43 protein-coding genes (2 of these 43 only partly in view) are annotated in these 57,671 nt (G+C 72.8%); 16 read left to right on the top strand and 27 right to left on the bottom strand.

The genetic code is table 11. The features are described 5' to 3' along the window. The 3 genes from ACZ5K7_RS19780 to ACZ5K7_RS19770 form a co-directional block, all read left to right on the top strand. A protein-coding gene (locus tag ACZ5K7_RS19780; RefSeq protein WP_468914899.1) for a COG4705 family protein crosses the window boundary here: on the top strand, positions 1 to 548 show its 3' portion. The gene continues 244 nt to the left of window position 1, outside the view; only the last 548 of its 792 coding nucleotides appear in the window; its start codon lies beyond the left edge, outside the window; it ends in the stop codon at positions 546 to 548. Between the two features lie 386 nt (positions 549 to 934). Beyond that, the gene (locus tag ACZ5K7_RS19775) at positions 935 to 1,363 is read left to right on the top strand and encodes a BlaI/MecI/CopY family transcriptional regulator (protein ID WP_351704368.1); all 429 of its coding nucleotides are present in this window, start codon (positions 935 to 937) and stop codon (positions 1,361 to 1,363) included. 4 nt (positions 1,364 to 1,367) lie between these two features. Further along, a complete protein-coding gene (locus ACZ5K7_RS19770; RefSeq protein WP_468914897.1) occupies positions 1,368 to 2,384 on the top strand; it encodes a M56 family metallopeptidase in 1,017 nt (338 codons plus the stop codon). Between the two features lie 18 nt (positions 2,385 to 2,402). Here ACZ5K7_RS19770 and ACZ5K7_RS19765 read toward each other — a convergent pair whose 3' ends face one another. Next, a complete protein-coding gene (locus tag ACZ5K7_RS19765; protein WP_468914896.1) occupies positions 2,403 to 3,728 on the bottom strand; it encodes a HAMP domain-containing sensor histidine kinase in 1,326 nt (441 codons plus the stop codon). Positions 3,729 to 3,882: 154 nt separating this feature from the next. Here ACZ5K7_RS19765 and ACZ5K7_RS19760 point away from each other — a divergent pair, with 154 nt between their 5' ends. The 5 genes from ACZ5K7_RS19760 to ACZ5K7_RS19740 all read left to right on the top strand — a co-directional run bounded on the left by ACZ5K7_RS19760 (position 3,883) and on the right by ACZ5K7_RS19740 (position 9,416). After that, positions 3,883 to 4,518, top strand: a complete 636-nt coding sequence (locus ACZ5K7_RS19760) for a hypothetical protein (protein WP_468914894.1) — start codon at positions 3,883 to 3,885, stop codon at positions 4,516 to 4,518. A 7-nt stretch (positions 4,519 to 4,525) separates the two neighbouring features. Then, positions 4,526 to 5,257: an ABC transporter ATP-binding protein gene (locus ACZ5K7_RS19755; protein WP_468914892.1), complete on the top strand. Its 732-nt coding sequence runs from the start codon at positions 4,526 to 4,528 to the stop codon at positions 5,255 to 5,257. Then, a complete protein-coding gene (locus ACZ5K7_RS19750) occupies positions 5,247 to 5,909 on the top strand; it encodes an ABC transporter ATP-binding protein (protein ID WP_468914890.1) in 663 nt (220 codons plus the stop codon). The genes ACZ5K7_RS19755 and ACZ5K7_RS19750 overlap by 11 nt, the downstream gene beginning before the upstream one ends. A 67-nt stretch (positions 5,910 to 5,976) precedes the next feature. Further along, positions 5,977 to 8,628 carry an FtsX-like permease family protein gene (locus tag ACZ5K7_RS19745; RefSeq protein WP_468914888.1) on the top strand — a complete coding sequence of 884 codons (2,652 nt, stop codon included), beginning with the start codon at positions 5,977 to 5,979 and terminating at the stop codon, positions 8,626 to 8,628. 56 nt (positions 8,629 to 8,684) lie between these two features. Beyond that, positions 8,685 to 9,416, top strand: a complete 732-nt coding sequence (locus ACZ5K7_RS19740; protein WP_468914886.1) for a response regulator transcription factor — start codon at positions 8,685 to 8,687, stop codon at positions 9,414 to 9,416. Positions 9,417 to 9,517: 101 nt separating this feature from the next. Here ACZ5K7_RS19740 and ACZ5K7_RS19735 read toward each other — a convergent pair whose 3' ends face one another. Continuing rightward, positions 9,518 to 10,171 (bottom strand): phosphatase PAP2 family protein, encoded by a 654-nt coding sequence (locus ACZ5K7_RS19735; RefSeq protein ID WP_468914884.1) that lies wholly within the window; start codon positions 10,169 to 10,171, stop codon positions 9,518 to 9,520. A 333-nt stretch (positions 10,172 to 10,504) separates the two neighbouring features. Here ACZ5K7_RS19735 and ACZ5K7_RS19730 point away from each other — a divergent pair, with 333 nt between their 5' ends. Together ACZ5K7_RS19730 and ACZ5K7_RS19725 are read left to right on the top strand one after the other, a co-directional pair. Beyond that, complete coding sequence (locus tag ACZ5K7_RS19730; protein ID WP_468914882.1) at positions 10,505 to 11,842, top strand: glycosyltransferase; 1,338 nt, start codon at positions 10,505 to 10,507, stop codon at positions 11,840 to 11,842. Beyond that, positions 11,839 to 12,657 carry a polysaccharide deacetylase family protein gene (locus tag ACZ5K7_RS19725; protein WP_468914881.1) on the top strand — a complete coding sequence of 273 codons (819 nt, stop codon included), beginning with the start codon at positions 11,839 to 11,841 and terminating at the stop codon, positions 12,655 to 12,657. The genes ACZ5K7_RS19730 and ACZ5K7_RS19725 overlap by 4 nt, the downstream gene beginning before the upstream one ends. 128 nt (positions 12,658 to 12,785) lie before the next feature. Here ACZ5K7_RS19725 and ACZ5K7_RS19720 read toward each other — a convergent pair whose 3' ends face one another. Further along, complete coding sequence (locus ACZ5K7_RS19720) at positions 12,786 to 13,316, bottom strand: hypothetical protein (RefSeq protein ID WP_468914879.1); 531 nt, start codon at positions 13,314 to 13,316, stop codon at positions 12,786 to 12,788. A 287-nt stretch (positions 13,317 to 13,603) separates the two neighbouring features. After that, positions 13,604 to 14,188 (bottom strand): hypothetical protein, encoded by a 585-nt coding sequence (locus tag ACZ5K7_RS19715; RefSeq protein ID WP_468914877.1) that lies wholly within the window; start codon positions 14,186 to 14,188, stop codon positions 13,604 to 13,606. A 504-nt stretch (positions 14,189 to 14,692) separates the two neighbouring features. Here ACZ5K7_RS19715 and ACZ5K7_RS19710 point away from each other — a divergent pair. From ACZ5K7_RS19710 to ACZ5K7_RS19690, 5 genes are all read left to right on the top strand, one after another. After that, positions 14,693 to 15,898: a glycosyltransferase gene (locus ACZ5K7_RS19710; RefSeq protein WP_468914876.1), complete on the top strand. Its 1,206-nt coding sequence runs from the start codon at positions 14,693 to 14,695 to the stop codon at positions 15,896 to 15,898. 142 nt (positions 15,899 to 16,040) lie between these two features. After that, entirely contained in the window at positions 16,041 to 16,403 is a 363-nt protein-coding gene (locus ACZ5K7_RS19705; protein ID WP_351704327.1) for a signal peptidase I, read from the top strand. A 582-nt stretch (positions 16,404 to 16,985) separates the two neighbouring features. Further along, positions 16,986 to 20,981 carry a non-ribosomal peptide synthetase gene (locus ACZ5K7_RS19700; protein WP_468914874.1) on the top strand — a complete coding sequence of 1,332 codons (3,996 nt, stop codon included), beginning with the start codon at positions 16,986 to 16,988 and terminating at the stop codon, positions 20,979 to 20,981. Further along, a complete protein-coding gene (locus ACZ5K7_RS19695) occupies positions 20,978 to 30,382 on the top strand; it encodes an amino acid adenylation domain-containing protein (RefSeq protein ID WP_468914872.1) in 9,405 nt (3,134 codons plus the stop codon). The genes ACZ5K7_RS19700 and ACZ5K7_RS19695 overlap by 4 nt, the downstream gene beginning before the upstream one ends. A 71-nt stretch (positions 30,383 to 30,453) precedes the next feature. Continuing rightward, positions 30,454 to 31,326 carry a TauD/TfdA dioxygenase family protein gene (locus ACZ5K7_RS19690; protein ID WP_351704317.1) on the top strand — a complete coding sequence of 291 codons (873 nt, stop codon included), beginning with the start codon at positions 30,454 to 30,456 and terminating at the stop codon, positions 31,324 to 31,326. A 203-nt stretch (positions 31,327 to 31,529) separates the two neighbouring features. Here the strand turns inward: ACZ5K7_RS19690 and ACZ5K7_RS19685 are convergent, their stop codons facing one another. From ACZ5K7_RS19685 to ACZ5K7_RS19665, 5 genes are all read right to left on the bottom strand, one after another. Continuing rightward, on the bottom strand, positions 31,530 to 32,333 hold the full coding sequence (locus tag ACZ5K7_RS19685) for an N-acyl homoserine lactonase family protein (protein ID WP_468914870.1): 804 nt from the start codon (positions 32,331 to 32,333) through the stop codon (positions 31,530 to 31,532). Between the two features lie 74 nt (positions 32,334 to 32,407). After that, positions 32,408 to 33,301, bottom strand: a complete 894-nt coding sequence (locus ACZ5K7_RS19680; protein WP_468914868.1) for a hypothetical protein — start codon at positions 33,299 to 33,301, stop codon at positions 32,408 to 32,410. Continuing rightward, on the bottom strand, positions 33,298 to 35,256 hold the full coding sequence (locus ACZ5K7_RS19675) for a primary-amine oxidase (protein WP_468914866.1): 1,959 nt from the start codon (positions 35,254 to 35,256) through the stop codon (positions 33,298 to 33,300). Before ACZ5K7_RS19675 ends, ACZ5K7_RS19680 begins: the two co-directional genes overlap by 4 nt. After that, positions 35,253 to 36,965: a gamma-glutamyltransferase gene (locus ACZ5K7_RS19670; RefSeq protein WP_468914865.1), complete on the bottom strand. Its 1,713-nt coding sequence runs from the start codon at positions 36,963 to 36,965 to the stop codon at positions 35,253 to 35,255. Before ACZ5K7_RS19670 ends, ACZ5K7_RS19675 begins: the two co-directional genes overlap by 4 nt. Next, a complete protein-coding gene (locus tag ACZ5K7_RS19665) occupies positions 36,962 to 37,615 on the bottom strand; it encodes a cyclase family protein (RefSeq protein ID WP_468914863.1) in 654 nt (217 codons plus the stop codon). The genes ACZ5K7_RS19670 and ACZ5K7_RS19665 overlap by 4 nt, the downstream gene beginning before the upstream one ends. 134 nt (positions 37,616 to 37,749) lie before the next feature. Between ACZ5K7_RS19665 and ACZ5K7_RS19660 the strand changes: the two genes are divergently transcribed. Further along, the gene (locus tag ACZ5K7_RS19660; protein WP_468914862.1) at positions 37,750 to 38,442 is read left to right on the top strand and encodes a GntR family transcriptional regulator; all 693 of its coding nucleotides are present in this window, start codon (positions 37,750 to 37,752) and stop codon (positions 38,440 to 38,442) included. A gap of 68 nt (positions 38,443 to 38,510) precedes the next feature. Here ACZ5K7_RS19660 and solA read toward each other — a convergent pair whose 3' ends face one another. The 18 genes from solA to ACZ5K7_RS19570 all read right to left on the bottom strand — a co-directional run. Next, positions 38,511 to 40,949 carry an N-methyl-L-tryptophan oxidase gene (gene solA / locus ACZ5K7_RS19655; protein WP_468914860.1) on the bottom strand — a complete coding sequence of 813 codons (2,439 nt, stop codon included), beginning with the start codon at positions 40,947 to 40,949 and terminating at the stop codon, positions 38,511 to 38,513. Beyond that, positions 40,946 to 42,403: an aldehyde dehydrogenase family protein gene (locus ACZ5K7_RS19650; RefSeq protein WP_468914858.1), complete on the bottom strand. Its 1,458-nt coding sequence runs from the start codon at positions 42,401 to 42,403 to the stop codon at positions 40,946 to 40,948. The genes solA and ACZ5K7_RS19650 overlap by 4 nt, the downstream gene beginning before the upstream one ends. Positions 42,404 to 42,457: 54 nt before the next feature. Continuing rightward, a complete protein-coding gene (locus tag ACZ5K7_RS19645) occupies positions 42,458 to 43,348 on the bottom strand; it encodes a creatininase family protein (protein WP_468914856.1) in 891 nt (296 codons plus the stop codon). A 64-nt stretch (positions 43,349 to 43,412) separates the two neighbouring features. Beyond that, positions 43,413 to 43,862, bottom strand: coding sequence for a cytidine/deoxycytidylate deaminase family protein (locus ACZ5K7_RS19640; RefSeq protein WP_468914855.1), 450 nt, complete (start codon positions 43,860 to 43,862; stop codon positions 43,413 to 43,415). Then, entirely contained in the window at positions 43,859 to 44,623 is a 765-nt protein-coding gene (locus ACZ5K7_RS19635) for an amidohydrolase family protein (protein ID WP_351704284.1), read from the bottom strand. Before ACZ5K7_RS19635 ends, ACZ5K7_RS19640 begins: the two co-directional genes overlap by 4 nt. Further along, complete coding sequence (locus ACZ5K7_RS19630; protein WP_468914854.1) at positions 44,620 to 45,600, bottom strand: ABC transporter ATP-binding protein; 981 nt, start codon at positions 45,598 to 45,600, stop codon at positions 44,620 to 44,622. Before ACZ5K7_RS19630 ends, ACZ5K7_RS19635 begins: the two co-directional genes overlap by 4 nt. Then, positions 45,597 to 46,757: an ABC transporter ATP-binding protein gene (locus tag ACZ5K7_RS19625; protein WP_468914853.1), complete on the bottom strand. Its 1,161-nt coding sequence runs from the start codon at positions 46,755 to 46,757 to the stop codon at positions 45,597 to 45,599. Before ACZ5K7_RS19625 ends, ACZ5K7_RS19630 begins: the two co-directional genes overlap by 4 nt. Then, positions 46,754 to 47,443 carry an alpha/beta hydrolase gene (locus tag ACZ5K7_RS19620; protein ID WP_468914852.1) on the bottom strand — a complete coding sequence of 230 codons (690 nt, stop codon included), beginning with the start codon at positions 47,441 to 47,443 and terminating at the stop codon, positions 46,754 to 46,756. Before ACZ5K7_RS19620 ends, ACZ5K7_RS19625 begins: the two co-directional genes overlap by 4 nt. 5 nt (positions 47,444 to 47,448) lie before the next feature. Then, positions 47,449 to 48,525, bottom strand: a complete 1,077-nt coding sequence (locus ACZ5K7_RS19615) for an ABC transporter permease (protein WP_351704272.1) — start codon at positions 48,523 to 48,525, stop codon at positions 47,449 to 47,451. Next, complete coding sequence (locus tag ACZ5K7_RS19610) at positions 48,522 to 49,472, bottom strand: ABC transporter permease (protein ID WP_468914850.1); 951 nt, start codon at positions 49,470 to 49,472, stop codon at positions 48,522 to 48,524. Before ACZ5K7_RS19610 ends, ACZ5K7_RS19615 begins: the two co-directional genes overlap by 4 nt. Further along, entirely contained in the window at positions 49,465 to 51,147 is a 1,683-nt protein-coding gene (locus ACZ5K7_RS19605) for an ABC transporter substrate-binding protein (RefSeq protein ID WP_351704266.1), read from the bottom strand. Before ACZ5K7_RS19605 ends, ACZ5K7_RS19610 begins: the two co-directional genes overlap by 8 nt. Before the next feature lie 282 nt (positions 51,148 to 51,429). Then, positions 51,430 to 52,425 (bottom strand): dihydroxyacetone kinase subunit DhaK, encoded by a 996-nt coding sequence (gene dhaK / locus ACZ5K7_RS19600; RefSeq protein WP_351704263.1) that lies wholly within the window; start codon positions 52,423 to 52,425, stop codon positions 51,430 to 51,432. Between the two features lie 31 nt (positions 52,426 to 52,456). Further along, the gene (dhaL, locus tag ACZ5K7_RS19595; RefSeq protein ID WP_351704260.1) at positions 52,457 to 53,137 is read right to left on the bottom strand and encodes a dihydroxyacetone kinase subunit DhaL; all 681 of its coding nucleotides are present in this window, start codon (positions 53,135 to 53,137) and stop codon (positions 52,457 to 52,459) included. Positions 53,138 to 53,159: 22 nt separating this feature from the next. After that, positions 53,160 to 53,981, bottom strand: a complete 822-nt coding sequence (locus ACZ5K7_RS19590) for an HAD-IA family hydrolase (protein ID WP_468914848.1) — start codon at positions 53,979 to 53,981, stop codon at positions 53,160 to 53,162. A 2-nt stretch (positions 53,982 to 53,983) separates the two neighbouring features. Next, complete coding sequence (locus ACZ5K7_RS19585; protein WP_468914846.1) at positions 53,984 to 54,844, bottom strand: class II fructose-bisphosphate aldolase; 861 nt, start codon at positions 54,842 to 54,844, stop codon at positions 53,984 to 53,986. Positions 54,845 to 54,986: 142 nt separating this feature from the next. Beyond that, on the bottom strand, positions 54,987 to 55,973 hold the full coding sequence (locus tag ACZ5K7_RS19580) for an NAD(P)H-dependent flavin oxidoreductase (RefSeq protein ID WP_351704251.1): 987 nt from the start codon (positions 55,971 to 55,973) through the stop codon (positions 54,987 to 54,989). 9 nt (positions 55,974 to 55,982) lie between these two features. Then, positions 55,983 to 57,182: an acyltransferase family protein gene (locus tag ACZ5K7_RS19575; protein WP_468914844.1), complete on the bottom strand. Its 1,200-nt coding sequence runs from the start codon at positions 57,180 to 57,182 to the stop codon at positions 55,983 to 55,985. 191 nt (positions 57,183 to 57,373) lie between these two features. Beyond that, positions 57,374 to 57,671 carry the 3' portion of a hypothetical protein gene (locus ACZ5K7_RS19570; RefSeq protein ID WP_351704245.1) on the bottom strand. Its footprint extends 266 nt past the window's final position, so only the last 298 of its 564 coding nucleotides appear in the window; the start codon falls outside the window, past its right edge; it ends in the stop codon at positions 57,374 to 57,376.

Raw genomic sequence — 57,671 nt, 5'->3', positions numbered from 1 at the left:
ACTGGACCGCCGTCGTCATGGTCAGCGTCTTCGGCACGATGGCCGCCGACGTGCTGCACGTCGGTCTCGGCGTGCCCTACACCGTTTCCACGCCGCTCTTCCTGGTCGCGCTGGCCGCCGTCTTCGCCCTCTGGTACGCCGTCGAGCGCACCCTGTCCATCCACGGCATCAACACCCGAAGCCGTGAGATCTTCTACTGGGCGGCGGTCCTGGCCACCTTCGCCCTCGGCACCGCCGCCGGCGACCTCACCGCGACCATCGGATTCGGCTACCTCGGCTCGGTCGTCCTCTTCGCTGTCGCGATCTGTCTTCCCGCGCTCGCCCACCGCTTCGGTGCTTTGCAGGCGGTGCCCGCCTTCTGGACGGCCTATGTCATCACCCGCCCCCTCGGCGCTTCCCTCGCCGACTGGATGGCGCTCGGCCACGCCCGCGGCGGCCTCGGGCTCGGACTGGCACCGGTGACCCTCGCCTGGACGGTCGCCATCGTCTGCTTCGTCGGCTACCTCGCCGTCTCCCGGCGGGACGCATCCGGCGCCCAAGCCGCCTGAGGCGCGCCGATGCCGCGTGAGGGCGCGAACCAGCCCCGCGCTCGCCCAGGACAGACGCACCGGCATGCCAGCCGTACCGGACGCAGCCCGTCGGCAAGGCGGCAGGCCCCGCACCCGCGCCGTATCGACCGGCTCCGGCGCTCGCGGAGACAACGCCGACTCGGCCCGTGTCTGGCGTCGCGAGCCGACGGCCGCGCATCGGCACCCGCGAGCGGAGCGGCGGTGCGTTTCCGGTGTACGACGTGGATCGCTGCCGCGTGTGGCACGTGCGGCGGATTTCCCTGAGGCGCCGGAGTTCGCCGTCCGCGGCCCGGAATGCACCTCCTACAACTCGTAGGGGTGTCCGGGTACGCTGTACGCCACGACGGTGAGGGAAGTGGCGGACGGTGACAGATCGAGACGACCAGGAAGCCCAGGAAGCATCCGGAAGGCGGGCGCGAGGCGAGCTGGAGAGCGATGTCCTCGCCGCGCTGTGGGCCGCCTCCGGTCCGCAGACCGCACGCGAGGTCCGCGAACGGTTGCCGGGCGACCTCGCCTACACGACCGTCCTGACCATCCTGTCCCGGCTGCACGACAAGGGCATGCTCGTGCGGCACCGCGAGGGCCGTGGCTACGCCTACGAACCGGCCCGTGACGAGGCGTCCCACACCGCCCAGCGCATGCACTCCCTGCTGGCGGGCGGTTCCGACCGGGAGGCTGTCCTGGCCCGCTTCGTCTCGGAACTCTCCGAGCAGGACGAACACCTGCTGCACCAGATCCTGTCCGGGCACGGCGACACGCCCGACGAGAGCGAGCGCCCCCGCGGGAAGCGGTGAACCAGTGCTGATCAGCGTCTACGTCCCGTTCCTTGTCACGGCCGCACTCGCCGTCCTCGCCGCCCCCGTGGCGCGACGCCTGCCGCCGCGCCGTGCGGCCTGGGCGCTGGCCTGTGCCTCACTGGTGACAGCGGTCGGCTGGGCGGGATCGCTCGCTCTGCTGGCCTTCTCCGGCGTGGCACAGATCCCGGAGATCGCGGAGGAGGGCCGCTGGTCGGTGACGGCACTGCAAGCCGACGACCCGGTGTACCTGGTCGTAGCGGCCGGCAGCGCCCTGACCCTGATCACGTGCGTCGTCTCCCTGGCCGTGGCCGCCGTACGACAGACGCGCCACCTGGTCCGGACGCGACGGGAGTGCGCCCAGCTGCCGGGGCGGACCGAGCTGGCGGTGGTCGACGACGACGTCCCGCTGGCCTTCGCGCTGCCCGGCGCCCCGGGACGGATCGTGGTCTCGCGGGGGATGCTGTGCTGTCTCGACGCCCACGAGCGTGAGGCACTGCTCGCCCACGAGCGGGCGCATCTGCGGGGGCGCCACCACGTCTTCCAGATTCTGTGGCGGCTCACCGCCGCCCTGAACCCGTTGCTGCGCCCGGTGACCGTCGCGGGTGATTTCGTCCTGGAGCGCTGGGCCGACGAGGAGGCCGCCGAGCGCGTCGGTGACCGCCGGGTCGTCGCCCACGCCGTCGGGCGTGCCGCCCTGGCTTCCGCCGGTGCGTCCCGTCCCGCGGCGCTGGCCGCGACCGGTGGGGTGGTGCCGCAGCGGGTGCGCGCTCTGCTGGCCCCGCCGCCCGCTCGCCGGAGCCTTCCCCTGCTGGCAGGCGCCGTGTTGCTGGCCGTCTGCTGCGCGAGCCTGGCCAATGCCGCGTCCGACAGCGACCGGATGCTCGACGGCGCCCAGTGGGCGCTGTGCACGGAACACACCGGTCGCGTCGCCACGGCGTCGACGGACCACGGGCATCGGCCGGAGGGCGCCGGTTGTGCCGGCCCCGAACACGCCGAGCACGGGGAGCGGCGCTCCTGATCGGTCCGGAAGGTGCTCTCACCCGGCCGCCGGAGTACCGTCCTGGCGCTCATCGGGGCAGGCCTGGAGCAGCAGGGTGAACCTGGCCGGATCACGGCTGGTCAGGGAGAGCCGGCCGCCGAGTGACAGGGCCAGATCGCGGGCCAGTGCGAGCCCGATGCCCGTTCCCGACCCGGCGGCCGTGTGCCCGCGCTCGAAAAGCCGGGCCGGATCGCCCCTGACCGCCCCCTCGTCGCTCACATCGACGGCGAGGGCGTCGTCGAGGTCCCGCACCGACAGTCGTACGGTCCCGCGACCGTGCACCAGCGCGTTGTCCAGCAGGACGCCGAGCACCTCCGACACCGGTCCTTCCGGCACCCGGACGTCCGCGGGCAGGTCACGGGTGTCGCACACCAGCCGCCGGCCCGCCTCGGCGAACAGACCGTGCCACCGCGACTCCGCCTCCTCCAGCAGCCGCGCCACCCCGACGCCCCCGGCGGAGCGGCGGTCCCGGTCCGGTGAACGGGACAGCCGCAGTACCTCCTCCACCGTGCGGTGCAGGCGGTGGGTGGTGGCCAGCGCCTCGGCCAGCACAGGTCGCATCCGGGCGTCGTCGTCCTGGGCGAGGCCCGCCTCCAGGGCGAGTTGCAGGCCGGTGAGCGGGGTGCGCAGTTGGTGGGAGGCATTGGCGGCGAAGTCACGTTCGTGGCGCAGGAGTTCGGAGAGGGCGTGCAGCATTTCGTTGTGGGTGCGGGCGACCTGGTCGATTTCGGCGACGCTGCTCGGAGCGGCCCGCGCGGTCAGGTCGCCCTCGGCCACCGCCCGGCAGTGGCGGGAGAGGTCCTCCAGCGGCGCGGCCAGCGCCCGCGCCTGACGGCGGGCGACGAGAACGGCGACGGTCAGCGCGAGCGCGGCCACGCCCAGCAGCAGCGTCCAGGCGATGACGACCCGGTCGCGTACGGCGGCGGCGGGGGATGAAGCCCGTACGACGCCGATGACCTTCTCGGCGTGGGAGACGGGCACGGCCACCACCAGGTCGGCGCCCGCCCGGCCTCGTACCACCGCACCGTCCAGGGACTGGCGGGCCGGGGTGTCGCCAGGCCGTGGGCCGCTGCCCGCGCGCAGTCGCATATGAGGGTCGTACAGGCCCAGCCGGCCGCCGGGCGGGGGCGCGGGCAGTTCCACCGGGTCGCCGGTCACGAAGTCCGGGCTCACGCGTACCGCCCCGGCCAGCGCCGACCGTTCCAGGGTGTCGCGCTGGTCGGCGTACAGGGACGACCTGATCGCCAGGGCGAGCGGGACGGCGAGGAGGACGACGGCGACCAGAGCGGCGGTCAGGGCGACTCGCACCACGCGCTGTCTCATGCCTTCATCATGCTCGTCGCCCACCTGGGCGGATGCGGAGCGCCACAGTCTTTTGCCGTCGTCTAACCCTCGCCGGGCGGGGCGTTAACCGGCCGCTTCCTAGCGTCGGTGCCATGACCGTCCGGTCCGAGGACTCTTCTGGAGGGCAGTGGCCATGGCAGCACACACAGGGACGTACGCGGTCGTGGGGGTGACTCTCGTGGCGGCGGTGACGGCCGGCTGTTCCGGTTCCGGGTCGCACGCCGGCTCCGGTGGCCCCGCGTCCGCTCCGACCACCGTCAGCGGACAGAACAAGCCCGCGCCCACCGAGTCCAACCCGCCCGGCGACATCCCCGACAACCAGGTGTACGTCACCTACCGGCCGACCGGCGGTTCCTTCACGGGCTTCACGCTGAAGGTGCCCGAGGGCTGGGCCCGCACGAGCCACGGCGGCACCACCGCGTTCACCGACAAGCTCAACACCGTGCAGGTCACAGCGGTTTCCGCGGCCGCCGCGCCCACGGTGGGCTCGGTCACCAACGAGGTCGTACCCCGGCTCCGCTCCCAGGTCACGAAGTTCTCCTCGCCCAAGGTGAGCGAGGTGAACCGGCAGGCCGGCCGCGTGGTCCTGCTGACCTATCAAGGCGACTCGGCGAAGGACCCGGTCACCGGCAAGGTGGTCCGCGACGCATTCGAGCGGTACGCGTTCCACCGTGCGGGGCACGAGGTGGACCTGACCCTGTCGGGTCCGGTCAAGGCCGACAACGTCGACCCGTGGCGCGTCGTCAGCGACTCCTTCGGCTGGCGGTGAGCGCACCATGCTCGACGGCACACACACGGGCGGCGGCGCCGACGACGTCCTCACGGCCCGCGAGCTGTACCGCTTCTACCGGGCCGGGGAGGAGGAGACACTCGCGCTGCGCGGGGTGTCCCTGAGGGTGCGGCGCGGGGAGACGGTCGCGGTCGTGGGCCCGTCCGGGGCCGGCAAGTCGACCCTGCTGGCGTGCCTGGCCGGACTCGACGAGCCCTCCGGCGGCGAGGTCCGCGTCGACGGCGTACGGATCAGCCACCGGCCCGAGACCGAGCGTGCCCGGTTGCGCGCCCGGCACGTCGGCGTCCTGCTGCAGACCCGCAACCTGCTGTCGCACCTGAGCGTGCGGGACAACGTCCGCCTGCCCCAGCGGGCACTGGGCCGCAGAGCGCCCGTCCCGGCCGAGGAACTCCTGGCCGAGGTCGGGCTGGCCGGCCGGGCGCACGCCCTGCCGCGGCAGCTGTCCGGCGGAGAGCTGGCGCGGGCCGGCCTCGCCGTCGCGCTGGCCAACGCGCCCGCCGTCCTGCTCGCCGACGAACCGACCGGTGAACTGGACGGCGAGACCGAGCAGTTGGTCCTGTCCATGCTGCGGGAGCGGGCCGCGGAGGGGTGCGCGGTGCTGATCGTCACGCACAGCCGGGAAGCCGTCCGCATCGCGGACCGGGTGATCACCCTGACGGACGGAAAGGCCACCGACACTCGGTGGCAGGACCGCGAGGAGGCGCACGATGCCGTCTGACGAGGCGCTTGTCAGCTGCGTGGACGTGGCCCTGACCTTCGGCCGGGGACCTCAGGCGGTGGTGGCCGTGCACGGGGCCGACCTGGAGATCCGGGCCGGGGACCGGCTCGCGGTCGTCGGCCCCTCGGGGTCGGGCAAGAGCTCGCTGCTGCACCTGCTGGCCGGGCTCGAACAACCCACCAGCGGCAGCATCACCCGGAGCGCCTCGCTCGGCCCGTACGACATCGGCCTGGTGTTCCAGGGCGACAGCCTGATCCCGGCTCTGGACGTGGCGGAGAACACCGCTCTGCCCCTGGTCCTCACCGATCGTCCGGAGGGCGAGGCCAGACTGCGCGCGCTCGCGGCCCTCGCCCTCGTGGACGCCGCCGACCTGGCCGACCGGCTCCCCGAGGAGATCTCCGGCGGCCAGGCCCAGCGGGTGGCCGCCGCCCGGGTCCTGGCCCAGGCGCCACGGCTGATCCTGGCCGACGAACCCACCGGCCGCCTCGACCACGCCACCGGCAGCCGCGTCCTGGACGCCCTGCTGACGGCCGCCGGCCACACCGGCGCGGCACTCGTCGTCACGACCCACGACCCGGCCGTCGCCGCCCGGCTCACCGTCCGCCGCAGCATGCGCGACGGACGGCTGCTCGCACCCGAGGAGGTTCCGTGACCACCGCCCGGGCGCACGAACCGCACCGGCGCCGCACCGGAACCCCGCCGGCCTCCGAGGAGATGTCATGATCGTCACCTGGGCCCGTGGCCTGGCCCGCCACCGCACCGGACGGCTCCTGGCCGCCCTGACCGGCATCGCGCTCGCGGTCGCCCTGGTCGCCGCACTCGGCTCCTTCCTCACCGCTTCCAAGGCGACCATGACCCAGCGCGCCGTGCGTTCGGTCGCCGTGGACTGGCAGGTCCAGGTACAGCCCGGCGCCGACCCGCAGAAGGTCCTGTCCCTGGTGACCGGGACCCCGGGCACCCGCACCGCCCTGCCCGTCGGTTTCGCGCACGCCGGCGGCTTCACCGCTCGCGTGCAGGGAAGCACCCAGACCACCGGCCCCGGTATGGTCCTCGGCCTGCCCGACGGCTACCGCGCCGGCTTCCCCGACGCCGTCCGCACGCTCTCCGGCTCGTCCACCGGCGTCCTGCTGGCCCAGCAGACCGCCGCCAACCTGCACGCGGCCCCCGGCGACACCATCGGCATCCGGCTGCCCGGTGCCGGCCTGCGCCAGGTGAAGGTGGACGGCGTGGTCGACCTGCCCCAGGCCGACTCCCTCTTCCAGACCGTCGGCGCCCCCAGCCAGTCCCAGCCGACCGCGCCCCCGGACAACGTCGTCCTGCTGCCCGCCGCCCGCTTCACCGCCCTCACCCGCGGCGCGACCGGTGTCACCACCCAGATCCACGCCGCTCGCGACAACACCCGGCTGCCCTCCGACCCGGCCTCCGCGTACTCCGCCGTCACCGGCGCCGCCCGCAACCTCGAAGCCCGCTCCTCGGGTACCGCCCTGGTCGGCAACAACGTCGGCGCGGCACTCGACTCGGCCCGCCAGGACGCCCTGTACGCCCAGATCCTCTTCCTCTTCCTCGGTATGCCGGGCGCGGTGCTGGCCGCCGCGCTGACAGCGGCGGTCGCCTCGGCCGGCGGCGAACGGCGCCGCCAGGAACAGGGGCTGCTGCGACTGCGTGGCCTGCGGCCCCGTCAGATCACCGCACTCGCCGGGCTGGAGGCCGCCCTCATCGGCCTCGCGGGAGGTCTGGCCGGGCTCGGCGTCGCCGCTCTCACCGGCCGGCTCGCCTTCGGCACGGCCTCCTTCGGCGCGAGCGCGGCGACCTGGTCCACCTGGTACGCCGTCGCCTTCGTACTCGGAGCCGCGGTGGCCGCGGGCGCCGTCCTCGTCCCCGCCCTGCGGGACCTGCGCACGGTCACCGTCGCCGACACCCGCAAGCAGGAGGACGTACGACGCTCCGGATCGCCCTGGTGGATGCGCTACGGCCTCGACCTCGTCCTCCTGATCGGCTCCTGGCTCGTCTTCCGCGCCTCCTCCGGCAACCAGTACGCACTCGTCCTCGCGCCCGAGGGCGTCCCCAGCATCTCCGTGTCGTACTGGGCCTTCCTCGGCCCCGTCCTGCTGTGGATCGGCGCGGCCCTGCTGCTGTGGCGCCTCACCCTGCTCGCCCTCACCCACGGCCGCCCCGCCCTGGCCCGACTGGTCCGGCCGCTGACCGCGACCCTCGCCGGCACCACCGCCGCCGTCCTGGCCCGGCGCCGCCGCCCGATCGCCCGGTCGGTGGTCCTGCTCGCCCTCGCCGTCTCCTTCGCGATCTCCACCGCCGTCTTCAACGCCACCTACCAGCAACAGGCCGAGGTCGACGCCCGGCTGACCAACGGCGCCGACATCACCGTCACCGAACCACCCGGCGCCCAGGTCCCGCCCACGGCCGGAGCAGCGCTGAAGATCTCCGGCGTACGGCAGGTCGAGCCGCTCCAGCACCGCTTCGCCTACGTCGGCTCCGACCTCCAGGACCTCTACGGCGTCCGGCCCGGCACCATCGCGCGGGCCACCTCGCTCCAGGACGCCTACTTCGCCGGCGGCACCGCGGACCAGCTCATGCGGCGCCTCACCCAGCGCCCGGACAACCTGCTCGTCAGCGCCGAGACGGTCAGCGACTTCCAGCTCTCACCGGGCGACACCGTCAACCTGCGCATCCAGGACGCACGCACCAAGTCCCTGCGCACCGTGCCCTTCCACTACGCCGGCATCGTCAAGGAATTCCCCACCGCCCCCAAGGACAGCTTCTTCGTCGCCAACGCCTCCTACATCGCCAGAACGACCGGCAGCGCTGCGATCGGCGCCTTCCTCCTCGACACCGGCGGCACCCACCAGAAGCAGATCGCCGCCCAGCTGCGGGGACGCATGGGCACAAGCGCCACCGTCACCGATCTCACCCAGACCCGCGGCACTGTCGGCACCAGCCTCACCTCCGTCGACCTGGCCGGACTGACCCGCATCGAACTCGCCTTCGCGGTGCTGCTGGCCGCCGGAGCCGGTGGACTCGTCCTCGCCCTCGGGCTCGCCGAACGCCGCCGCACCTTCGCCATCGCCACGGTCCTCGGCGCCAGTACACGCCAACTGCGCGGCATGGTGCTCACCGAGGCCCTCCTGCTCACGGCCGGTGGCCTCGCCGGAGGCGCGCTCATCGGCTGGGGCCTGTCCGAGATGCTCGTCAAGGTACTGACCGGCGTCTTCGACCCGCCGCCCGCGAGCCTGGCGGTCCCCGGGGCCTACCTGGCACTCACCGCCGTGGTCGCCGTCGCCGCCGTACTGGCCGCCGCCCTCAACGGGATCCGTGGCGCCCGCCGACCCGCCATCGAGGAGCTGCGTGATCTGTGAACAGCCCGCGCCGGCTGCCCGCGCCGGTCTCCCCGTCCCCTCCTACGCTGTCGTCCATGGGGACGCCTGTCACACCGGACCGCAGCCAGCAGCGCGTCCTCGTCGTCGAGGACGACGCCACCATCGGCCGCCACCTGGAGGCCGGCCTGCGCGGCAACGGCTACCTGCCCGCCTGGAGCCGCACCGGCACCAGCGCCCTGGCCGAGGCCGCCCGCATCCCGTACGACGCGGTGCTCCTGGATCTCGGCCTGCCCGACGCCGACGGCCTCGACGTCGCCCGCGCTCTGCGGGCCCGCTACCCCGACCTGCTGATCGTGATCCTCACCGCCCGGACGGAGGACATCGACATCATCGCCGGGCTGGACGCCGGAGCCGACGACTACCTGGTCAAACCCTTCACCCTGACCGTCCTGCTGGCCCGCCTGCGCGCCCACCTGCGCCGCCACACCCCAACACCGCCGGCCGTGTCCGGCCCGATCCTCCTCGGGGACCTCGTGCTCGACACCACCGCGCGACGCTGCACCCTCCACGACAGCGAAGTCCGCCTGCGCCCCAAGGAGTTCGACCTGCTCGCCGTGCTGGCCCGGCATCCGGGGGAAGCGGTGTCGCGCGAGAGTCTGATGGCACAGGTCTGGGACGAGAACTGGTTCGGCTCCACCAAGACCCTCGACGTCACCATGGCCGCCCTGCGCCGCCGCCTGGCCCAGGCCGCCGACGCGCTGCCAGGTCCGTGCGGCCTGCCGGAGATCACCACCCTGCGGGGGCACGGTTACCGGCTGGAACGCTGAAGTCCTCGCCTTGACACTACGCCGTGTAGGGTGGCCGCGTGTCTACTTCTTGTAGTAGATGAGCGGGTGGTGACGACCCGGCCCCGGGCCGCTCATGGAAGTCACCGAGTGGTCTGTGCGCCCACGGTGGGCATGGCCGCTGTCAGGAACGGGCGCAGTGCCCCATGGCTCAGGGAGCCGATCAGCGGGGTGGTCCAGCGGCGTGCCGCCAGGCTGACCAGGAAGGCGACGGGCAGCGCGATGACCGCGGATCCGAGCACGTCGTGCGGGTAGTGGGCGCCGACGTAGACCCGGCTGAAGCCCTCCACCACGGCGAACCCGGCGGCGATCGCGCACAGTCGGCGGTCCAGCAGGAACAGCGCGGCCACCGAGGCGGCGGCCACCGCGCTGTGCCCACTGGGGAAGGCGTAGTCCGAGGGCGCGGGGCAGGCGTCGACGAGATAGGCGTGCGGCATCGATCGGCAGGGCCGTACCTCGGCCACGATCATTTTGATGATCTCGGCCGCGGCGAAGGCGGTCGCGACGCCCACCGGCGCGGCCAGCGCGAGGGCCATCGCCTGTGTGCCACGGCGCCGAGCGGTCCACCAGCCCGTGATCATGAGGATCGCGAAGACGCCCAGTCCGAAGTTGGTCCACACCTCCATAGGGGTGTTGAGCCACGGCGTGGCGCGGGCGAGGTCGGTGACCGAGGTGAACAACGAGCCGTCGATGCCGGATCCGTCGAATCCCAGTTGTGCGGTGGCGGCCGCGGTCATAGCGAGACGTCCTTCCATGGGGGAGGGGGGTACGCCGACGGAGGGCAGGACGAGTGCGAGGCAACGTGGCTCGGGCCGGCGCAACCAATCACCTACATCTTGTAGTAGGTTCACTGGCATCTGCCGGGGGTGAACCCGGTGGTGCTCGAACCTCCCGCCGTCGGTGGTCGTTCCCTAAGTTCTACATCATGTAGTAGCTTCGGTGTTCGGCGCCACCGTGGTCCATTCGCGGCCCTGGTTCGCGCGCAGGCGCCGCCTTGGCCTGCCCGTGGTGCCGTCCGGCCCGGAGGATGCCCGGCCGTGCCCCGTATCCCGTCAGGAGGCTGATCGACCGTGCCCTACCGCGACGACCCGGCGTCGGAGCCGGTGCCTTCGCCGCCCGCCGTACCGCCGCAGGACCCGGGCAACGGACGGATCGCGATCATCTCCGCCGGCGTCGGCGCGGGACACGACGGCGCGGCCGCGGGGCTCGCCCAGAGGCTCACCGAGCACGGATTCCGGGTGGACCGGTACGACTTCCTCGACCTGCTGCCCGCCCGAGCCGGCCGACTGCTGTGCGGCACCTACCACCGCATGCTGACCTGGATGCCGGAGGGCTATCAACGCCTGTACGCGGCGACAGACCGGGCTTCACGACCCGGCGTGGCGTGGCGGGCCCTGTTCCGTGCCGCCGAGCGGCGCACACTGCGGGCGCTCGCGCCGGACACCCGCGCGGTCGTCTCCACCTACCCGGGAGCCAGCCAGGTCCTCGGCGAGCTGCGCCGGCGCGGCCTGCTGACGGTTCCGGCCTTCACCTACCTGACCGACTTCTCCGTCCACGCCCTGTGGGTGGCCCCCGGCATCGACGCCCACCTGGCCGTGCATCCCGTACCCGCGGCCCAGGCCCACGCGCGGGGCGCGGCCGCCGTCACCGTCGCCGGCCCCGTCACCGACCGGCGCTTCACCCCCGCCACCGCCGGACAGCGGGCCGCCGCCCGCGAGCGGTTCGCCCTGCCCGAGCGCGCGCCCCTGGCCCTGCTGGTCGCCGGATCATGGGGGGTCGGCCCGGTGCGACGGGCCGCCGCCGAGATACGGGAGACCGGCGTCGCGGTGCCCGTGGTGGTGTGCGGACGCAACCAGGCCCTCGCCGAGCAGTTGCGCCGGGACGGTATCGAGCACGCCTTCGGATGGGTGGACGACATGCCGGGGCTGATGCACGCCTGTGACGTCCTGGTCCAGAACGCCGGCGGGCTGACCTCACTGGAGGCGTTCGCCGCAGGGCTGCCGGTGGTCAGCTACCGCTGCATTCCCGGTCACGGCCACACCAACGCCGCCGCCCTCGAAGAAGCAGGGCTGGCGGCCTGGATCCGCGACCCGGCAGTCCTCGGCCCGGTGCTGGCCGAACTCCTGCACGGCCCGCGCGGTGAGGACCAGCGCGCGGCAGGGCTCGCCCTGCACCGCTCGGTCCTCGGACCGGTGCCCGCCATCACCGCCAGAACCGGGCCACAGCCCACACCGGGCACACCGACCTCACCCAAGCGCTTCCCCGGGCGGCGGCGGATCGCCCTGACCGCCGTCACCGTGACGGCCACGGTCTCCCTGGGCGTCGCCGCCCCGCTCGCCCACGCCTACAACGAGACGCCCGCCCGCTTCACCGCCGTCGCCCACTACCTGGACGGAGACGGACGATGACCCCGGCCCGCCTGGCCCGTGCCACCGCGCTCGCCTCGGCCGTGGCCCTGCCCGCGCTCGCCGCCCTGAACGCGGCTCCCGGGATCTCCACGTTCGGCCCGCTGCGCAACACGGCCCTGCCCCGCCTGGCCGGGCAGGGCCGGCCCGACCACGTCGCCCTCACCTTCGACGACGGCCCGGACCACCTCTCCACACCGCACTTCCTTCGCCTCCTCGACGCGCGCGGGGTGAGGGCCACCTTCTTCCTGCTCGGCTCGATGCTGGTCCGCTCACCCGGGCTGGCCAAGACAATGGCTGCCGAAGGGCACGAGATCGCCCTCCACGGCTGGCACCACCGCCCCCTGCCGCTCCGTGGACCCCGTGCCACCTACGACGACCTCGCCCGCGCCCGCGATGCCGTGGCCGACGCCACCGGCCGGCCACCCGCGCTGTTCCGGCCGCCGTACGGGGTGATGACCACGGCCGCCCATCTGGCCTGCCGCCGCCTCGGCCTGACCCCGGTCCTGTGGACCTGCTGGGGCGAGGACTGGCGCAGGCGGGCCACCCCGCGGTCCGTCCAGGACACCGTCCTGCGGGACCTGCGCGGCGGCGGCACCATCCTGCTCCACGACTCCGACTGCACGTCCGCCACCGGCTCCTGGCGCGCCACCCTCGGCGCGGTTCCCCGCATCCTCGACGCCTGTCAGGCTCGCGGTTGGCAGGTCGGCCCGCTGCGCGAACACGGCTTCCCCGGTCTGTCCTGGACAGACTCCTGGCACGAGACCGTGAGGTCCGAAGCTGCTGTTCATCCTGTCGAACGAGCCGAAAGCTCGTAGCGTCTCCCGACGTGCCGGGCCGTCGAGGTCGGGCAGCAGGGCGTCCAGCACCACGTCGTCAGGGCGGAACCGCTGACCGCGCTCGCGGTCGCCAGGGAGCGCCCCGTCCTGGCCTGGGCGCCGTGGCATCACGTGTTCTGGCAGGCCCGGGCTTTGAACTCCGCCATGGAGAGGGTGATCGCGGATTCGTCGCCGTTGTCCGAGACGCTGTCGTAGCGGACCTGTCCCGGGAGGAGCCGGTCCCGGTCGGCCAAGGTGAAGGAGACGCTGCTCGATGACCACGAGTTGTCCTTGGTCCAGCCGTAGAGCGCGTAGGTGGTCCTGGCGGTGAGCGGAGCCGGGGACCTGGTTGCGGTCCAGCCGACAGCAGGTGAATCGAGGGGCCAGGTGGCGAGGCCGGATGTGAGGGGCCGGTCGGCGGTCCATGAACCGACCGTCACCGTCTTGTCGACGTCGGCGCTGTCCACGTAGAGGGTCGCGCCGTCGATCTGATGTCCGCAGACCATCATGACGCCGAGCAGATGGCCGTCGCCGGTCACGGAGATGCCGGCGACGGCATCGACGGGAACCGTGCATCCCGAGGTCGCGGCCAAGGTCACGCCGAGCGCGACGGCACCGACGAAGCGCCGGAACACCGGCCGTGTTGTGGTCGACCGCATGATCTGCCCCCTGCCCGACGCACGCGTGGACCCCTGTCCCGGATGTCCGGAGGCCACAGCTTAGATCCCGCCCACGGGCAGGAAAATACGTGCGACGGATGTGCGATGGGCGCGGGGTGAGCAGGTGGGAAGGGGGCTTTTCCGCCGTGCTGTAGAGCGCGGTGTGGTCACAGCTTTCCTGCTGCGCTGCCGCGATCGGACGGATTCGGTCCCCTCAAATGCCCCCTTCGAGGGCGCGGGCACTGACCCGGCGGAAGGCGCAGTCGTCCATCGCCCCGGACAAGGAGTCAGCCCGAGGGGGTGTTGTAGTTGACGATTCCGTCCACCATGAGGGCGACCGCACCGGTCAGAGGGCTGGCCGTCCCCTTCGCCACGACGTCGGGCAGCCGGTGCGCCTCGCCCTCGCTGACGGCCACCATGCCCCAGAACGCGTTGAAGCCCGAAGGATCCGTCGGCTTGTCGGCAGCCGCCCCCACGATCAGGACGCCGCCCGCCTCGGCCACCTCCAGCGCGCCCATCTGCTGCAGCATGTCGGGATCCCGCTCTTCGGTCGCCACCACGCTCCAACCCGTCACCTCTATGTGCCGCAACGCGGCGAGGAGCTTGCCGGCCGTGTCCGAGCCCGTAACAACGATGTCAGGAAGGACGAGGGCCACCGGCCCGTGCGTCATCGGCAGGGCAGACCGGATCGCTCCGTCGAGACCTGCTCCGAACGACTCGTCCTGGAAGACGAAGACCATCTGGAAGGTCTCGGCATAGCGCGCGAGATGACTCACCGTGTCCATCTTGTGCGTCCCGAACACGACGACCAGACGCACCTTGAGTCCGCTTTTGGCCAGCTCGACAACGGATTCCAGACTGCGGTCCAGCACGGTGACCCCAGGAGCCAGACAGTGCAGCTCCTTCGGGTAGGGCGACCCGAAACGTGTTCCGAATCCAGCACAGGGCAGGATGACCGAAACATCAGGGACGGGCGCGGACGAACTGTGCATCGAGTAGCTCTCCGGTGGTGTTGACGAGCGGGACCTTGCGCACCTCTCCGGGCACGGGCAACCCCCGGCGAACCGACGCTGCACCGTCTGCCCCCAAGGCGCTCCGGCGCTCACCGTAGTCACTGAGGACAGCCCCTACGAGAGAAACGCGGCGTTGGCCGGCCAGACCGTTCGCGATGTGGCCCGGCGGACGCCCTCCGCTGCCCCCGGAGACACAAGTCCGTGTCGGAATGGTCGAGTTGAGCTGCCGCCGTGTTCAGCGCCACGCGACCTACACTGCTGCCGCACACCGTGCCGACCGGCGCGTCGCGTCAACGGGCAGCGCTCGAAGCCTCGGTGGAAACGGGCTGCACGCAAGGAAGGCACGACGAAGGAGGATGCGGAATGCGGGTGCTGTTGTCCACATACGGGACGCGTGGCGATGTCGAACCGCTGGTGGCACTCGCGACGCGGTTACGGGCGCTCGGTGTGGGGGTGCGGATGTGCGCCCCGCCGGACGAGGAGTTCGCCGAGCGGCTCGCGGGTATCGGGGTGCAACTGGTGCCGGTGGGGCCGCCGGTGCGGGAGTTGATGCGCGGGGCGACTGTGCCGTCGGCGGCGGACCTGTCCCGGTACCGGACGGAGATGGTCGAGGCACAGTTCGACGTGTTCCCCGCGGCGGTCGACGGATGTGACGCGCTGGTGGCGGCCGGCCTGGCGCAGGTCGCCGCACGGTCTGTGGCCGAGGCCGCGGGCGTCCGCTACGTGTACGCGAGCTATGCCGCGGTCCACCTGCCGTCGCCGTACCATGCGCCACCCCCACGGCCGGGCTGGCCGAAGCCGGAGGCGAACGACAACCGGACCCTGTGGGCGCTGGACGCCGATCAGGTGAACGCGCAGTTCGGCGAGGCGCTCAACGGCCACCGGGCGGCGATCGGTCTGCCCCCGGTGGACAACGTCCGCGACCACGTCCTCACCGACCGGCCGTGGCTGGCGGCGGACCCGGTCCTGGGGCCGTGGCGGGAGACTCCGGGCCTCGACGTCGTACAGACAGGTGCATGGACCCTGGCGGACGAACGCCCGCTCCCGGCCGACCTGGTGACGTTCCTCGACGCGGGCGCGCCGCCGGTCTACGTGGGCTTCGGCAGCATGCGCCCGGCGCCGGACATCGGCCGCATGGCCGTCGAGGCGATCCGCGCACAGGGGTACCGCGTGCTCGTGTCCCGCGGCTGGGCGGACCTGGAGCTGGCCGACGAGCGGGACGACTGCTTCGCCGTCGGCGAGGCCAACCATCAACGCCTGTTCGGCAGGGTGGCCGCAGTGGTGCACCACGGTGGCGCGGGAACGACGCTGACAGCCGCCCGGGCGGGCGCACCCCAAGTGGTGATACCTCTCCAGCTGTCGGACAACCCGTACTGGGCCGGCCGGGTGGCGGACCTGGACATCGGTGCGGCACTCGATGGTCCGCCTCCGACCCTCGACTCCCTGGGCGTCGCGTTCAAGACGGCCCTGTCACCCGAGACCCGGGCCCGGGCAAAGGCGCTGGGAGGCCGGGTCCGTACCGACGGAGCGGAGGTGGCCGCGAGCCTGCTGGCCGAAGCGCTCCGGTAGGGGAGGCCGGCCCGGCGGGAGGAAGCCTCGGTCGGGGCGAGGAGAATCCGGCCGGGGCTTCACCAGGTGCTGAACATCGGCCTGTTCAGAGGTGCTGATCGCGCCGCGTGGACGCAGTGGGCGGCTGCTAGCGTTCGGGCGCATGGAAGACGGCGTGTACGTAGGCAACGCGGGCAAGGACGCGACGGTGGACCGGGGATGGCTGCTCGGGCACTTCAAGGAGCACGGCGATCCTCGCCACAGCCACGCCGTTGAGGTCAAATGGGGTGTCCACCCACGTGGTGAACAGCGAGTTCAGTGGGTGAAGGGCGAGGTACGGACAGCTCTCCTGGTTCTCATCACAGGCCGCTTCCGTATGGACTTCCCCGGTCGCAGCGTGCTGCTGGAAGAACAAGGCGACTACGTCGTCTGGGGCCAGGGAGTGGATCACTCGTGGGCCGCCGAGGACGACTCCGTGGTGCTGACCCTGCGCTGGCCTTCCGTGCCCGGATACGCCGCACCGTAGGAGGCTTGCAGGGCCTCATGTGCGTCAGATCAGACAGCGAAAAGCCGCACTCCCGCACAAACGTTTGCGAAATCGTGGGCCGACGCCTGATCGGGCACTGAGGATACCCAAATTTCCCGTCAATAGCGTCTTGTGGCCGGCTGTTTTCGGGCGGGACTTTGTGGCGCGGGTCACTGTTGACCACCCAATCGGTATCCATTTAATATCGGCGGAAATGAGCCACCGCCGGGGTGGCCGGAAAAAACGGATACTTCCTCACCCATTCCTCCGTATGCATCTGACGCAATTTCATGGAGTTCTGGCAAAGGAAAGGCGATACTCAGAAGCTCGCGCGAAGCGCCGCTGAATCCGTGAGGATATCGGTCCGAGAACCGGCCTGGCCTGCCGCGCTGTTCGTCGATCGGCCCCTCGAAGGCTTCTACTGTGCGTATTGCCCGCGAAGCGCACATTCCAGACGTCGGGCCCAACCGCTCGAAAATGACCATGCCGGGCATACCCGCGCACGATGTGTGTGAACCATTGATCCTTCGGGAACGCGGGATCCGATTTCCGCCGCGTTCTCCATCTCGTGAAGGGTAATCCGTGTCTTCCCCACGAATCACAGTCACCCATCACTCGGACAAAGGAACAGCTTTCGCGCCCCTGTCGCTGGCGCAGGAGCGCCTGTGGGTCATGGCGCGCATGGACGGAGACGCCAGCGCCGCCTACAACGAGCCGATGCCCTTCGACGTCCGGGGGCCGCTGGACCGGGACCTGCTCATCCGGGCGCTGCACCTGCTCGCGGCCCGGCACGAGGCCCTGCGCACCCGGCTGGTGCCCTCCGGCGGGTCCGCGCTCCAGGTCGTCGATCCCCCGGAGGCCGGCTTTCCGGTGACCTTCGAGGACCTGACGGGACTGCCTGGCGCGGCCGAGCGGTTCGCGCGGATCCGGCAGGAGGTGGAAGGCGCCCCGTTCCGCCTGGGCGAGGAGCCCATGGTGCGCGGCTGCCTGGTGGCGCTCGAACCCGACCACCACGCACTGCTTCTGACCGCTCATCACATCGTCTTCGACGGCTGGTCCCGCTCCCTGCTGCTGCGCGAGCTGGGCCTGGTGTACACGGCGCTCCAGCAGGGGCGGGACGCGTCGCTGCCGGAACTGACGTGGCAGTACAGCGATTACACCCGCTGGCAGTGGGACTGGATGTCGGGGGAGGAGCCCGCCGCGCACGCCGACTACTGGACCGCCGCGTTGGCCGACGCCCCGGCCGTGCTCTCCCTGCCCTCCGACCGGCCTCGCCCGCCCGAGCAGGTCTTCCGCGGAGACCGGCTGCCCGTGACCGTGGACGAGGACCTGACGCAGGCCCTGCGCGACCTCGCCGCAGACAACGATGTCTCCCTGTACGCGACCGTTCTGACCGGCTGGTCGGTGCTGTTGTCCCTGCTCTCCGGGCAGGACGACATCGTGGTCGGCGCCCCTACGTCGAACCGCCGTCGTGGGGACGTCGAGGGCCTGATCGGCTTCTTCGTCAACACCCTCGCCCTGCGCGCGGACCTGTCGGGCTCGCCCAGCGTCAGCGACGCCCTGAAGCGCGTGAACCAGCGGATCCGCGACGCCCTCACCCACGTGGACCTGCCCTTCGAGCGGGTCGTGGAACTGGTCAACCCGCCGCGGAGCCCTGCCTGCACGGCACTGTTCCAGACCATGTTCGCCTGGGTCCCCTCCATGCGTAGGGAGCTCGAACTCCCGCACCTGAAGGTCGAGTTACGCGAGGACGCCGCCCACGTCCCCGCGAAGTTCGACCTGGTCCTGGCCCTGGCCGACGAGGGCCGGTACCTCACCGGGGAGATCGACTACGCGGTCGCGCTCTTCGACCGGGCGACCGTCGAACGGTACATACGCCAGTTCCTCCGCGTGCTGCGCCTCATGACCGAACGGCCCCAGGCCGAGATCGCCGACCTGACGTTGCTGGACGAGGACGAACAGCGCGAACTCCTCACCACCTTCAGCACCGGGCCCGCCGTGACCGGCGCGGCACCGGCGGGCCTGCTGGAGCGGTTCGCGGCGCACGTGCGCGAACGGCCGCGGCAGCCCGCCGTGGTGGCCGATGACACGGAACTGGACTACGCGACGCTGGACCGCCGGGCCAACCGGCTCGCCGGCGCGCTGATCGCCCGCGGTGCCGGGCCCGACCGCGTGGTGGGCCTGCACGCCGGACGCACGGCCGAACTCGTCGTCGGTGTGCTCGGCATCCTCAAGGCCGGGGCCGCCTACCTGCCCCTCGACCCCGGACAGCCCCCGGAACGGCTCACCGCCATGGTGAGCGACGCCCAACCGGTACTCGTGCTGACCGACCAGGGCGACGATCGGCAGGGGTGGGAGAACCTGGCGAAGGTGGAGGCCGAGGGAACGCACGACGAGGCGCCGGGCATCGACGCGGACCCCACCCGGCTCGCCTACGTCATCTACACCTCGGGATCGACCGGCCGCCCCAAGGGCGTGGCGGTGACGCACGGCAGCGTGGTCAATCTCTTCGAGCACTGGCGCGAACTCATGGGAGACGCCCCCGGTGAGGCGTCGTCGGCCTGGTCGAGCATCGGCTTCGACGCGTCGGTCCACGAGCTCCTCCTGCCGTTGACCACCGGCGCGGTGCTCCACCTGGTTCCCGACGAGCTCCGCGGCGACCCGGGAGCGCTGATGGGCTGGCTGCGCGAACGCAGGGTCACCCAGGCGTTCCTGCCTCCCTCCTACGTCCTGTGGATCGACGAGGACCCGGCCACGCGCCTGGCCGGACTGAGCCTGCGTCAGCTCCTCACCGGAGTGGAGCCCCTGCCCGAGAGCGCCCTGCACCGCATGCGCGAACTGCTGCCCGGCCTGCGTATCTGCTTCGGCTACGGGCCGACCGAGGCGACGCTCTACGCCACCGCCTACACCGACCCGCAGCCCCACGAGCGGTCGTGCCCCATCGGGCGGCCGCTGCGCGGCACACGCCTGTACCTGCTCGACGACCGCATGCGTCCGGTACCGGTGGGGGTTCCCGGTGAGGTCTACCTCGGCGGAGCGAGCCTGGCCCGCGGATATCTGAACCGGCCCGACCTGACCGACGAGCTTTTCCTGCCCGACCCGTTCGTGCCCGGCGAACGCGTCTACCGCACCGGCGACCTGGCGCGCTGGCTGCCGGACGGCAACGCCGAGTACGTCGGCCGCCGGGACGACCAGCTCAAGCTGCGCGGCTTCCGCATCGAACCCGGCGAGGTCGAGGCAGCCCTGCTGGCGGTGCCCGGGGTGCGGGAGGCCGTGGCGGTGGCCGACCGCGACACACCGGGCGGCCCCCACCTGGTCGCCGGCGTGGGATGTGACGCCGAGGCCACGCGGACGGCGTACGAGTGGCGCGCGGCTCTCGGCGACCGCCTGCCGGACTACATGATCCCGGTCGTGGTGGCCGAGTTCCCGCGGCTGCCGTTGACCCGCAGCGGCAAGGTGGACCGGGCGGCAGTGCTGCGCGCCGCGGCAGGAGCCCGCTCGGAGCGGGTCAACACGGCCGCGCCCCGCGACCACGTCGAGATGGCGCTGTACCGGATCTGGCGGCGGGTGCTGCTGCACCCGGACATCGGAATCGGTGACAACTTCTTCGAGCTCGGCGGCACGTCGATCTCGGCGATCAAGATGGCGTCCGCCGTTCAGGAGCAACTCGGCGTCCCGCTGCCGGTCCGGGACGTCATGCTGCACCCCACCATCGAGGCGCTCGCCGAGCGGGTGCGCGGCAACGGCGCCGAGGCCTCGCCGTCCGCCGAGCCCAGCAGCCTGGTGGAGTTCCGCGCCGGCAGCGGGGGACAGCGCGTGGTGTGCGTGCATCCCGCCGGAGGCACCGCGTTCTGCTACCTGCCGCTGTCCACGGCACTCCCCGAAGACGTCGGCGTGGTGGGACTTCAGGCGCCCGGCATCAACCCCGGCGAGGCGATCCTGCCCGGGGTCGAGGCGATGGCCCAGGAGTACCTGCGGCTCGTCGCTCCCCACCCGGACGAGGCTCTGGTGCTGTGCGGGCTCTCCTACGGCGGCCTGATCGCGTACGAGATGGGCCGCCTCCTGGTGACGGCAGGACACGAGCGGGTGAGCGTCGTCCTGCTCGACACCCATGGCGCGGAGGACGCGGAGCAGCGCGCCGCGATCGCGCCGGTCGGCATGGCGGAGTTCCGGGAGAAGCTGGTGCGCTTCAACGGCATGTACCCGGGCATCGACGACGACCAGGTGGCCCGGTACCTGACCGTCTACAACCACCACCGCGAGACGGCGCGCGACTACGCCGTACCCGAATCGCCGGCCCGCGTCGTGCTGATGCAGGCGACGGCCGTGGGGGACGAGGTCGGAGGGGACGGCGGGGACGGCGAGGGTGCGGCCGCCCGCCTGCGCGCGTTCTGGCGGCGCCGCATCAGCGGCCACTTCGTGGTCGAGCCGGTGGCCTGCGGTCACTGGGACATGTTGGAGAGCGACGAACTGCCACGCGTCGCCGCCGTCCTCGCCGCCGAACTGGACCGGCCGGCAACCGCCCCGGGTGGCACCGGGACGGAGCGCACGACACTCCCCGGCACGTCGGAGGCATGATGAAACCGCGCGTCGAAACGTCCCCCGCCGACGTGACCGAGGACCCGAGCGCGCCGGTCGGGCTCGCCCTCGCGATACACCGCCAGGCCCTGCGCTCCCCACAGGCGGAGGCGGTCGCCGACGGCGACGTACGGCTCGACTACGCGACGCTGAACGCGGCGGCCGCCGCCGTGGCCCAGGAACTGGGCCGCCAGGGCGTGGTTCCCGGGCAGGCCGTGGCGGTGGCGCTGCCGCGCTCGTGGCGGCTGGTCTGCGTGATGCTGGGCATTCTGCGACTGGGCGCCCAGGTGGTGCTGCTGGACACCCAGAGCCCCGACGAACGCCGCCTCTTCATCCTCCGGGATTCCGCAGCGGCCGCCCTGGTGCACGCCGCCGCCCCCGAGAGCGCCACCGGGCTTCCGCACGGCATCAAGGCGCTGGCCGTGGACACGCTGCTGCCCGAACTTCCGTACGCGGCGGCCGCCGTGCGGGCGCCGGCCGCCGCCGGCGAGGTGTCCTTCCTGTTCTACACCTCCGGAACGACCGGACGGCCCAAGGGCGTCGAGGTCCGCGACGCCGGAGTCATCCGGCTGGCACGGCCCGGCTACATCCGTGCCGAGCCCGGCCTGCGCTATGCGTGTATGGCGAATCCGGCGTTCGACGCGCTGAGCTTCGAGGTCTGGGCACCCCTGCTGACCGGTGGCTGCTGCGTGGTCCTGCGCGACGGGGACGTGCAGAGCCCCGAGCGGCTCGCCGCGGCACTGCGGCGCGAGCGCGTGGACACCATCTTCATCACCACCGCGCTGTTCAACGCGACGGTCACGGCCGTACCGGACTGCTTCGCCGCGGCCGGCGAGGTTCTGGTGGGCGGTGAGCAGCTCAACCCCCGGGTGATGCGCCGCTGGTACCGGGACAACGCCGACAGCGGCACCCGTCTGTTCAACATCTACGGGCCGACGGAGTCCACCACCTTCGCCCTGTGCCATCCGATCCCGCGGGACTTCGACGGTGACGTGGTACCGATCGGCCGGCCCCTGCCGGGGACCGGTGCCGTTCTGGTGGTGCCGGGCCAGGAGAGGGTCGCCGCGCCCGGTGAGGTCGCCGAACTCCTGCTGAGCGGCGCCGGACTCGCGGCCGGGTACCGCAACCTCCCCGAGGAGACCGAGCGGCGCTTCGTGCGGCTCGCCTGGCTCGACGGCGGCAAGGAGCGGTACTACCGCACCGGTGACCTCGTACGGGCCGACGACGAGGACCGGGTGGAGTACGTCGGTCGAACCGACCGCCAGGTCAAGGTCCGTGGCTTCCGGATCGAGCCCGGCGAGGTGGAACGGCACGTTCTCGCCCACCCGGCGGTCCGGCGGGCCCACGTGTGCACACGCCGCGCGGGCCAGGAGGGCCCGAACGAACTGCTGGCGTTCGTCGTCCTGCGACAGGAGCTGTCCTACGGGGAGTTCGACAGCCACCTCGCGGGCCGCCTGCCCGCCTACATGCGCCCGCACCAGATCCATCTCGTCGCGGAACTGCCGCTCAACGCCAACGGCAAGGTCGACCAGGCCGCGCTGCTGCGGCAGGCCGACCGGCCCTGGCGGCCGGCCGCCCCCGACGGACCGGCCCCGACGGAGACGGAGCGCGAGGTCATCGAGCTGGCCGAGGAGATCCTGGGCACCACAGGCCTCGGGCTCGGTGACCGGTGGATCGCCGCCGGCGGCGACTCGTTGAAGGCGCTGCGGTTCTGCTTCGCCGTCCGGCAGCGGTGGGGCCGAGACCTGGCACAGGCGGCCGTTCTCCACGGCGACCTGACCGCGATCGCCCAGGCCGTCACCACGGGCGGCTCCGGCGGGGAAAGCGCCTGTCCGGCACCGGTGGTCGCCGGTGCCCGCTCGGCGCCCGCCACGAGCGAGCAGCAGCGGCTGTGGCTCCTGCAGCGCCGGGCACCCGGCTCCCGGGCGTACTCCGTCAACCAGGCCTTCCGCGTCGACGGACCCGTCGACACCGCTGCCCTCCGGCGGGCACTGCGGACCCTGGTGGCACGCCACGCGGCACTGCGGACCGGCTTCGCCCTCGGGCCGCAGGGACTCTGGCAGACAGCCGGTGAACCGTACGACCCCTGGTACGAGCCGGGCACACGGCAGACATGGGGCGAGGAAGAAGCGCAACGCTTCGCCGACGCCTTCTTCGCCGAGCCCTTCGACCTCGCCGTCCCCCGCATGCTCCGGGCCTGCTGGCTGCCCCGTGCCGGCGGCGGCACGCTTCTGCTGCACCTGCACCACATCGCCGTCGACGGCTGGTCGCTGAGCATCCTGCTGCGGGACCTGTCCGCCGACTACGCCGAGACCGTCGAAGCCGAAGCCGAAGCCGGAGCCGTAGCCGGAGCCGTAGCCGGAGCCGACGGCGGCGGCGAAACCAGCCGGAACACGGCTCCGGCTCCCACTCCACTGGACTTCGCCGCCTGGCAGAGCGACTGGTTCGCGAGTGCGGCCTACCAGGCACAGCGCGACGAACTCCTGGCCCACTACCAGGCCTTGGAGGAGCCCCAGGAACCGCTGCCCGCCCACGACGCGGATCCGGCACCGCGGGCGCGGCTGCTGCGCACGTCGCTCGACGTGGTGCGCCGGGCCCAGGTGGACCGGCTCTGCGCCGAGTTCGGGCTGACCCGCTTCCAGGTGCTGTTGTGCGTGTTCTCCTGGAGCCTGTACGGCGTGACCGGCCTGGTCCGCCCCCGTATCGCCGCCCCGGTCGCCAACCGCCCGGTACGCGAGTTCGCGGACAGCGTGGGCATGATGGCGAACACCGTGCTGCTGCCCGTGGCCGTCGTGCCCGGTGAGGACCTGCGCTCGCACCTCGCCCGCACAGGGGCCGGCACGGGGCCGGTGCTGCGACGCCAGGACGTGGCGCTCGCGGACGTCCTGACCGGCTGGGACGCCGTCGGCGACGACACCCCGTTCGATCTCCTGTTCGTCCTGGAGAACACCGACTTCGGGGCGCTGCGGCTGCCCGGCTGCGTCCAGCGCCCCCTGTGGTGGGCCGCGCCGGAGGCCAAGTGCCCGATGACGGTCTCCGTGGTCGAGCATCCTGACGGACTCGACCTGCTGTGGGAGTATGCCGAGGACCGGTTCACGAGCGAGGCCGTCGAGGCGATGGCCGAACTGTTCCGGCGGGGCGTGGACGGGCTCGCGTCCGGTGGCCGCTCCACCGCGCGGGAACTGGTCGCCCCGTACCGGCGGTCCCTGCCGGAACACGGGCGCGGGCCCGCCCCGGAACCGGGCTTCACCACGATCGCCGAGGGCTTCGCCCGGCAGGTCGCCCGCACCCCGGACGCCCCCGCCGTGATCACGGCCGACGGGAACACCCTGAGCTACGCGGCGCTCGACGCCCGCGCCGCGCGCCTCGCCGCGGAACTCGCCGACCGCTACCCGATCCCGGCCGACGGCGGCCCCTGCCGGGCGGCCGTGTACCTGAACCCGTCCGCCGAGCACGTGGTGGCCCTGCTGGCACTGGCGCGGCTGAACGTCACCGCCGTCCCCCTCGACCCCTCGTACCCGGTCGAAGTGCTGCGCCGCGTCCTGGAGCGGGTCGACCCGCTGTGCGTCCTGGTCACGTCCGAGGGCACGGCGGCGCTGGAGACGCTGCTCCCGGACGGCGTGGTGTCCCACCTCGTCGCCCTGGCGGACCCGGCGCCGGGGGAAGGTGACGGCGCGGGCGCGTCGTACGACGGGAGCACGCACGACGGCACCCGACCGCTGTACACCCTGTTCACCTCCGGCTCCACCGGCGTCCCCAAGGGCGTCCAGATCTCCGACCGCACGCTGTGCGACCTGATCCGGTGGCAGTCCGGCCCCGGTGGCCTGACCGCCCCCGCGGCCACTCAGCAGTTCTCGATGCTGGCGTTCGACGTCTCCTTCCAGGAGATCTTCGGGACGCTGTGCACCGGCGGCAGCCTCCAGCTCGTACGCCCCGAGTGGCGCCAGGACGTCCCCGCGCTTCTGGAGCGCCTGGAGTCCGCGGGCACCGAGCGGATCTTCATGCCCTACGTGGCCCTGCAACTGCTCGCCGAGTACGGGGTTCGTCTGGGCAGGTTCCCCTCCCGGCTGCGCGAGGTGGTCACCGCGGGCGAGCAGCTGGTGTGCACCGACACCATCCGCCGCTGGTTCGCCGGACTGCCCGGCGCCCGCCTGTTCAACCACTACGGGCCGACCGAGACGCACGTGGTCAGTGCCCTGTGCCTGGAGGGCGACCCGGATCAGTGGCCCGAGCGGCCCGCCATCGGACGCCCGGTCGCCGGCGCCGACCTGCGCGTGGTGGACGCCCAGGGCGACCCGGTTCCGGCCCGGTGCACCGGCGAGCTGCTGATCGGCGGCACCATGACCACCCGCTGCTACCTCGACGAACCCGCTCTCGACGACGCCCGGTTCGTCGAGGTCCCCGGTGCGGGCCTGTTCTACCGCAGCGGCGACCGGGCGTGGTTCGACAGCGAGGGCCTGCTGCACTACGCGGGCCGCGACGACCAGCAGATCAAGGTGAGCGGGCACCGGCTGGAACTCGGCTCCGTCGAGGCGGCCCTGCTGCGCCATCCGGCGGTGGTCAACGCCGTCGTCGCGCGGGACGGCGACCGGCTGACAGCCTGTCTGGAGGTCCGCGGCGAGTCCCCGTCCGCCGACGACCTGAGCGCGCAGCTGTCCGCATCACTGCCCTCCTACGTCCGTGTGGACCGGTTCCGGAGACTGCGGACGCTGCCGCGCACCCCCAGCGGCAAACTGGACCGGCAGGCGGCGCTCCGGGCACCGGGCGAGGAGATACGCCGTTCGGTCCGCGCCCGCACCGGGCTGTCGGCCGAGGAGGAGCGGCTCACCGCCGCCTTCGAGGAGGTCACCGGGGCGACGATCGAACCGGACCAGACCTTCTTCGAGGCGGGCGCCTCCAGCCTCGCCCTCATGCGCTTCCATCTGCGCTGCACCACTCAACTCGGTTTACGCTTCGGTGTCGCGGACCTGTTCGAGCACGTCACGGTCCGCTCCCTGGCCCGCCACCTCGCCGCCGACCACCTCCCCGGCCCCCGGACACCCGCCGCGCCGGCCGGGAAAGCCGGGGGTACCCCGGAGCCCGGCGAACCGATCGCGGTCGTCGGCATGGCGGTGCGGGTGCCCGGCGCCCCGGACCTGGCGGCCTTCTGGGACCTGGTGGTCTCCGGCGGCACCGGTATCCGCCGTATCGACGCCCCGGAGGGCGTCATCGGCGCGCACAGCACGCTCGACGGGATGTTCGACTTCGACCCGGGCCACTTCGGCATCAGCCCCCAGGAAGCGCGCCTGATGGACCCCCAGCAGCGCCACCTGCTGATGGCCTGTGTACAGGCACTGGCACACGCCGGGGTCGCTGACACGTCGGCCGCGCGCGTGGGCCTGGTGGCCGGTGCCGGGGAGAACACCTACTTCCAGTCCCTGCTGCGCGAGGCGGACCCCGGCCGGCTGCCCGACGGCTTCGAGCTGGCCCTGCACCACGAGAAGGACTTCCTGGCCACCAAGGTGGCCTACCACCTCGGGCTGACCGGTCCCGCCTTCAGCGCCCAGACGGCGTGCTCCAGTTCCCTGGTCGCCGTACACCTCGCGGTCGGCCTGCTCCGGCAGGGCGAGGCGGAGGTGATGCTCGCCGGGGGAGTGCTCGTCGACCCTGGACTGACCGGCGGCTACCGCTACCGCCCGCAGCACATCTTCTCCGCGGACGGCGACTGCCGCCCCTTCAGCGACGACGCGACCGGGACGGTCGGCGCGAGCGGCGTGGGCGTCGTGGTCCTCAAACCGCTGCGGCAGGCACGGCGCGACGGCGACACCGTCTACGCACTCCTCACCGGCTCCGCGATCAACAACGACGGTGCGGCGAAGATGAGTTACACCGCGCCGTCCCTGGCCGGGCAGCGCGAGGTGATCCGGACCGCCCTGGCCCGCGCCGGACGCACGGGTGCCGACCTCGGTTACGTGGAGGCGCACGGAACCGGTACCCGGCTGGGCGACCCGATCGAAGTGGCCGCGCTCCGCCAGGCGTTCGACGTGAGCGAGTCCGGCCGGTGCGCGCTCGGCTCCGTCAAGAGCCAGCTCGGCCACATGGGCGCTGCCGCCGGTGTGGTGGGCCTCGTACGCGCCGTCCTCGCCGTGCACCACGGGAGCGTCCCGCCCCACATCAACTTCCGCGCCTTCAACCCGGAGATCGGCCCCGACCCCACCCCCTTCCACGTCCCGTCCCGGGCCACGCCCTGGCCCGGGGGACGCGAACGGGTGGCGGCGGTCAGCAGCTTCGGGATCGGCGGCACCAACGCCCACGTCATCGTGGAGCAGGACACCGGGACCGGGACCGCCAGGGCCGACACCGGCACCGCCGTGACCGGCGCGGTACCGAAGTGCCTGGTGCTGTCCGCCTCCAGCACGGACGCGCTCGCCGCCGACGCCGCCCGGATCGCCGACTACCTCCGACTGCGGCCCGAGCTCTACGACTCCGTGCTGCGCCATCTGCAGAGCGGACGTGCGGCCCGGCGCCTGCGGACCGCGGCACCCGCCGCGGACGCCGCCGCCGCCGAGCACTGGCTGCGTGCGGTGGCCGCGGGAGAGGTCCCGCACGGTACCGCGGACCCGGACGCCGCGCCGGTTTCCGCGGTCGGCCGCACGGCCCACGACCTCGCCGAGGACTGGACCGCCGGAAGACCCGTCGACTGGCGGCAGGGCCCCGCCCCGGCGCCCTGGGACTTCCCGCCCCCGTCCTTCGCGCTCGCGGAGTACGACTTCGACCGCACGCCCAAGGCTCCGGCCGAGCAACCCCGGCGGCTGCCCCAGGCCGACTGGCTGCACCAGCCCCACTGGGTCCGGCTGCGCCGCGCCGCCGCGAGCATCACCGCACCGGCCGGCCGCGCGTCCCTCGTGGTCGTCGTGGCCGCCGAGAGCACGCCGCAGGCAGCGTTCGCGCCGTTCGAGGCCGTGGCGTCACGCGTGGTACGGGTGCACCCGGCCGGCGCCTTCGCCCGCAGGGGGCCCGACGTCTTCGACGCCGACCCGGCCGACCCGGCGTCCCTGCGCCTGCTGTTCGACGCGCTGTCCGGGGCCGGCCCCGACGACGCCCTGACCGACGCGGAGTGGGTGCACGCGCTGCCGTTGGAGGTGACGGGGCCGGTCGGTCCCGAAACGCTGGAACACGGCCGCCACGCCTGCCTGGACACCACCGCGGCCCTGGCCCGGGCACTGTCCGGGCGGACCGGCTCCCCGCGCGTGTGGTGGCTGTCGTACGGCGCCCGGCCCGTGGCCGGGTCGGTGGACAGGCCCGAACTGGCGCTCCTCGCCGGGCCGGTCGAGGTCGCTCCCCAGGAGGCCGCCCTGGACGGCCACTGGCTGGACCTCCCCGACGGCGACCTCACCCGCTGGGCCGGACACGTGGCCTCGGTCGTCGCCGGAGCACGCCCGGCCGGGCGTCCCGGCGTCCCGGCTCTGCCCCGGCAACTCGCGTTGCGGCAGGGCTACTGGTGGCGACCGGGCACCACGCCCGTATCGGCGCCGTCCGGCACCGAGCCCCTCGTACCGTCCGGCGCGGACACGGTCCACCTGGTTCTGGGCGGCACGGGCGGCATAGGCCGCGCCATCGCCGCCTGGCTGCTGGAGCACACCGGCGGCCGGGTCCTGCTGCTGTCGAGGAATCCGCGCCTGCCCGCGGAGCTGACCCGCTGGGCCGACCGCGTCGGCCTCGTCCCCGCGGATCTGGCGGCACTGCCCGCCGACGAAGTGGCGGCGGCCGTCGCCGAACACACACCGCGACTGGACGGCGTGATCCACGCGGCCGGCCTCGGATTCGGGGGGCTGCTCGTGCGACGCGACGCCACCGCGATGCGCGACGCCGCCGCGGCCCGGGAGCGGGGCGCACTCGTCATGGAGCACCTGATCGAGACCTTCCGTCCGGAGACCGCGGTCTACTGCTCCTCGATGTCCGCCCTGCTCGGCGGCGTCGGCCAGAGCGACTACGCGGCCGGCGCGAGCCTCCTCGACGGCTTCGCCCACCACCGCGCCCACGAGGCGGAGACGACCGTCCGGATCGGCATCGACTGGGACATCTGGAGCGAGACCGGAATGGCGACCCGGGTCCTGGACACGGACAGCCGTCATCGGGCCCACCTGACGGTCGGTCTGACCGTCGAGGAGGGCAAGGCGGTCTTCGCCCACGCCCTGGCCCTGCAACTGCCGCAGCTCCTCGTCTCCACCACCGACATCGATGTCTCCCGCGCGTTCTACGCCCCCTCCGCCGTCGACCCGGCGGAACCGCTCACCCCGCGGTCCGGCCCGGCCCACCGCACGGACGTCGAGGCGGGTGCCCCGGAACCGGAGAGAGCCGGGGAACGGGCGGACGCCATGGCCCGCGTGATCCAGGACCTGCTGGGCGTGGACGAACTGGACCCGGACGACTCCCTGTACGACCTCGGCGCCGACTCGCTGACCCTGATCAGCGTGATCGCCACGATCGAGGAGGAGTACGGAGTCGAGTTCGACCTGGCCTCCTTCAGCCACCGGGTCAGCCTCACCGAGATCCTCAAACACATCGAGGCGGCCCTCACCTCCGCCGGGACCACCGCCAGTGCGGCCGGGAACACGGCCTCCCGGGTCGTCCTCGACGTCTGGCAGGAGGGAACCGGCCCGGCCGTCCTGTGCCTGGTGCACCCCGTGGGCGGAGACATCCAGGCCTACCGGTCCCTGGTGGCGGCGCTGGGACCGGCCCCGACCGTCTGTCTCATCGCCGATCCGGCCCTGCGCGACGCCGCGATGCCCGCGTGGTCACTGGCCGACCGCGCCCGTCACTACGACACACAACTTCGCGACCGCTTCGGCGGCCCCGACCACCGGCTCCACCTGGCCGGATGGTCCTACGGCGCCCGGGTGGCCATGGAGATGGCCGGCCTGGCGGAGTCGGCCGGCCGGCCGTTGGAGGCGCTCCACCTGCTGGACCCGCCGCCGCCGCGGGCGGACGCGCTGGTCGCCGCCTACGACGAGACCCACCTCGAAAAGGTGTTCGCCGCCGAACTCGGCACCGGTGTCTCATCGATGCCGACGGAACACGCGCAGGCGTACGCGGAGCGGCTGGCCCGCTGCTGCCGGGCGAACCTGCGCAGCCTGGGCGAGCACCGGGTACGGCCGCTCGCCTCCGTCCCCACGTTCCTGTGGCTGGCCGGACAGCCCACGGCGGGTCTGCCCGCACCCGGCGACCCGCGGGAGACGGACCGGCAGTGGAGTGCCTGTCTGCCCCCCTCCGCGGTACGGCGGTCCCTGCCCACCGACCACTACGGCATCGTCGCGGCACCTCATGTGCACCGGGTGGCCGAGACCATCAGGGCAACACTGGCGGACCCGGCGGCCGGTTCCCCGACCCGCCGCGAGCAGGAATCGGGGCGCGTCCGGTGAACCCCTGTCCCACCCTCCTCGCCGAACTCCTCGACCGAGGCCTGTAACCCCACCCCCCTCTGGAGGACGTCATGGAGTCATACGAACGTGAAGCACTGGAAGCGGTGACCACGCGTCCCGTGCGCGCCCACCGCACGCTCACGGTCGAACGCATCACCCCCGTCCTGGGCGCGGAGGTCTCGGGCGTCGACCTGTCGAAGGAGCTCCCGGCGGAGCAACTGGACGAGATACGCGCGGCGTTCCGCGATCACCACGTCCTCGTCTTCCGCGATCAGACGATCACCGCCGAGGACCACAAGCGGTTCGCCGCCGCCTTCGGTGAGCTGCGTCCCGTCAACCCGCCGCCACCCGAGGGCGACCCCTGCGTCCTGGAGATCCGCACGACGTCGGCCGCGGCGGACGTGGCGGGCAACGGCTGGCACGCCGACGGCACCGCCGACGCCGAACCCTCGCTGGGGTCGATGCTCTACATCACCGAGATCCCCGAGCCGGGCTGCGGCGGCGACACCCTCTTCGCCAACATGCACCTCGCCTACGCCATGCTCTCGCCGGCCATGCGCTCCCTGCTGGAGCCGCTCACCGCCATACACGACGGCGCCCAAGCCCTGGCGGGTTACACCCCGCCCGCGGACTACGTCATCCCCAAGAGCGAGCACCCGCTCGTCGCCCGGCACCCCGAGACCGACCGCAAGCTGCTCTACGTCAACAGGGCCTACACCAGCCGCGTCCCGCAGCTCTCCGCCCAGGAGAGCCGGGCCCTGCTCGACATGCTCTTCGACATGATCGCCTCCAGGCCGGTCCTGCACTGCCGCGTCCGCTGGACCCCGGGCACCCTGGTCTTCTGGGACAACCGGTGCGTTCAGCACCACGCGACGTACGACTACTACCCCTACGCCCGCTACGGCCAGCGCGTCGCCATCAACGGCGGCCCCGTCAAGGGCTGACGGCGCGATCGGAGGCGGCGCCGTACCAGGCCCGCACCACGGCGGAGGACCAGCCGCGCCTGGTCCTCCGCATCCCTGGCGGCGACGGCCACGCCGTCCCCGGCAGCGGTCCCGCGCGGTCTGGAGTCGAGTGACCTCGCGTACTTCCTCCCCGGCGAGTGACCGTACGGGAGGTGTGGATATCGCCCCGGAGCCTCCGCCGGTCAGACCTGGCCGCCCGTCAGCCGCCGGACCAACTCGGGCCAGACGACCGGATCGTGGCCCGGGACCAGGTCGTAGCCCCTGTCCGCCGCCAGTCGTTTGAGGTGCCGGATCGGCTCCAGGGTCGCCTCCGGGGGCACGCCGATCGACGTCCCGGCGGGGCGCTCCTCGTCGAGGTTCTCGGTCAGGTCGGCCGCGTCGCAGGTGAACACATAGCCGCCGCCCTCGGCGAGGTCGACCACGAAGCTCTGGTGGCCCGGGGTGTGCCCGGCGGTCAGGACGGCCGTGACGCCCGGCGCGATCTCCCGGTCGCCCTCGGTGAGCCGCCAGTCGATGCGAGGGTCGTCGAAGTCCACCCGGAAGATCGTCTCGCGCTCCACCTCGGGCCGTCCCGACAGCCCGTACTCCAGCTCGGCGCGCTGGACGTGCACGGGCACCCGGCCGGCGAAGTGTTTCAGCCCGCCGGCGTGGTCGGCGTGCAGATGACTGACGGCGACGGCCGTGATCTCCTCCAGCGCCACGCCGACGGCGGCCAGTGCCTCCGCCAAGGGCTCGCCGGGGCCGGGGAGTTCAGGCTGGTAGGAAGGGGAGGGGTAGTACCGTCGGCGCAGCGCGGGGTCGCGCAGCAGGGCCGTGTTGAAGCCGGTGTCCAGCAGCAGCCACCCCTCGTCGGTCTCCAGCAGCACCCCCGGCACAGGCTCCCGGACCCGTTCCCCGTACGGCGCGCCGTGCACCGACACGGATCGGGGCAGGTCCTCCCAGCCGAGGACGAGGGGCAGGACGCGCCGTACGCCGTGTCGGGTCATGGTGCTCCGTCCGTTGTCGGGTGTTCAGAGGTCCAGTTCGAGGACCGTCGAGGCGGCGTGGCTGACACAGATCATCATCGGCGTGGCGGCCGCCCGCTCCTCGGGACGATCACCGAGCCACGGTGGTCCGGGGTGCCGGCCAGGACGGGCGTCTCGCGGCTGGTGTAACAGCCCTTCCGGCGGCGCACGTCCAGTAGGCACACCGCCATGGCCGCGTCGGCTGCCGCCATCACCAGGCCCGCCGCGCCTCGTCCGGTGGCCGCCATCACCGCGGCCAGCGGCAGCACGGCCAAGTGCGCGGCGAGGAACGGGCCGCGCGGCACCACCGGGTGACGGCAGAGCAGCACACCCGCCGTCACCCAGGAGAACGAGCGGGCGAGCTCGATCCCCGGCCCGTCGAGCCCGTGCAGGGGCGGCAGATGCCAGGCGTACGCCGACACCGCCCAGACCGCCGCCCCCGGCCAGGCCCCGCCGCGCTCCCGTGAGGGGGCCGGCCCGGTCGCGCCGACGGCGTGCGCCAGCAGCGCCGGCCCCAGCACCGCCACCGACTCGAAGCGGACCATCGCCCACACGTGCGCGTCCACCCCGCCCGGTGCCCGCACCAGCAACAGCGGGAGGGCGAGCACGGCCGCGGCCGCCGCGGCGGTGAGGACACACCGGCCGGTCAGCCGCCGTGCTCCCGGCACCAGGACGGCCCGGAGCGCGGGCCACGACATGGCCAGCGTGACCGCGAGCACCGCACAAACGAGGCCGACGGCGACCGTCGGGTCAACCGAGCCGTACCCGGTGCCCACCACCGTCGGGTGCCCCGCGTGCCCGTCGTCTCCCGAGGGGGCACGGGCGGTGAGCCGGGCGGCGGCCGTCACGACGAGGACCGCGAGCGCGGCGAGCGACTGGTGCACCGGGGCCGTGGCCGGGGACACGGGGGGTCGGCGGTGTGCTGCGGACGGCCCGTCGGTGGTGGTCATCCGGAGCAGCAGTGTCCGCCGTCCGCGGCCGCCGTGGTGGCCGGCGGGTGGCAGGAGACCGGCGCCGGGACGTCCAGCGCGGGGTTGCGGTCGAAGAAGCCGTCCGGTTCCAGGCGCAGCCTCGCCCGGGCGACCGGCATCACCGGCCACTCCTCGGGACGCGGGAAGTGGTGCGAGCCGACCGTCGCCCACAGCACCAGCTCCGTGCCGTCCAGCGAGCGGTCCTCCTCCTGCCAGCGGTGCACCCCGTCCGCGCCGGGCTCGGCCTGGTTGGGGTACTCGCCGGCCACGAACCGCCGCGCCGGGTCGTACTCCGTCGCCCACAGCTGCTTTGCCACGAACGGCGCCCGCCGCGCGCACACGCTGTCCGGACGCACCGGCAGCACCGCCGTGTTCTCCACGTGCACCCGGTACGCGGTCGGCTCACCCATCCGGTTGCGCGCCTCGGTGCTCTCCACCCGCCAGTGCAGGGCCCGGGAGGCGTCCGTGGACCGCCCGCCCTCGGCTTCGCTGAGGACAGGGCGCAGGACCGTCCGTGCCGCGTTCCCGTACGGGTCGAGCGCCGGGTCGCTCTCGTGCTCGGCGGTCACCTCGACCAGCCGGTTGGCCGTGCCGTCCACCGCCATGTCCAGTCGTACGGCGAAGAAGTGCTGGTGGTTGGTGACCGCCACGTTCGGGGCGACCCGCCGGGCGTACGGCGTCTCCTCGTCCTCGGTGACACCGGTCGCCGACAGGATGCCGGTCATCTTGATCTCCAGCATGACCGAGCCGTCCTGGTACAGGGACCAGTAGAAGCCGTAGTCGTAGTTGGCGACCGTGGCGAACGCCGAGATGATCAGCCGGCGGGAGCGGCGCACCTCCGTGCGGCCGGTGCGTCCGTCGTGGTGCTTCCAGAGGATCCCGTCGTCCTCCTCGTGCATGCACACCGCGTTGGGGATGACCCGGGGCACGCCGTCGCCGCCGAGGACCGCCGCGTCGAAGTAGTGGATGACGCCGAGGCAGTCGCAGCCCAGGGCCAGGGAGTTGGTGAGCGGGCCGGCGCCGTACTCGCCCCAGTCGAAGAAGTTCTTGCGGTACTGGGTGGAGGCGGTGTCGAAGTACGGCACGTACATCTCGTTGACCGAGGCCCGGCGGATCACCTGGCGCGGCCCCCTGCCGCCCGCGTCGAAGCTCAGATCGTGCAGCACCAGGCCCTCGCGGTGGCTGAAGCCGACCCGCACCGACCAGCCCTGCCAGTCCACCCGCTGCCCGGCCACGGTGAAGCTCGGCCCCTCCGGCTGGACCACCTCCAGCGCCTTCAGACCAGCCCGCTCGGGCACGGTCCCGGCGGCGAACACCCCGGACTCCTCCGACAGCGGCACCACCCCGTGGTCCTCGATGTACAGCACCTCCATCGACTCCATGTCGATGATCGGCACCACGCCCTGCACGGGCCGCGCATAGCCGTTGTCGTCCTCCGACTCGCGGTGCCACACACTGCCCCACGTCAGTCTGCGGCCCGGGTACTCGGGCGGCTCGAAGCCGCCGATCGACTCCGGGTCGACCATCACCAGCGACACGTCGTGGATGCCGCGCAGGGCGAGCGCCTCCCGGAACCGCGCATCCGCCCGGCACGCGGCGGCTGCCTGCCGGGCCTCCTCCGACGAACAGCCGGGGCTGCGCACGTCCAGCTCGCGCCAGGCCATGGACCGCGGCTTCTCGCCGAGTTCCAGGTCGACTTCGTAGCCGACGTGCGCCGCGGGACAGATGACCACCGCGCGGGCCCGCCGGGCGTCGCCGGGCCGGGCGGTGCGCGCGTGGTGCTCGTCCAGGGCCACGCCCCAGAACCGGGCGTCCTCGGTGACCCGTGGGTCGTCCTTCAACACCTTGACGGCGACGGACAGTTCGGCCGCGGTCAGGGGATCCAGCGGGTGGGGTGCGGCGACGGACGCGGGGCGGGGCGCGAGGGTGCTCATGCGGGGGTTCCTTCCGGGGTGCTGCGGGTGCTGCGGGTAGTGCCGGGGGTGTCGGTCTCCGGCTGGACCGTGCCGCCGTCGGCTCGGGGGTCGGAGGCGGCGTCCAGGCGGCCGGCACGGGTGAGCCGGGCCACCTGGACGTGGCCTGCCAGATCGCTCGGACCCGGCGCGGTGACCACGGGAAGTCCCCGTGACACGGCGGGCGTTGCCGCCGGAACCGAGCCGGGCTCGGCGAGCAGGGTCTGTTCCTCGAAGCCGATGTCCCGGGCACCGATCACCCAGCGCGGGTCCGCCAGTACGGCCGCCGGGTCGGCGTCCGGATCCGCCAGCCCGGGCAGGGTCTGGGCGAGGATCTGCGGCTGGGCCCGGCCGCCCTGGCAGCCGGCCGCCAGCAGCAGCGCGGGGGAGCGGCCGATCACCGGACACAGCGTGTGCGGCGGGCGCGCGCCCGGGCGCAGCAGGCCGGGATGTCCGGCGATCAGACTGAACGCCGACCCCCGGTTGTGCAGCACGATCCCGGTGCCCGGGTCGCAGAGTCCGGAGCCGAAGGTCTGGTAGACGCTCTGGATGAGCGAGACCGCGAGTCCGGAGGAGTCCACGGCCGTCACCGCGACCGTGTCACCGGACGGCCGGAACGGCGGTTCGGGCGGGAGCGTGCCGGCCAGCGGCGCCGGATCGAGCAGCCCGTCGAGGTCGAGCCGCTGCCCGCGCGGATCGCCGAGCAGCCGGTCCCGGGCGGCCGAGGCGTCCTGGCAGCGGCCGGCCAGCAACCGGGTGCGCTCCGCCGCGGAGCGGCCCGGGACACCGGCCGCCGCCGACAGCAAAGCGGGGAGCACGGCGCCCTGACTGGGCGGGGGAGCGGCCCACCATCGGACGCTCGCGGTCTCGACGCTCGCGGTCTCGACGTCCGCGGCCTCGGCGCCGAACGGCTCGACACCCACCGCCTCGGCGCTCACCGTTTCCGCGCCCACCTGCTGGACGCCCACCTGCTCGACGCCCACCCCCGCGATGCTCACCGGCTCCGCGAACTCCGCCCGGTGCGCCGCCAGGTCGGACGCGGTCAGCGGGCTGCCGAGGTCGTGCAGGCCGGCGGCGAGAGCCTCGGCGACGGCGCCCCGGTAGAACGACCAGGGGGCGTCGGCGAGTTCGTCGAGCACCGTCGCCAACCGGGGCTGGGGCAGCGGGTCGCCCTCCGTCACCGGTCGGCCGTCCGGGCCGGTCAGCAGTGCGGACAGACCCGGGTCGGCTTTGATCCGCGCCTCGTTGTCCCGTACCGCGCGCGCCAGCCCGGCCGAGACGGTCGCCCCCGACCGGGCGAGCGCGGCGGCGTCCCGCAGCGAGGCGGCGAGCGCGCCCGGCGTGCCGTACGCCTCGGCGAGCGCCGCCCAGCCCGCCACCGCGCCCGGCACGGTGATGGTCTCCGGACCCTGGGCCGGCATCCGGGAGTCCGCCGCGCGCAGCGCCTCGACGTCGGTGCCCGCCGCGGCCGCCCCGACGGACAGCAGCGCGCGCACGGTGCCGTCCGGGGCGTGGACCAGGGCGATCAGATCGCCGCCGAGGGAGCACTGGTGCGGGTAGACGACGGTCAGCGCGGCCGCGGCGGCCAAGGCCGTGTCCACGGCGTTGCCGCCGCGCTCGGCCGCCCGCCGGGCCGCGGTGAGCGCCGCCGGGTGCGGGGCGGCCAGGGCCAGCTCGCCGGTCCCGCTCACGTGGCGTCCCGGGGCAGCAGCAGGGTGCGGGAGGGGGCCGCCTCGGCGCCCTGGAGAGGCAGGGGCAGCGACAGCATGTCGTAGACCCCGGCGGGGGCGTGCAGCAGGTCGACCACTTCCAGGATCAACACGTCGGCACCGCAGAGCAGTTGGTGCGTCTCCCAGTGCGTGGTGTAGGCGACCGCCTCGATGCTGAGGTAGTCGATGCCCACCGTGCGCACCCCTGCCTCGATCAGCCGCTCGGCGCCGTCCGGGGCCAGGCCGACCCACTGCCGGGCCTTCCACGGACTGCGCAGCACCCCCGCCGAGTTGCTGGTGCGCAGCAGCACCCGTTCCTCGGTGCCGAGCCCCGCCGCGTCGAGGTCGGCGGCGGTGATCTGCTCCTCGACGTGGGTGAGGTCCAGCACCCGTGCCGTTCCGTTGAGGGCCGACAGGTCCAGCCGGTCCACGGTCCTGCCACCGTCGATGAAGTGGGCCGGGGCGTCGATGTGCGTGCCGGTGTGGGCGCCGATGCGCCAGCGGCTGACGTTGGACGGATCGCCCGCCGTCCGCGACTCGACGACCTCCATCTCGGGTCGCCGGCCCCAGTGCAGCATGCCGGGGTGGATCGGCACGGAGACGTCGATGGCCTTGGTCACATCGAGGTGCATGACACGCTCCTATTGGATGCGGATAGTCTGTAAATGGATCCAATGTCGATGAACAGTGGATGGCGGCGGCGTGGCAGACTGCTCGACCACCGCGCGGCCCCCGTCAGTCCCCGAGAAGGGTGAGACCCACTCCGATGACGCCCCAGACCGACGAAGGCGCCCTCGTCGACGACATCGCTGCCCGTATCCGCGCGCGGATCATGGACGGGGAGCTCCCGATCGGGAAACCGCTGCGCCAGGCGGCGCTGGCGGCCGAGTTCGGGGTCAGCCGCACCCCGGTGCGCGAGGCGCTGCGCCAGCTGCAGAACGGCGGGCTGATCGAGATGCAGCCGCACCGCGGCGCGGTGGTGCGGGTGCCGGCGCCCTGGGAGGTGCGGCAGGCCTACGAGGTGCGCGCGGAGCTGGAGGCCCTGGCCGCCCGACGCGCGGCGGCCAGGATCACCGACAGCCAGCTCGCCGAACTGCGCCGCCACAACGACGTGCTGCGCGCGGCGGCGGCGGGCGCCGCCGCCGTGGGCACCCCGGACACCACCCAGGCCAACGACTGCTTCCACACCGTGGTCTGCCAGGCGGCGGACAACCCCTGGCTGAGCCGGATGATCGACCGGATCAACGAGAGTTTCCCGCGCAACGTGTCCTCGCTGGCCCTGACCGGTGACGAACGCCACCGCCAGCTGAACATCCGTCAGCACGACGCCGTCGTGGCCGCTTTGACCGACCGGGACGAGGACCGGGCGCAGGAGGCCATGCGCGAGCACGTCATCAGCGCCGGCGAACACCTGACCGCCTGGTACGAGCGACGCTCCCAGACCGTGTTCCACGGCTGACCCGCCGACGGCCGCCCCGACCAGCTCGCCCCCGGCCGTCCCGGTGACCGCCGTCCCGGTGACCGCCGTCACCGGGCACCGCCGGGAACCAGCCGCGCGGGGGAGAGGAAGTCCAGGTCCGGGCGCGGGAGTTCGCACACCAGGTCGGCCAGGGCCGCCCCGATCGCCGGACCGAACTTGAAGCCGTGTCCCGAACAGGCCGAGGCCAGCAGGGCCTGCGGCACCCCGGGCACCTCGCCGACCAGGAACCGCCGGTCCGGCGTCATCGTGTACAGACACGTCAGGCTCTCCGTGACCGGGCCCGCACCGGGCAGCACCCGCTTCACCGCCCTTGTCAGCAGGGCGAGTTCGGCGTCGGTCGCGGCGGGTCCGGCCGCTTCCGGATCCCACGCGGGACCCGAGTCGAGGCCGGCCTTCAGCCCCCGGCCGTCGGCGGCCGGAAAGCCGTAGAGCAGCCCTTCCGGGAGATCGACCGAGAAGCTGCCCAGCCCGCCGGGCCCGAGCGGCCCCGCCGGATCCGCGGCGAAGTACGCGTTCACGATCCGGGTGACCGTCAGGTGCGGGGTGAGCGACGGCACCAGCTTGGGCATCCACGGCCCGGCGCACAGCACCAGCCGGCGGGCGCGTACCTCCCCGTCCGCCGTCCGGACGACGACCCCGTCGCCCTCCGGACGCCAGCCCGTGACCCGTGTGCGGTCGGCGATGGTCGCTCCGGCCCGTTCCGCAAGGGCCAGTTGGACGCGCAGGGTCGCGCGGGCGTCGATGATCCCGGCGGCCGGGTCGTGCACCGCGGTGAACCCCTCGGGCAGCCGCAGCCCCGGGAAGATCCGGGCCGCCGTCCCGCGGTCCACGGTACGGCAGCCGGGACCGCGCAGCGGATCGGGCCGCTCCCCGGGCGCCGCGTACAGCCCGCCCGTGACCTCTACCAGCCGGGTCCCCGCGGCCTGTTCCAGCTCGGCCCAGGCGCGGTAGGCGGTGTCGACCAGACCGTCCCAGTCGGGGTGCGGATAGGCCCGGCGGATCATCCGGGTGGCGCCGTGCGAGGACCCGCGGTCGTGCCCCGCCGTGAACCGCTCGATCCCGAGCACGTCCAGCCCCCGCTCGGCGAGCTGCCGCAGCACCGCACCGCCGTGCACGCCGAGCCCGACCACCACGGCGTCCCGGCGGGCGGTCGCGGACGTCCGGGCGGTCCGGGTGCGCGGGAGGCGTGCCGGGGGCCGGGACGCGCCCGCCGTGGCCGCCATGGCACCGGGGCCCGCGGCCTCCGGCCCTCGACCCGTGCCCTGCGCGTCCGCCGCGATCTCCGCGACCGCCTCCACCAGGGCGTCCAGGTCGCCGTCGTCGGTGTACACGTGCACCGACGCCCGCACCACCTTGGCCAGTCCGCGCGGCTCCAGGTCCCAGCGGCCGTGATCGGCCGGCACGGCGATCAGGTACACCCGCCGCAGCGCCAGCCGTCGCTGGACCTCGCCCGCGTCGAGCCCCTCCACCACGAAGGTGACGATCGCCCCGCCCGCCGCCGGCGGGTCGGTGAGCCGTACGCCGGGGACCGCGCCGAGCCGCTCGCGCAGCCGCGCGGCGAGGGCGGACAGCCGGCCGAAAACGGTCGCGGGGCCGAGCGCGTGCAGGTCGGCCAGGGCCGAGCCCAGACCGAGCCGCAGTGCGTGGGCGGCCTCCCACAGTTCGAACCGCCGTGCGTCGGGGGCCAGTTCCCAGCTGCGCTCGGCCGTCCAGCGGGCCCCGCGCACATCCGGTGCCTGCGGGGCGAGCCGTTCGAGGAGCGGACGGCGCACGGCCAGCAGGCCCGTGCCGCGCGGACCGCGCAGGAACTTGCGGCCGGTGCCGATCAGCAGATCGCAGCCGAGGGCGGGCATGTCGACGTCCAGCTGGCCCAGCGACTGGGTGGCGTCGAGCAGGAACGGCACGCCGTGCGCGGCGGTCAGCGCGCCGATGCCGGCGGCCGGTTCGACCAGCCCCGACGAGGTCGGCACGTGCGCCGCGGTCACCAGCGCGGCGGGACCGGTGCGCAGCGCCCGCTCCAGGGCCTCCAGATCGGTCGCGCCGTCGGGCCCGTTGGGCAGCACCTCCACCCGTACTCCCGTGTCGCGCTCGGCGGCGAGCAGGTGCAGGGCGCTGCTCACATAGCTGGAGCGGGCGGCGAGCACCCGGTCCCCGGTCCGCAGCCGGAGCGCCGACACGATCCGCTGCCAGCCGGCGGTGGCACTCTCGACCAGGGCGATCTCGTCCGCGTCGACACCGAGCAGGCCGGCGGTGCGGGTGTAGACGGCCGCGAGGTCGTCGGCGGCGAGCTTGGCCGCCTCGTAGCCGCCGTGCAGACTCTCGGCGCGCAGCTGTGCGATGACCGCCTCGACCGTGTCCGAGGCGAGCAGCGCGGCACCGGCCGCGTTGAAGTGGTGACCGGTCGCGCAGCCCGGGGTACGGGCCCGCTCGGCGGCCAGGTCGAAACCGGCGGGGGCCGGCGGCACCGCCGTCACGGGGGCGCTCACAGCGCCATCGTGATGCTCTTGGGCTCGGTGAACCCGTCGACCGCCGCGTCGCCGAGATCCCTGCCCAGACCGGACTGCTTGCTGCCGCCGAACGCCACGGCGGGGTCGAACTCGTTGTAGGTGTTCACCCACACGGTGCCCGCCTGGAGCGCCGCCGCGGCGCGGTGCGCGCGGCCGAGGTCGGTGGTCCACACGCCGGCCGCGAGGCCGTAGTCGCTGTCGTTGGCCAGCGCGATGGCCTCCTCCTCGGTGTCGAAGGGCAGCACCGCGGCGACCGGTCCGAAGATCTCCTCCCGGGCGATCCGCATGTCCGGTGTGACGTCGGTGAACACCGTGGGCCGCACGAACCAGCCGGGTCCCGGCAGGGCTTCGCCGCCCGTGACGGCCTTGGCGCCCTCGGCGCGTCCGAGGTCCAGGTAGCCCGTGACCCGGTCGAACTGCTCCTGGGAGACGAGCGGACCGATGTTGATCCCGCCCGAGAGACCGGGGCCGATCCGCAGCGCCTCGACGGCCGGCAGCATCCGGTCCAGGAACTCCTCGATCACCGTGCGCTGCACGAGCAGTCGGCTGCCCGCCGTGCACATCTGTCCGGAGTGCCCGAACACGGCCCGTACGGCGGCCGGTACGGCGGCGTCCAGGTCGGCGTCGGCGAACACCATGTTGGCGGACTTGCCGCCCAGTTCGAGCGTGAGCCGCTTCACGGACGGCGCCGCCGCGGCCATGATCAGCCGCCCGACGTCGGTGGACCCGGTGAACGACACCTTGGCCACGTCGGGATGCGCGACCAGCTCCGCCCCGGTGCGTCCGTCGCCCGTCACCACGTTCACGACGCCCTCCGGCACACCGGCCTCAAGACACAGCGCGGCCAGCCGCAACGCGGTCAGCGGGGTCTGCTCGGCGGGCTTGACGACCACCGTGCAGCCGGCCGCCAGGGCCGGCGCGAGTTTCCAGGCGGCGATCATGAAGGGGAAGTTCCAGGGGAGTACGGCGGCCACCACGCCCACCGGCTCCCGCACGCTGTACACATGCCGGCCGGGCCCGGCGGGATGCACCGTGCCGGTCAGCCGGGCCGGGGTGCCCGCGAAGTGCCGGATCGCCTGGAGGCCCAGCTCCACGTCACCGCGGGCCCGCTCGATCGCCTTGCCGTTGTCCAGGGTGTCCAGGACCGCCAGCGCCTCGGCGTCCCGCTCCACCAGGTCGGCGAGGCGCAGCAGGACGTCCCGACGGTCCCGGGGCGGCAGCGCGCGCCAGCGGCCGTCGCGGTGCGCGGCCGCGGCGGCGGCCACCGCCGCGGCCACGTCCGTGGCGTCCGCCTGGGCGATCGTGGTCAGCGGCTCGCGGGTGGCCGGGTCGAGGACCGGGATGCGCCGGGCCGAGGCGCCCGTGGTCCAGGCGCCGCCGATGAGCATGGGCTCGCACTCGGGCAGCACGGGCAGGGTGATGCTGGGGTCCAAGGGGGTTCTCCTTGTCGTTCGTGGAACGGCGGCGCGGGTCTCGGGCCGGGCGGCTCAGGCCGGGTGGCTCAGGCCGGACGGCTGAGGCCGCACGGCTGGGACGGGATCGCCGGGCCGGTGCGCCGCGCTGGGCCAGGGCTCGCACACGGCCGCCGAGACCGCGCGGGCCGTGGTGAGCACACAGCGGTCGAACTCCGCCCGCCCGTGAGCCGCGTTCGCCTCGGTGACGTCCCTGCCCCACACACCGGTCTCGCTGACCTGGTCCATGCGGTAGTCCCAGAAGGAGTCGACGTCGACGTGCGAGGTGGCCCGCTCCATCCGCACCAGCTCGGGCGCCAGGTGCAGCATCACCGAGGTCTCGAAGTAGTTGGCGTGCATCAGCGCCCGCCCGTACGTGACATGGCCGTCGACCTCGGGCCCCGGGTACATCGTCACGTACCCCAACGCCCGCACCCGGGCGTCCCGGTGACGCACCCTCAGTTTCTCGGCGGACACGTCGAGCGCGCCGTTGTTCCAGATGTGGCCGTTGAGCAGGACGAACTGCCGTACGCCGCTGGCGTACAGCGAGTCGATCACGTCCTCCACGACGGCGATCATCGTCTCGGGGCGCAGCGCCACCGTCCCGGCGAAGCCGCCGTGCGAGGCGGACACGCCGAAGGCCAGCGGCGGCAGCACCGGTACGCCCGTCAGCGCGGACACGCCCAGGGCGACCGCCTCGCAGATCCGGGTGTCCACGGCCAGCGGCAGATGGGGGCCGTGCTGTTCGGTGGCGCCCACCGGGATGATCACCGCGTCGCCGCCGGCGACCGTGGTCCCGGCCTCCTGCCAGGTCAGCTCCTCCCACGGCAACGGCGCTCCGGTGCCGCCGAGTTGCGCGGCGAGTGCGGGCACGTCAAGGCCGGTGGGGACGCTCAGGCCGTTCGGCCCTGTGATGACGGACGGCATGTCTCTCCATTCCTCGGGGATCCCGGGGTGTCGCTTCCTCGGGGTGCGGGGCTGTGGTCCGGAGTCACCAGCGGCGCCGGCTCTTCTCCGGCAGCAGGTCCAGGGCGCGGGCCGGGACAGGACGGTCGCCGTCGACCGTGGTGATCCACACGACCGCGTCCGGGCAGTAGTCGCTGATGAGTTCGCGGCACACCCCGCACGGCGCGATGATCCGGAACCGTCCGGCGGGCTTGATCTGCACCGACACCACCGAGGTCACCGCCAGCGGCGCACCGGGCGCGAGCGCGCCGCGCGCGGTGCCCAGGGCGACGCCCTCCGCGCAGATCGAACTGCGCCGGCAGGAGCCCTCGACATGGACACCGGTGTGGATCCGGCCGTCCGCGGTGCGCAGGGCGGTGGCCACCTCGTGCCGGTCCGGCTGCCACACCCGGTCCAGCAACGCCTGTGCCACGGAAAGGAGTTCGGCGTCCTGCTCGGTCATCTCCGGCGGGACGGCCACGGGCGCGGCGGTCATGCGCCGAGCCCCAGCAGACGGGCCATGTTGCCGCCCTCGACCAACGCCCGGTCCTTCTCGTCCTCGACCGCCTTGGCGATCTTCATACGTTCCAGGTCGAAGTCCGAGCCGGGCCACTCGCTGCCCATCAGGATCTGCCGGGGGCCGAGCCGCGCGTAGGCCCGCTTCACGTCGCTCATCAGCGTCGCGGACGTCTCCAGATAGACGTGCGGCTGCCGTTCGGCCACGATGATCGCCTCCGGCACGTTCCACACCGCGCCCATGTGCGCGATGATCGTCGGCACCCCGGGGTGGTCCCGGGCAATCTCCTCGATGGCCAGCGGCGCGCAGAAGGCGTCGTCCAGCGCGTTGACGAGCACCAGCAGCCCGCGCCTGGCACAGGCCTCGAACACCGGGTCGAGGAGCCCGTGGTCGGCCACGTGGTAGCCGTGCAGGCTCGGATGCAGCTTCAACCCCACCAGGCCGGCGTCGGCGATCCGGTCGATCTCCTCGATCGCGTCGTCCGCCTGCGGGAGTACCTGGCCGAAGCCGAAGAACCGGTCGGGATGCGCGGCCACCAGCGAGGCGATGAAGTCGTTCTCGATGCGCTGCGCGAGCGAGCACACCATCGCCAGGTCCACCCCGGCGGCGTCCATCCGGTCGAGGATGCGGCGCGGCTCGAAGGGCTTGTACGGCGGCGGCGCCTCGCCCTTGCGCGCCCCGGTCAGGTAGTCGGAACGGCCGCGCACGTCCTGCGTGGTGTTGTAGGCGTCGATGATCAATGCGGGTCCTCACTCACGGGCACGGGGCCGAGGGGCAGATGGCAGCGCACGCGGCGGCCCGGCGATATCTCGCGCAGTTCCGGGTGCCGGGTGCGGCAGAGGTCGGTGGCGAACGGACAGCGGGTCCGGAACAGACAGCCCTCCGGCGGGTCCGCGGGGTCGGGCAGTTCGCCCTCCAGGGGCTGCCGTTCGACGGGCGGCCCGGGCCGCAGCTCCGGCACGCTGGCCAGCAGCGCGCTGCTGTACGGATGGGCCGGGCCGGAGAAGAAGCCGTCCCGGGGAGCGGTCTCGATGATCTCGCCGAGGTACATCACGGCCACCCGGTCGGCGATGTGCCGCACCACACCGAGGTCGTGGGAGATGAACAGCATCGTCAGACCCCGGTCGCGCACCAGGTCCGACAGCAGGTTCAGCACCTGGGCCTGGATGGACACGTCCAGCGCGGAGACCGCCTCGTCGGCCACCACGAACCGCGGCGAGGAGGCCAGAGCCCGGGCGATGCCGATGCGCTGGCGCTGGCCGCCGGAGAACTCGTGCGGCTTGCGCCCGCCTGCCTCGGCCCCCAGACCGACCAGGTCGAGAAGCTCGGCCACCACACGTTCCGCCTCGGCGCGGCTCGCGCCCCGGGAGCGCAGCAGCGGCTCGGCAACGATGTCGGCGACCGTGCGGCGCGGGTTCAGCGAGCCGAACGGGTCCTGGAACACCATCTGGAGCTCGGCCCGGGTCCGCCTCAGGCGCCGCCCGCGCAGCCGGGTCAGATCGGTGCCGAGGAAGTCGATCCGCCCCGCCGACGGTTCCACCACGCGCAGCAGCGCCCGTCCGAGCGTGGACTTGCCGCACCCCGACTCGCCGACCAGACCCAGCGTCTCGCCCTCGGCGATGTCCAGGTCGACGTCCCGCAGCGCCCGCACCCGGCCGCCGGCCCGACCCGGGTAGTCGACCCGCAGCCCGCGGGCGCTCATCAGGACCCCGCTCATACGGCGGCTCCCGCAGCCTGGGCCGCCCGAGCCCGCACCCGGGCCTCCGCGGGGAGCACACAGGCGTCCAGGTGGGCCGGCCCGCCGTGGCGCCGCCGCAACTCCGGGCGGCTGTCGCAGCCGTCGTCGGCGAACGCGCAGCGCGGCCGGAAGCCGCAGCCGGGCGGCCGCTCGACACCGGCGGGCGGGCTGCCCGGGATGGCCGGCAGCCGTTCGGGCACCGGCCCGTGCAGCGGGGGCACCGAGCCGAGCAGGCCCATCGTGTAGGGATGCTGAGGGTCGAACAGCACCTGGTCACGAGTGCCCTGTTCCACGATCCGGCCCGCGTACATCACCGCCACCCGGTCCGCGACCTCCGCGACCACCCCCAGGTCGTGGGTGATCAGCAGCACGGACGTGCCGTGGTCGCGCTGCACGCGCTTCAGCAGTGCCAGCACCTGGGCCTGGATGGTCACGTCCAGCGCGGTGGTCGGCTCGTCCGCGATCAGCACCGCCGGGTCGTTGGCCAGCCCCATCGCGATCATCACACGCTGGCGCATGCCACCGGAGAGCTGGTGGGGATAGGCGCGGGCGGCCCGCGCCGGGCCCGCGATACCGACCTCGCCGAGCAGTTCGACGGCACGGCTCGCGGCCGTGGCGCGCGGGACGTCGCCATGGGCTCGGATCGTCTCCGCCACCTGCGCGCCCGCCCGGTGCAGCGGGTTGAGCGCGGCCAGCGCGTCCTGGAAGACCACCGTCACGTCCTTGCCGCGCACCCGGCGCAGCTCCCGCTCCGACGCCCCCACCAGCTCCCGGCCCCGAAAGGACACGGATCCGCCGATGTGGGTGCGGGGGCCGCGGTTGAGGCCGACCAGGCTCATCGACAGCGCCGACTTGCCCGACCCGGACTCGCCGACCAGCGCGAGGATCTCGCCCCTGCGTAGCGTCAGGTCCACCCCGTCCACGGCGGGCAGCCGGCCGGCCGGCACGTCGAACCCGACACTCAGGCCGCGCACTTCGAGCACCGGGTCCGAAGGGGCCGCTTCGTGCACGCCTTCCGACTCGGTCGTGTCGTGCGCGCGCTTCGGCGCGGTCACGCCGTGCACGCCTTCCGACTCGGTCGTGTCGAGCATGCGCTCCGGCGCGGTCACGTCATGTACGCCCTCCGGCGCGGTCATACGGCACCGCCCACGGCCAGCGCCGCCCGGTGGATCAGCCCGGCGACGCGCTCGGGCCACACCAGGGTCGTGTAGTGGCTGCCCGGCACATGCTCGACGGTCGCCTTCATCCGCTCGGCCATGAAGTTCTGGATCTCCGGGCGCAGGGTGCGGTCGTCGTCGGCGACCAGGTACCAGCTGGGCAGCGACCGCCAGGCCGGGACACCGGTCGCCTGGGTGAAGATCAGGTTGTCGGCCTTCCGTCCCTCCGCCTCGACGACCGCCCGCTGCTCGTCCGACAGGTCCGGGCCGATCTCCGCCCAGAACTCCGCGCTCGGCTCGGACTTCCACTCGCCGTTCGGGCCGCGCCGCATGTACTTGGAGATCTCCGCGGGTTCGTAGCGCTCGACGATCTCGTTGACGGTCTCGCCTTCGTCCGGCCCGAACGCGGCGATGTAGACCAGCCCCGCGACGCGCGGGTCGCGTCCCACGTTCGTGATCACCGCGCCGCCGTAGGAGTGCCCGGCGAGCAGGACCGGGCCGCTGGTGCCGGCGAGCGCGGCGGTGGTCTCGGCGATGTCGTCGGCGAGCGAGGTCATCGGATTGGTGACCGTGACCAGCCGGTGGCCGTGGGCGGTGAGTAGCGGCTGGACCGCCGACCAGGTGGTGGGCCGTCCGCCGGCGCCGTGGACCAGCACGATGTCCATCGGGATCATCCTTTGCGTAGGCGCGGGTCGAGGACCGTGTAGAGCAGGTCGACCGCGTGGTTGACGAGGGTGAACAGCAGGGCGATCGCGAGGGCCGCGCCCTGGACGACCGGGTAGTCGCGCTGCAGGACGCCCTGCACGAGGAGGCGTCCGACGCCCGGGTAGGAGAAGACGGTCTCGGTGACCACCGAACCGCCCAGCAGGGATCCGAACTGGAGCCCGAGGACGGTGACGATGGGCAGCCAGGCGTTGCGCAGCACGTGCCGGCGCACCACCGCGGCCTCGCCGAGGCCCTTCATCCGGGCGGTGCGCACGAAGTCGTCGCCGAGCACCTCCAGGACGGAGGCGCGCACGATCCGGGTGATGAAGCCGGCCATCGACAGCGCGAGCGTCACAGCCGGCAGGATCAGGTGCTGGAACCACGGCCACACCAGTTCGGGCCGGTCCTGGAGGATCGCGTCGAGCAGGACGAAGCCGGTGGTGGGCCGGTAGTCGAGGGTGCTGGGCAGCCGGCCGAGGACCGGCAGCCAGCGCAGCCACACGCCGAACACCACGATGGCGAGTACGCCGAGCGCGAACCAGGGCAGCGAGAAGCTGACGGTCGCCACCGCCCGGGTCGAGGTGTCGATCCAGCTGCCCCGGCGCAGTGCCGCGACGACTCCGGTGACCACGCCGAGCAGCACCGCGACCGTCATGGCCGCGAGGGTGAGCTCCACGGTCGCGGGCAGCGCGTCACCGAGCAGGCCGAGGACGCTGTTGGAGCCGTAGAACGAGGTGCCGAGCCGCAGATGGACCAGGTCGTCGAGGAAGTGGCCGTACTGGGTGAGGAGCGGCTGGTCCAGGCCGAGGGCCTTGGTGACCCGTTCCTCGTTGGCGTCGACCTGCGCGGCGGAGGTGTTGCCGCCGCCCGCCGCGAGCGAGGTCGCCGGGGAGCCCGGCAGCAGCCGTATCGCCACGAACACCAGCGAGGACAGCGCGAACAGCACGACGGGGATCACGGCGAGCCGCCGCACGAACACCCAGGCCGCTCCCGCCTGCCGGGGCAGGCGTACCCGGGGCAGCACCCCGGTGCCCGCGCTCACGCCGTCCCTCTCGGGTCGAGGGCGTCCCGCAGGTCGTCGCCGGCGAAGTTGCACGCCACGACGAACAGCAGGGTGAGGGCGGCGGGCAGCACCACCAGCCGGGGAGCGGTGTACAGGAACTCCTGCCCGGCCTGCACCATGTAGCCCCAGTCCGGTTGCGGCGGCTGGATGCCCAGGCCGAGGTAGGAGAGACCGGCCGCGAACCCGGCCGCGATCGACAGCGTCATGACGACCTGGGCGAGCAACGGGCCGCCGATGTTGGGGAGTACCTCGCGGAGCAGGATGCGGGGCGCCCCGGTGCCGCCGAGCCGGCAGGCCACGACGTAGTCCTTGGCGGCCTCGCGGGCGGTCAGGGTGCGGGCCAGCCGGGCGAGACCCGGCGCCAGTGAGACGCCGATGCCGAGGACCAGACTGACCTTGCCCGGTCCGGCGGCCGCCACCAGCAGGATCACCAGCAGGATCGACGGGAAGGCCAGCGCCAGGTCGACCAGCCGCATCAGCGCCTGCTCCACCACGCCGCCCGCGTATCCGGCGACCAGCCCGACCAGGGTGCCGATCCCGGCCGCGAGCGCGGTCGCCGCGAAGGACACCAGCAGCAGCGGACGGGCGCCGTGCACCAGCCGGGCCAGCTCGTCCCGGCCCAGGTCGTCGGTGCCCAGCGGATGCCCCGGCGCCCCGGGTGCCAGCAGCGCCGAGGAGGTCTGGCGCAGCGGGTCGGCGGCCACGACCAGCGGTCCGAGCAGGGCGATCAGGACCGTAGCGGCGAGCAGCAGCCAGGCGAGCAGCGCGGGCCAGGAGCGGGCCACCCTGCGCCGGCGCAGCGCGCTTAGAATCCGTCGTGCCGTTCGGGGCCGGGAGGCCGCGGCGGCCGCGGCGGCGGGGGCCGTGGCTGCGAGGGGCGCCGCCTCCACCGCCACGGCGTCGACCGCGGCGCCGGTCTCAGACACTGGCCTTCTCCATGTAACAGCGGTGGTTGGCCAGCGCGTCGGTGTTCATGCCCTTCACGTCCGCTCCGCTGACGACCAGGTTGCTGAAGCACGCCAGCATCGACAGGACCATGTACTCCTCGGCCCACCGGCGCTGGATCCTCGTGTAGGCGGCGGTGCGCTTCTTGGTGTCGGTGAGGTTCTTGGCCGCGTAGAGGTCGTCGGCGAGGGAGGCGGCGCCCTTGAGGGTGTCCATGCCGGAGAGCTTGGAGCCGTAGATGCTGGTGGGGCTCGCCATCGCGCCGACCATGTCGTCGGGGTCGGGTACGTAGGTGTTGCGCTCCCAGATCATCAGGTCGTGGTAGTCGTCCTCCCCGTCCAGGAGCCGGCTGAAGTAGGTCGCGGGGTCCACCGAGGTGGTGGCCACCTTGAAGCCGACGTCGGTGAGGTTCTGGGCGATGATCTGGGCCGCCTTGGGGTGCCAGGAGTCGCTGGCGGCCATGAGCCGGATGGTGCGCCCCTTCGCCCCGGCCTCCTCGACCAGCCGCTTGGCCTGGGCGGTGTCCTGGGTGCTGAGGTCGGCGAGCGCGGTGTCGTAACCGCTCTGGGCCGGCGGGATGGCGTAGCCCCTGGGTTCGGCGCCGACGCCGTAGAACGCCTGCTGGAGGATGGCCTTGCGGTTGATGGCCAGGTTGATGGCCTTGCGCACCTTCAGCTCGGGGACCCGGCGGGCGTCGATCATCATGATGGCGTCGGCGTTCTGCGGGGTGTCGTACACCTTCACCGCGCTGTCCTTGCGCAGCTGCGAGACGGCGGAGTACGGGGCGAACTGGGTCGCGGACACGTCGCCGCTGAGCAGCGAGCTGACGATGGTCGACGGGTCCTGGACCTGGCGCAGCACCAGCCGGTCGATGGGGGGCTTGCCCAGCCGGAAGCCGTCGAAGGCCTCCAGCGTGATGGACTGCCCCGCGGTGGCGGTGGAGAAGGCGAACGGCCCGGTGCCCACGAGGTGCTTGCCGATGTCCGCGCCGTACTTGTCCAGCGCGGCCTTGGAGATGATCCGGCCACCGATGTCGGAGAGCTTGCCGAGTACGGTCCGGTCGGGCTTCTTCAGGACCATCTTCACGGTCGTGTCGTCGGGCGCGGTGAGTGAGGCGACGTTGGCGCCCATGCTCGCCAGCGGCCGGGTCGCGCCCTTGGGAAGCGTCTTGTCGTCGGGGTCGAACTGGCGGCCGAGGCTGGCGAGCACGTCGGCGGAGGTGAGCGTGGTCCCGTCGTGGAACTTCACGCCCTCGCGCAGGGTGAAGGTGTAGGTGAGCCTGTCATCGGATATGGTCCACTTCTTCGCCAGGTCCGGTGTGGGCTCGTTCGTCTCGAAGGAGATGAAGGTCAGGCCGCGGCAGACGCAGTCGACGGCCATCCAGTCGCCCAGGGACGTGTAGAAGGCGGGGTCGTTGACGGCGCTGGTGGCGTCGATGGCCAGGGTGAGCGTGCCGCCCTTGCCGCTGCCGCCGCCGTCCTGGGCCGCGGCACCGCACGCGGTGAGCAGGGCGGGCAGCCCGAACCCGACGCCCACGCCGAGCAGTCCGGCCCCCCGGAGCATCGTCCGGCGCGAGACGTCCCGCGACCCGGTCGCCGGCACCGACGACGGGGTGGCGGCGGCGGTCGAGGGCGATCCAGAGGTGTGATCCGGCATGGGGCCTCCTTGGGCACCGATCCTGAGAATGGATTAAATCTGCGCTGGATTGGATCCAAAAACATGCTCAGTGGCTCCCGATTCCCTCTCGTGTCCCTGGGGTTAAAGGCGTGTGAAGCGGACTTCGGACGATCGGTTGCCCCCCCGGTGGGGGATCCGACGCGCGAGGCGTGGACCGGGAACGAGTCGCCTGCGGGCACCGGGCAAGTGCCCTGTCGCCGACAGGGCACTTGAGTCACTGAATCTCCAAAAAGGTCCAGACGTGTGCGAATCCCCGGTCTCTCAGAAGACCCGGATCGGGATCTCGGCGGGGGCGGTGAGCAGGTCGAGGATCTCGTCGTCCAGGCGGACCAGGGTGACGGAGGCGCCGGCCATGTCGAGCGAGGTGCAGTACTCGCCCACGTAGCTGCGCCCGACCTCGATGCCGCGCTCGGCCAGTTGTTTGTGGGCGAGGCCGTACACCAGGTACAGCTCGCCGATCGGTGTGCCGCCGAGGCCGTTGACCATCAGCGCGACGCGGTCACCGGAGGAGAACGGCAGGTCGTCCACGACCGCGCTGACCAGTTCCCGCACCATCACGTCCGCAGACTGCAGCTTCTCGCGCTTGCGGCCCGGTTCGCCGTGGATGCCCACGCCCATCTCGACGGCGTCGTCGGGCAGTTCGAACAGCGGCGAACCCTTCGCCGGCGGTGTGCAGGCGGTGAGCGCCATGCCCATGGAGCGGGTGACGGAGTTGACCTTCTCCCCGATCCGGTACACCTCGTCGAGGTCCGCACCCCGCTCGGCGGCCGCGCCGACGGCCTTCATCACGAAGAAGTTGCCGGCCACCCCTCGCCGGCCGACGGTGTACGTCGAGTCCTGTACGGCCACGTCGTCGTCGATGAACAGCGTACGGACGGTCACGCCGTCGGCCTGGGAGAGTTCCTCGGCCATCTCGAACGCCATGCGGTCCCCGGTGTAGTTGTTGACCAGCAGCAGCACACCCTTCGGGGAGGCGACCAGCTTGACCGTCTCGTAGACGTAGTCGGCGGGCGGCGCGGCGAACACGTCGCCCGGACAGGCCGCGTCGAGCATCCCCCTGCCGACGGTCATCACGTGCGCCGGCTCGTGACCCGACCCGGAGCCCTGCACGATCGAGACCTTGTCCTCCCGCGGGGTGTCGGCACGCATGATCAGGTTGTACTCGGGCACGTACTTCAGCGTGCCGGGGTTGGCCAGGGCCAGTCCCTCCAGCATCTCCGCGACGTAGTCCTTCGGGTCGTTGACGAACTTCTTCATGCCGTGACTCCTCCTGGTCCTGCCGGTGGCGTCAGTCGCGTGCGGCCCACTCGGCGGCGATGCGCTCCGCCATGACCGCGACCGCCACCGCGCCCGGGTCCGGCGAGCCGATGCTGCGCTCACCGGTGTAGCTCTGGCGTCCCCGCCGGGCCTGCATGGGGGCTGTCGCGTCGGCCGCGGCACGGGCGGTCGTGGCGGCCAGGGCGGCCAGTTCCGCGCCGTCGGCCGCCGGTCCGTCCTGTGCCAGCCGCCGTTCCAGGGCGTCGGTCATCGGGATCAGGGCGTCCAGCAGGGTCTTGTCACCGACGTCGGACTTTCCTCGCGCCTTGATCCCCTCCGCGGCGGCCCGCAGCATGGCGACCGCGTCCCCGGCGTCCGGTTCCGGCCGGTCCTTGACGGCACCGGCGGCCCGCAGGAAGGCGGTACCCCACAGCGGACCCGACGTGCCGCCGACCCGCTTGGAGATCACCATGGCGACCTTCTTCAGGAATTCGGACGGTGCCTCCGGGGCGAGGTCGTCCCAGTCGGCGAGCACGATCTCGAAGCCGCGGGCGAGCGAGTACCCGAAGTCCCCGTCCCCGGCGACGGCGTCGAGGTCGCTGAAGGCCCGTTCGTTGTCCACCGCGGTCCGGGCGATCGTCCGTACGACGAACGTGAGGTCGCCGCCGGGCGCCGACGACGACGGCGATGACGATGACGATGGCGCTGACATGTCTCTCCTGACTGCCGCGGCGTCAGTGGGGTCGGGGATCGGATGGGGCGGGGTCCGTGTCGCCGCCGGCGGCGGGGAGCAGGCCGGCGAGGTCCGCGAGTTCGACGTACGGCCCCGGGTCGGTACCGAGCGGATCGCTCAGCACCCGGGCGACGGTCTCCTCCGGCGGCGGATCGCCCAGCGAGGTGACGACCAAGGAGGCCCCGGTGAAGTCCTCCTGGCCCGTGTAGGCGCTCGTCGTGACCGCGCAGGCGAGCCCGGCGCCGAGCGCGGACAGCAGGCCGTTGCGGCTGTCCTCGATCACGACGGCTTGCCCGGGATCCAGACCGAGCCGGTGCAGGGCGAAGGCGTAGATGTCCGGGGCCGGCTTCTTGCGCTGGACCACGTCCCCGGCGAAAACGCTGAAGTGAGAGGCCAGTTCCGGGCCCATGGCGAGTTCGAGCACGCTGCGGACGGACGCCTCCGCGGAGGTGGAGGCGACCGCGAGCGTCCACCCGGCCTCATGTGCCGCCGTGGCCACCCGCCGCACGCCGGGCCGGGGAGGAATGCTTCCGCTGCCGATGATGGCCGTGTAGATCTCGGTCTTGCGCCGGTGCCAGGCCGCGACCTGCTCGTCGAGAGCGGCCGGGTCGGAGGGCAGGCCGGCGGCGGCGATGAACTCCGGGGTCAGCAGCGTACGCATCCGCTCCTTGCCGCCGCCGATCTTCACCTTCTCCGCGTACTCCTCGTCGCTCCACCGCACCGGCAGGCCGAACTCCTCGAACGTCCTGTTGAAGGCGGGCAGATGACCGTCGCGTTCGGTGTCGGCGAGCACGCCGTCGCAGTCGAAGACGAGCGCGGGCACGGCTACCTCGCCTGCCCGGCGCTGCCGAAGAGCCTCATCAGTGAACCGGCCATGTCGATGACGTCCTGGCGGACGTCCCGGAAGAGCGACGGCGGGTCCCACTTCTGCCGCTCCTCCGCCGTCCGCAGGAAGGCCAGGTTCGACTTCATGTACGTCTCCTTGAGGGCCGTGGAGATGTTGACCTTCGCGCACCCCCGGGAGATCAGGTCGCGGAACTGCTCGTCGGAGAGCCCGCTGCCGCCGTGCAGCGCGATGGGCACGGGATGGGCCGCCACGATGTCGGACACGCGCTGCGCGTCGAGCACCGGCGCCTGCTTGTACGACCCGTGCGCGTTCCCGATCGCCGGTGCGAAGACATCGACCCGCGTGGTCCGCAGGAACTCCAGCGCGACTTCCAGGGACTGCCGCTCGGCGGCGACGTCGCTGCCGACCCCGTCCTCCACACCGGTGATCGACTCGATCTCGCCCTCGACCGCGGCGCCGAACGGACGGGCCTCCGCGACGACCTCGACGGTCTGCCGCATGTTCTCCTCGACCGGCAGCTTGGAGGCGTCGAAGAGCACCGAGTTCCACCCCCGCCGCAGGCACTCGGTGATGACCTCGCGCTCCGGACAGTGATCCAGGTGCAGGGTGACGGGTACCTCGATGCCCGCGGTCATCGCGGTCCACATGGCGAAGAGCACGTCGCTGCCGATGGCCCTGACCGTCTTCACCGAGGTCTGCACGATGAGCGGCGACGCGTTCTCCACCGCGGCCGCCAGCACGGCCTCCAGCGTGAGGTCGTTGAACACGTTGATGGCCGGTACGGCGTAGCGCTCCGCGAAAGGCCTGGCGAGGATCTCGGTCAGCGGTGTCACACCCACGACGCCTCCACGTCTTCACCCACCCCCGCTCCTCCATTCCACGCCCGCGCCTCACACCCCGCCACTTTTGGCGGCCCGGAACGGCGGGCGGGCGGGTTGCCGGAATCCAACCGATGCCGACGCCGTGGCATGGCCGGCGCGGTCAGCGCAGCAGGGATCGAGGCCGTGCGGACAGGATCGCCTCGGCCTCGTCGCTGATGGTCCGGACCACGTCAGCGGCGGGACGGACGGCGTCGACGAAGAACGCCGACTGCCCGTAGAGGATCTCGCTCGTGTCGGGGTCGGGCGTGGCCTCGAAGGGGTTGCTGTCCGCCGCGGGCTGGAACTCCTCCTTGCGGTCCCGCAGCGTCGCCTCACGCCCCGACCACTCGTCGGTGAAGCGGTTACGGCGGACGCGGGTACCAATGGCCGTGGGCCAGGGCAGCCCCGACACGATGTCGTAGGCCCGCGTCCACACGGTGTCGCCGCCGTCGCTCTCGACGATCAGGCGCTTGTGGAGATCGTGTACCTCGACCGCCTCGGGCGTGGCGAGGAACGCCGTGCCGAGCCAGGCGCCGTCCGCACCGGCGGTGAGGACCGCCGCGAGGGTCCGGCCGTCGCCGATGCCCCCTGCTGCCAGTACCGGCACATCGGGATATCGCCGCACGATCCCGGCCAGGAGGGGCAGCAGGCCCATCGTTCCGGTGTGGCCACCGGCCTCGGTGCCCTGCGCCACGAGGACGTCGGCACCGGCGGCCACGGCCGTCGCCGCGTCGTCGTGGTTCTGGACCTGGCACATCACCCGGGCTCCCGCGTCCTTGGCACGAGCGAGCCACGGCCGGGGGTCGGCGAACGACAGCGCGATGACCTCCGGCCGTTCCTCCAGCGCGGCGTCGAAAAGCGGCTCGGTGCAGGGGAGGAGCGGCGTGATGAAGCCGACTCCGAACGGCCGGTCCGTCGTGGCCCGGATCGTTGCGATCTCCGCGCGGATCCAGTCCGGCCCTTTCCAGGGATGTGTGCCCCCGAAGGAGCCGAGGCCGCCGGCGGCGGAGACAGCGGCGGCGAGTGTGCCGCCGCTGTGCAGGCTCATGGGCGCCGCCATCACCGGGTGAGTGATGCCGAACATTTCGGTGAATCTCGTGCGCAACATGGGCTGAAGCTAGCGAAGCCGATTAAACCGAACAACTTGGGCGCGGCCCAGTGCGATCAGGGATTTCCAGGACCTGTTCCGCTTGAAGGGCATCTCGAACATCCGCGAGAACAGCCATGCCCCGAGCACCGAGACCGGCAGGGCTGTGGCAAGCGTGAACCAGAACGTCGGCAGGCCGCGCGAGACGAAATGCGGGGCTACCCGGCGTATGACGACTATGACGATCGGCAGATGAATCAGGTACAGGCTGTAGGAGAAGTCGCCGAGCCTTCGGATCGGTCGCGTGGTCAGGAGCCGTAGCAGCAGGGCGGGCCTGCCGGTGGCCACCGCGGCGAGCAGCATCGTCATGGCGGGAGCGATGGCGAGGTCGATCCAGAAGTAGTGGTTCACCGTCCACACGGAACCCTTGACGACGCCGATGGCCAGGACGGGCAGGGCGGCCAGGGCGGCGAACCATCCCCAGGGCAGGCGCCGAATCCGGTCCCGCGCGGCGACGACTCCCGCACCGATCACACCCGCGACGAACACGGGCGCGAGGTGGGGGGCAAGCCAGTTGTCGCCCTCCACCGGATTCGCACCGGCTGCTGTCAGGCCGAGGGCGATCACCGGAAGGGTCACGCACGCGGCCAGGACCACCGCGTTCGACCGCCGCCTGACAAAAAGAAGAAGAGGAAAGAGGAGATAGAGCTCGGCCTCCACACCGATCGACCAGAACGCGCCGTTCGGCGTGGGCGCGGTGATCATGTCCTGGGCGACGAGACCGTACACCAGGACGGACTTGCCGGTAGGTGGCCCGAAGTGCGAGGCCGGCACCACGAACAGGGAGATGATCACGCTCATGGCCAGCGCCGCCCAGTACGGGGGCAGGATCCGCCAGGCGCGCCGGCGCAGGAACTGCGCGACGCCGACCGACCGCCAGCCGTGGCGGGCCGGGGAGAGGGCCAGGGAGAAGCCGGAGAGCACCAGGAAGAAGACGACGGCGAGGCGCCCGAACATCAGCCCCTTCAGCCACGCAGGCGCCGAACTGTCGGGATAGCCGGGGAAGGTGTACAGCCAGCAGTGGAACAGCACCACATACAACGCCGCCAGGCCCCGGAGGCCGTCCAGGCCCCCCACCTGCGACTGGGCGCGTGCTTTGCTCCCTGTCTCCGCCTGTGCCGCCGGGGCTGGGGCGGCCAGGTCGAGAGTGCTGCTGGCCGGACGGCCCAAGTCGGCGGAAATGGTTCAACCCCTTCTCCTGGCGGCGCGTTTGCCGCCGGGCCGATGCCCTGGCGGCGCGCCGGGCGGCACAGTGCCGCCACAGGGACTTGGTACGTGGCATCCGGCTCAGAGGTTCAGCGCAGGGCCCGCGTCTTTCTCGTCCCGCCCGTGTGAGGCCGGCAGCGCGGCAGCCGCGGGCGTCAGCCGGTCTCGGCGGCCTTCTGCCCGGACGGGGCTACGGCGTACCACTCCGCGTCCTTGCCCTGGCCGTTCGCCTGTTCGGCCGCCGTGTCGCCGCTGTACCGGTAGAGCGGCCAGCCGGCGAGGGTGAGTTGCTTCAGGCCGTTGCGGTGAACCGTGCCGAGGAGGCTCTTGTCGACCCCCGTCGTCTGTACGGAGTCCCCCACGATGACCGGCACCCATGTCTTCGTGCACGCACCGGAGCACGTCCATCTGGAGGGATTCGACTGGTCCTTGTCGTAGCGGTAGAGGGTCAGT

This window comes from Streptomyces sp. NPDC031497 (genome assembly GCF_055580905.1).
This window is presented reverse-complemented; position numbering and strand designations above follow the sequence as displayed.

Coding starts and splice junctions, on each gene's coding strand:
- ACZ5K7_RS19765 (WP_468914896.1), bottom strand. CDS start 3,728: ATGAGACAGCGCGTGGTGCGAGTCGCCCTGACCGCCGCTCTGGTCGCC.
- ACZ5K7_RS19760 (WP_468914894.1), top strand. CDS start 3,883: ATGGCAGCACACACAGGGACGTACGCGGTCGTGGGGGTGACTCTCGTG.
- ACZ5K7_RS19755 (WP_468914892.1), top strand. CDS start 4,526: ATGCTCGACGGCACACACACGGGCGGCGGCGCCGACGACGTCCTCACG.
- ACZ5K7_RS19750 (WP_468914890.1), top strand. CDS start 5,247: ATGCCGTCTGACGAGGCGCTTGTCAGCTGCGTGGACGTGGCCCTGACC.
- ACZ5K7_RS19745 (WP_468914888.1), top strand. CDS start 5,977: ATGATCGTCACCTGGGCCCGTGGCCTGGCCCGCCACCGCACCGGACGG.
- ACZ5K7_RS19740 (WP_468914886.1), top strand. CDS start 8,685: ATGGGGACGCCTGTCACACCGGACCGCAGCCAGCAGCGCGTCCTCGTC.
- ACZ5K7_RS19735 (WP_468914884.1), bottom strand. CDS start 10,171: ATGACCGCGGCCGCCACCGCACAACTGGGATTCGACGGATCCGGCATC.
- ACZ5K7_RS19725 (WP_468914881.1), top strand. CDS start 11,839: ATGACCCCGGCCCGCCTGGCCCGTGCCACCGCGCTCGCCTCGGCCGTG.
- ACZ5K7_RS19720 (WP_468914879.1), bottom strand. CDS start 13,316: ATGCGGTCGACCACAACACGGCCGGTGTTCCGGCGCTTCGTCGGTGCC.
- ACZ5K7_RS19710 (WP_468914876.1), top strand. CDS start 14,693: ATGCGGGTGCTGTTGTCCACATACGGGACGCGTGGCGATGTCGAACCG.
- ACZ5K7_RS19705 (WP_351704327.1), top strand. CDS start 16,041: ATGGAAGACGGCGTGTACGTAGGCAACGCGGGCAAGGACGCGACGGTG.
- ACZ5K7_RS19695 (WP_468914872.1), top strand. CDS start 20,978: ATGATGAAACCGCGCGTCGAAACGTCCCCCGCCGACGTGACCGAGGAC.
- ACZ5K7_RS19690 (WP_351704317.1), top strand. CDS start 30,454: ATGGAGTCATACGAACGTGAAGCACTGGAAGCGGTGACCACGCGTCCC.
- ACZ5K7_RS19685 (WP_468914870.1), bottom strand. CDS start 32,333: ATGACCCGACACGGCGTACGGCGCGTCCTGCCCCTCGTCCTCGGCTGG.
- ACZ5K7_RS19680 (WP_468914868.1), bottom strand. CDS start 33,301: ATGACCACCACCGACGGGCCGTCCGCAGCACACCGCCGACCCCCCGTG.
- ACZ5K7_RS19675 (WP_468914866.1), bottom strand. CDS start 35,256: ATGAGCACCCTCGCGCCCCGCCCCGCGTCCGTCGCCGCACCCCACCCG.
- ACZ5K7_RS19665 (WP_468914863.1), bottom strand. CDS start 37,615: ATGCACCTCGATGTGACCAAGGCCATCGACGTCTCCGTGCCGATCCAC.
- ACZ5K7_RS19660 (WP_468914862.1), top strand. CDS start 37,750: ATGACGCCCCAGACCGACGAAGGCGCCCTCGTCGACGACATCGCTGCC.
- ACZ5K7_RS19645 (WP_468914856.1), bottom strand. CDS start 43,348: ATGCCGTCCGTCATCACAGGGCCGAACGGCCTGAGCGTCCCCACCGGC.
- ACZ5K7_RS19640 (WP_468914855.1), bottom strand. CDS start 43,862: ATGACCGCCGCGCCCGTGGCCGTCCCGCCGGAGATGACCGAGCAGGAC.
- ACZ5K7_RS19630 (WP_468914854.1), bottom strand. CDS start 45,600: ATGAGCGGGGTCCTGATGAGCGCCCGCGGGCTGCGGGTCGACTACCCG.
- ACZ5K7_RS19625 (WP_468914853.1), bottom strand. CDS start 46,757: ATGACCGCGCCGGAGGGCGTACATGACGTGACCGCGCCGGAGCGCATG.
- ACZ5K7_RS19620 (WP_468914852.1), bottom strand. CDS start 47,443: ATGGACATCGTGCTGGTCCACGGCGCCGGCGGACGGCCCACCACCTGG.
- ACZ5K7_RS19605 (WP_351704266.1), bottom strand. CDS start 51,147: ATGCCGGATCACACCTCTGGATCGCCCTCGACCGCCGCCGCCACCCCG.
- dhaK (WP_351704263.1), bottom strand. CDS start 52,425: ATGAAGAAGTTCGTCAACGACCCGAAGGACTACGTCGCGGAGATGCTG.
- dhaL (WP_351704260.1), bottom strand. CDS start 53,137: ATGTCAGCGCCATCGTCATCGTCATCGCCGTCGTCGTCGGCGCCCGGC.
- ACZ5K7_RS19580 (WP_351704251.1), bottom strand. CDS start 55,973: ATGTTGCGCACGAGATTCACCGAAATGTTCGGCATCACTCACCCGGTG.